At 59.6% G+C, this 55514-nt stretch carries 55 protein-coding genes and 1 tRNA gene (1 of these 56 running past the window's edge); 26 read left to right on the forward strand and 30 right to left on the reverse strand.

Annotated elements, in window-relative coordinates:
* Positions 1–264: 264 nt before the first annotated feature.
* A complete protein-coding gene (locus tag C7477_RS15735) occupies positions 265–480 on the reverse strand; it encodes a cold-shock protein (protein ID WP_110753978.1) in 216 nt (71 codons plus the stop codon).
* A gap of 447 nt (positions 481–927) precedes the next feature.
* Positions 928–1731: an SPOR domain-containing protein gene (locus C7477_RS15740; protein ID WP_425373584.1), complete on the reverse strand. Its 804-nt coding sequence runs from the start codon at positions 1729–1731 to the stop codon at positions 928–930.
* A 287-nt stretch (positions 1732–2018) separates the two neighbouring features.
* Here C7477_RS15740 and C7477_RS15745 point away from each other — a divergent pair, with 287 nt between their 5' ends.
* Entirely contained in the window at positions 2019–2471 is a 453-nt protein-coding gene (locus tag C7477_RS15745) for a Kazal-type serine protease inhibitor family protein (RefSeq protein ID WP_110753878.1), read from the forward strand.
* 166 nt (positions 2472–2637) lie between these two features.
* Here the strand turns inward: C7477_RS15745 and C7477_RS15750 are convergent, their stop codons facing one another.
* The 4 genes from C7477_RS15750 to C7477_RS15765 form a co-directional block, all read right to left on the reverse strand.
* Entirely contained in the window at positions 2638–3231 is a 594-nt protein-coding gene (locus tag C7477_RS15750) for a hypothetical protein (protein WP_110753880.1), read from the reverse strand.
* A 126-nt stretch (positions 3232–3357) separates the two neighbouring features.
* On the reverse strand, positions 3358–6201 hold the full coding sequence (uvrB, locus tag C7477_RS15755; protein ID WP_110753980.1) for an excinuclease ABC subunit UvrB: 2844 nt from the start codon (positions 6199–6201) through the stop codon (positions 3358–3360).
* Between the two features lie 119 nt (positions 6202–6320).
* On the reverse strand, positions 6321–6860 hold the full coding sequence (locus C7477_RS15760; protein WP_110753882.1) for an SH3 domain-containing protein: 540 nt from the start codon (positions 6858–6860) through the stop codon (positions 6321–6323).
* A 100-nt stretch (positions 6861–6960) separates the two neighbouring features.
* Positions 6961–8460, reverse strand: a complete 1500-nt coding sequence (locus C7477_RS15765) for an FAD-dependent oxidoreductase (RefSeq protein WP_110753883.1) — start codon at positions 8458–8460, stop codon at positions 6961–6963.
* Positions 8461–8504: 44 nt separating this feature from the next.
* Between C7477_RS15765 and C7477_RS15770 the strand changes: the two genes are divergently transcribed.
* Positions 8505–8993 (forward strand): MarR family winged helix-turn-helix transcriptional regulator, encoded by a 489-nt coding sequence (locus tag C7477_RS15770; protein ID WP_110753885.1) that lies wholly within the window; start codon positions 8505–8507, stop codon positions 8991–8993.
* Positions 8994–9046: 53 nt separating this feature from the next.
* Here the strand turns inward: C7477_RS15770 and C7477_RS15775 are convergent, their stop codons facing one another.
* Positions 9047–10207 carry an alpha/beta hydrolase gene (locus C7477_RS15775; RefSeq protein ID WP_110753887.1) on the reverse strand — a complete coding sequence of 387 codons (1161 nt, stop codon included), beginning with the start codon at positions 10205–10207 and terminating at the stop codon, positions 9047–9049.
* Between the two features lie 209 nt (positions 10208–10416).
* Here C7477_RS15775 and C7477_RS15780 point away from each other — a divergent pair, with 209 nt between their 5' ends.
* Positions 10417–10800 carry an acyl-CoA thioesterase gene (locus C7477_RS15780; protein ID WP_110753889.1) on the forward strand — a complete coding sequence of 128 codons (384 nt, stop codon included), beginning with the start codon at positions 10417–10419 and terminating at the stop codon, positions 10798–10800.
* Positions 10801–10869: 69 nt separating this feature from the next.
* Here the strand turns inward: C7477_RS15780 and C7477_RS15785 are convergent, their stop codons facing one another.
* Positions 10870–11658, reverse strand: coding sequence for an extensin family protein (locus C7477_RS15785; protein ID WP_110753982.1), 789 nt, complete (start codon positions 11656–11658; stop codon positions 10870–10872).
* A gap of 213 nt (positions 11659–11871) precedes the next feature.
* Between C7477_RS15785 and C7477_RS15790 the strand changes: the two genes are divergently transcribed.
* Positions 11872–12222, forward strand: coding sequence for a DMT family protein (locus C7477_RS15790; RefSeq protein WP_110753891.1), 351 nt, complete (start codon positions 11872–11874; stop codon positions 12220–12222).
* Here the strand turns inward: C7477_RS15790 and C7477_RS15795 are convergent.
* Together C7477_RS15795 and C7477_RS15800 are read right to left on the reverse strand one after the other, a co-directional pair.
* A complete protein-coding gene (locus C7477_RS15795; protein ID WP_110753893.1) occupies positions 12212–13102 on the reverse strand; it encodes a DMT family transporter in 891 nt (296 codons plus the stop codon). The two genes, C7477_RS15790 and C7477_RS15795, sit on opposite strands and share 11 nt — an antisense overlap.
* Before the next feature lie 24 nt (positions 13103–13126).
* Positions 13127–14272 carry a PQQ-dependent sugar dehydrogenase gene (locus tag C7477_RS15800; protein ID WP_110753895.1) on the reverse strand — a complete coding sequence of 382 codons (1146 nt, stop codon included), beginning with the start codon at positions 14270–14272 and terminating at the stop codon, positions 13127–13129.
* Between the two features lie 217 nt (positions 14273–14489).
* Here C7477_RS15800 and greA point away from each other — a divergent pair, with 217 nt between their 5' ends.
* Positions 14490–14963, forward strand: a complete 474-nt coding sequence (gene greA, locus C7477_RS15805; protein ID WP_110753897.1) for a transcription elongation factor GreA — start codon at positions 14490–14492, stop codon at positions 14961–14963.
* Positions 14964–15203: 240 nt separating this feature from the next.
* Positions 15204–16274 carry a glycosyltransferase family 4 protein gene (locus C7477_RS15815; protein WP_245411866.1) on the forward strand — a complete coding sequence of 357 codons (1071 nt, stop codon included), beginning with the start codon at positions 15204–15206 and terminating at the stop codon, positions 16272–16274.
* Positions 16275–16323: 49 nt separating this feature from the next.
* On the opposite strand, the gene C7477_RS15820 is transcribed toward C7477_RS15815, so the two are convergent.
* Positions 16324–16794, reverse strand: coding sequence for an Lrp/AsnC family transcriptional regulator (locus C7477_RS15820; RefSeq protein ID WP_110753899.1), 471 nt, complete (start codon positions 16792–16794; stop codon positions 16324–16326).
* A 302-nt stretch (positions 16795–17096) separates the two neighbouring features.
* On the opposite strand from C7477_RS15820, the gene trxB reads away from it, so the two are divergent.
* Together trxB and C7477_RS15830 are read left to right on the forward strand one after the other, a co-directional pair.
* On the forward strand, positions 17097–18071 hold the full coding sequence (trxB, locus tag C7477_RS15825; RefSeq protein ID WP_110753901.1) for a thioredoxin-disulfide reductase: 975 nt from the start codon (positions 17097–17099) through the stop codon (positions 18069–18071).
* Between the two features lie 155 nt (positions 18072–18226).
* Positions 18227–19132 carry a LysR family transcriptional regulator gene (locus tag C7477_RS15830; protein ID WP_110753903.1) on the forward strand — a complete coding sequence of 302 codons (906 nt, stop codon included), beginning with the start codon at positions 18227–18229 and terminating at the stop codon, positions 19130–19132.
* 466 nt (positions 19133–19598) lie between these two features.
* Here C7477_RS15830 and C7477_RS15835 read toward each other — a convergent pair whose 3' ends face one another.
* A complete protein-coding gene (locus C7477_RS15835) occupies positions 19599–20801 on the reverse strand; it encodes a pyridoxal phosphate-dependent aminotransferase (RefSeq protein WP_110753904.1) in 1203 nt (400 codons plus the stop codon).
* A gap of 299 nt (positions 20802–21100) precedes the next feature.
* Here C7477_RS15835 and C7477_RS15840 point away from each other — a divergent pair, with 299 nt between their 5' ends.
* Positions 21101–21715 (forward strand): glutathione S-transferase family protein, encoded by a 615-nt coding sequence (locus C7477_RS15840; RefSeq protein WP_110753906.1) that lies wholly within the window; start codon positions 21101–21103, stop codon positions 21713–21715.
* Positions 21716–21727: 12 nt separating this feature from the next.
* Here C7477_RS15840 and C7477_RS15845 read toward each other — a convergent pair whose 3' ends face one another.
* Together C7477_RS15845 and C7477_RS15850 are read right to left on the reverse strand one after the other, a co-directional pair.
* Complete coding sequence (locus C7477_RS15845) at positions 21728–22780, reverse strand: glycosyl transferase family 90 (RefSeq protein WP_110753908.1); 1053 nt, start codon at positions 22778–22780, stop codon at positions 21728–21730.
* Positions 22781–23039: 259 nt separating this feature from the next.
* The gene (locus C7477_RS15850) at positions 23040–23249 is read right to left on the reverse strand and encodes a cold-shock protein (protein WP_068882330.1); all 210 of its coding nucleotides are present in this window, start codon (positions 23247–23249) and stop codon (positions 23040–23042) included.
* 409 nt (positions 23250–23658) lie between these two features.
* On the opposite strand from C7477_RS15850, the gene C7477_RS15860 reads away from it, so the two are divergent.
* On the forward strand, positions 23659–25467 hold the full coding sequence (locus tag C7477_RS15860; protein WP_425373581.1) for an ABC transporter ATP-binding protein/permease: 1809 nt from the start codon (positions 23659–23661) through the stop codon (positions 25465–25467).
* 83 nt (positions 25468–25550) lie between these two features.
* Here C7477_RS15860 and C7477_RS15865 read toward each other — a convergent pair whose 3' ends face one another.
* The 3 genes from C7477_RS15865 to carB are packed head-to-tail and all read right to left on the reverse strand — an operon-like array spanning position 25551 to position 29524.
* Positions 25551–25730, reverse strand: coding sequence for a hypothetical protein (locus tag C7477_RS15865; protein ID WP_110753912.1), 180 nt, complete (start codon positions 25728–25730; stop codon positions 25551–25553).
* Positions 25727–26011: a hypothetical protein gene (locus tag C7477_RS15870; protein ID WP_110753914.1), complete on the reverse strand. Its 285-nt coding sequence runs from the start codon at positions 26009–26011 to the stop codon at positions 25727–25729. Before C7477_RS15870 ends, C7477_RS15865 begins: the two co-directional genes overlap by 4 nt.
* 30 nt (positions 26012–26041) lie before the next feature.
* Positions 26042–29524 carry a carbamoyl-phosphate synthase large subunit gene (gene carB, locus C7477_RS15875; RefSeq protein ID WP_110753916.1) on the reverse strand — a complete coding sequence of 1161 codons (3483 nt, stop codon included), beginning with the start codon at positions 29522–29524 and terminating at the stop codon, positions 26042–26044.
* 299 nt (positions 29525–29823) lie between these two features.
* Between carB and C7477_RS15880 the strand changes: the two genes are divergently transcribed.
* The 3 genes from C7477_RS15880 (at position 29824) to ypfJ (ending at position 32684) form a co-directional block, all read left to right on the forward strand.
* Positions 29824–31062, forward strand: coding sequence for an MFS transporter (locus tag C7477_RS15880; protein ID WP_110753918.1), 1239 nt, complete (start codon positions 29824–29826; stop codon positions 31060–31062).
* A gap of 9 nt (positions 31063–31071) precedes the next feature.
* Positions 31072–31548, forward strand: a complete 477-nt coding sequence (locus tag C7477_RS15885) for a DoxX family protein (RefSeq protein ID WP_110753920.1) — start codon at positions 31072–31074, stop codon at positions 31546–31548.
* 200 nt (positions 31549–31748) lie between these two features.
* A complete protein-coding gene (gene ypfJ, locus C7477_RS15890) occupies positions 31749–32684 on the forward strand; it encodes a KPN_02809 family neutral zinc metallopeptidase (RefSeq protein ID WP_110753922.1) in 936 nt (311 codons plus the stop codon).
* 25 nt (positions 32685–32709) lie between these two features.
* On the opposite strand, the gene C7477_RS15895 is transcribed toward ypfJ, so the two are convergent.
* The 3 genes from C7477_RS15895 to carA all read right to left on the reverse strand — a co-directional run bounded on the left by C7477_RS15895 (position 32710) and on the right by carA (position 34700).
* Entirely contained in the window at positions 32710–33129 is a 420-nt protein-coding gene (locus C7477_RS15895; RefSeq protein ID WP_110753924.1) for a type II toxin-antitoxin system HicB family antitoxin, read from the reverse strand.
* Positions 33130–33132: 3 nt separating this feature from the next.
* Positions 33133–33336, reverse strand: coding sequence for a hypothetical protein (locus C7477_RS15900; RefSeq protein WP_110753926.1), 204 nt, complete (start codon positions 33334–33336; stop codon positions 33133–33135).
* 146 nt (positions 33337–33482) lie between these two features.
* Complete coding sequence (carA, locus tag C7477_RS15905; protein WP_110753928.1) at positions 33483–34700, reverse strand: glutamine-hydrolyzing carbamoyl-phosphate synthase small subunit; 1218 nt, start codon at positions 34698–34700, stop codon at positions 33483–33485.
* Between the two features lie 190 nt (positions 34701–34890).
* Here carA and C7477_RS15910 point away from each other — a divergent pair, with 190 nt between their 5' ends.
* Positions 34891–35343 (forward strand): GatB/YqeY domain-containing protein, encoded by a 453-nt coding sequence (locus C7477_RS15910; protein WP_110753929.1) that lies wholly within the window; start codon positions 34891–34893, stop codon positions 35341–35343.
* Here C7477_RS15910 and C7477_RS19280 read toward each other — a convergent pair.
* Positions 35337–35612, reverse strand: coding sequence for a hypothetical protein (locus C7477_RS19280; protein ID WP_245411869.1), 276 nt, complete (start codon positions 35610–35612; stop codon positions 35337–35339). The genes C7477_RS15910 and C7477_RS19280 overlap by 7 nt on opposite strands.
* Here C7477_RS19280 and C7477_RS15915 point away from each other — a divergent pair.
* Complete coding sequence (locus C7477_RS15915) at positions 35511–35903, forward strand: GNAT family N-acetyltransferase (RefSeq protein ID WP_245411868.1); 393 nt, start codon at positions 35511–35513, stop codon at positions 35901–35903. The two genes, C7477_RS19280 and C7477_RS15915, sit on opposite strands and share 102 nt — an antisense overlap.
* A 16-nt stretch (positions 35904–35919) precedes the next feature.
* Here the strand turns inward: C7477_RS15915 and C7477_RS15920 are convergent, their stop codons facing one another.
* Complete coding sequence (locus C7477_RS15920) at positions 35920–37590, reverse strand: Na/Pi cotransporter family protein (RefSeq protein ID WP_110753933.1); 1671 nt, start codon at positions 37588–37590, stop codon at positions 35920–35922.
* Between the two features lie 277 nt (positions 37591–37867).
* Here C7477_RS15920 and dnaG point away from each other — a divergent pair, with 277 nt between their 5' ends.
* From dnaG to C7477_RS15935, 3 genes are all read left to right on the forward strand, one after another.
* Positions 37868–39844, forward strand: a complete 1977-nt coding sequence (gene dnaG / locus C7477_RS15925) for a DNA primase (protein ID WP_110753935.1) — start codon at positions 37868–37870, stop codon at positions 39842–39844.
* Between the two features lie 334 nt (positions 39845–40178).
* Positions 40179–42197, forward strand: a complete 2019-nt coding sequence (gene rpoD / locus C7477_RS15930) for an RNA polymerase sigma factor RpoD (protein WP_110753937.1) — start codon at positions 40179–40181, stop codon at positions 42195–42197.
* Positions 42198–42206: 9 nt separating this feature from the next.
* Entirely contained in the window at positions 42207–42500 is a 294-nt protein-coding gene (locus tag C7477_RS15935) for an HlyU family transcriptional regulator (RefSeq protein WP_110753939.1), read from the forward strand.
* A 49-nt stretch (positions 42501–42549) separates the two neighbouring features.
* On the opposite strand, the gene C7477_RS15940 is transcribed toward C7477_RS15935, so the two are convergent.
* Entirely contained in the window at positions 42550–42810 is a 261-nt protein-coding gene (locus tag C7477_RS15940) for a DUF2798 domain-containing protein (protein ID WP_110753988.1), read from the reverse strand.
* 183 nt (positions 42811–42993) lie between these two features.
* On the opposite strand from C7477_RS15940, the gene C7477_RS15945 reads away from it, so the two are divergent.
* The gene (locus C7477_RS15945; RefSeq protein WP_110753941.1) at positions 42994–43440 is read left to right on the forward strand and encodes a YcgN family cysteine cluster protein; all 447 of its coding nucleotides are present in this window, start codon (positions 42994–42996) and stop codon (positions 43438–43440) included.
* Between the two features lie 340 nt (positions 43441–43780).
* Positions 43781–44128 carry an antifreeze protein gene (locus C7477_RS15955; protein WP_110753943.1) on the forward strand — a complete coding sequence of 116 codons (348 nt, stop codon included), beginning with the start codon at positions 43781–43783 and terminating at the stop codon, positions 44126–44128.
* Between the two features lie 79 nt (positions 44129–44207).
* On the opposite strand, the gene C7477_RS15960 is transcribed toward C7477_RS15955, so the two are convergent.
* The gene (locus tag C7477_RS15960) at positions 44208–44954 is read right to left on the reverse strand and encodes an SIMPL domain-containing protein (protein ID WP_425373585.1); all 747 of its coding nucleotides are present in this window, start codon (positions 44952–44954) and stop codon (positions 44208–44210) included.
* Between the two features lie 188 nt (positions 44955–45142).
* Here C7477_RS15960 and C7477_RS15965 point away from each other — a divergent pair.
* Positions 45143–45219 (forward strand) — tRNA-Ile (locus C7477_RS15965).
* Positions 45220–45795: 576 nt separating this feature from the next.
* Here the strand turns inward: C7477_RS15965 and C7477_RS15970 are convergent.
* The 3 genes from C7477_RS15970 to pncA form a co-directional block, all read right to left on the reverse strand.
* Positions 45796–46746, reverse strand: coding sequence for a hypothetical protein (locus C7477_RS15970; protein ID WP_146226112.1), 951 nt, complete (start codon positions 46744–46746; stop codon positions 45796–45798).
* Between the two features lie 103 nt (positions 46747–46849).
* The gene (locus C7477_RS15975) at positions 46850–48247 is read right to left on the reverse strand and encodes an MATE family efflux transporter (RefSeq protein WP_425373582.1); all 1398 of its coding nucleotides are present in this window, start codon (positions 48245–48247) and stop codon (positions 46850–46852) included.
* Positions 48248–48333: 86 nt separating this feature from the next.
* A complete protein-coding gene (gene pncA / locus C7477_RS15980; RefSeq protein ID WP_110753947.1) occupies positions 48334–48933 on the reverse strand; it encodes a bifunctional nicotinamidase/pyrazinamidase in 600 nt (199 codons plus the stop codon).
* A 152-nt stretch (positions 48934–49085) separates the two neighbouring features.
* Between pncA and C7477_RS15985 the strand changes: the two genes are divergently transcribed.
* From C7477_RS15985 to C7477_RS16000, 4 genes are all read left to right on the forward strand, one after another.
* Positions 49086–49775 (forward strand): D-lyxose/D-mannose family sugar isomerase, encoded by a 690-nt coding sequence (locus C7477_RS15985; protein ID WP_110753949.1) that lies wholly within the window; start codon positions 49086–49088, stop codon positions 49773–49775.
* A gap of 15 nt (positions 49776–49790) precedes the next feature.
* Positions 49791–50834 carry an L-glyceraldehyde 3-phosphate reductase gene (gene mgrA / locus C7477_RS15990; protein ID WP_110753951.1) on the forward strand — a complete coding sequence of 348 codons (1044 nt, stop codon included), beginning with the start codon at positions 49791–49793 and terminating at the stop codon, positions 50832–50834.
* A gap of 97 nt (positions 50835–50931) precedes the next feature.
* Positions 50932–51186 carry a type II toxin-antitoxin system ParD family antitoxin gene (locus tag C7477_RS15995; protein WP_110753953.1) on the forward strand — a complete coding sequence of 85 codons (255 nt, stop codon included), beginning with the start codon at positions 50932–50934 and terminating at the stop codon, positions 51184–51186.
* Positions 51186–51482 carry a type II toxin-antitoxin system RelE/ParE family toxin gene (locus C7477_RS16000; protein WP_110753955.1) on the forward strand — a complete coding sequence of 99 codons (297 nt, stop codon included), beginning with the start codon at positions 51186–51188 and terminating at the stop codon, positions 51480–51482. The genes C7477_RS15995 and C7477_RS16000 overlap by 1 nt, the downstream gene beginning before the upstream one ends.
* 12 nt (positions 51483–51494) lie before the next feature.
* On the opposite strand, the gene C7477_RS16005 is transcribed toward C7477_RS16000, so the two are convergent.
* The 3 genes from C7477_RS16005 to C7477_RS16015 form a co-directional block, all read right to left on the reverse strand.
* On the reverse strand, positions 51495–51824 hold the full coding sequence (locus C7477_RS16005) for a lipid-A-disaccharide synthase N-terminal domain-containing protein (protein WP_110753957.1): 330 nt from the start codon (positions 51822–51824) through the stop codon (positions 51495–51497).
* Complete coding sequence (locus tag C7477_RS16010) at positions 51817–52536, reverse strand: glycosyltransferase family 2 protein (RefSeq protein WP_110753959.1); 720 nt, start codon at positions 52534–52536, stop codon at positions 51817–51819. The genes C7477_RS16005 and C7477_RS16010 overlap by 8 nt, the downstream gene beginning before the upstream one ends.
* A 103-nt stretch (positions 52537–52639) precedes the next feature.
* Positions 52640–53584: an alpha/beta hydrolase gene (locus C7477_RS16015; protein WP_110753961.1), complete on the reverse strand. Its 945-nt coding sequence runs from the start codon at positions 53582–53584 to the stop codon at positions 52640–52642.
* 487 nt (positions 53585–54071) lie between these two features.
* On the opposite strand from C7477_RS16015, the gene ettA reads away from it, so the two are divergent.
* Positions 54072–55514, forward strand: partial view of an energy-dependent translational throttle protein EttA gene (gene ettA / locus C7477_RS16020; protein WP_110753963.1) — the 5' portion only. It continues 207 nt past the right edge of the window; the window shows 1443 of its 1650 coding nt (coding positions 1–1443); its start codon is at positions 54072–54074; its stop codon lies beyond the right edge, outside the window.

Consider the following 55514-nt stretch of genomic DNA (forward strand, 5'->3'; position numbering starts at 1 on the left):
ATTCCCGGGGTGGCCATCCCGGGAATCGCATCCAGCCTCAGCGCCAATTAAGCATGAAACAAACAGACAATTCCTGTGCTTGTCACAGGAATCCATGCCTCAACCTATCCATTCACGACAACGGCGCAAAAGGACACCAAGCGTTTCCATCAAAAGAGGAAGCTCTCTAGTGAGCGCTTTTCCTCTCCCTTCACTGCTCGCAGTCACGCCAATAAAAAACCCCGGCGCATGGCCGGGGTTTACCGTGAAAGCGGTGGAATTCGTTCAGTCGGCGACTGCGATATTGACAGCCTTCGGGCCCTTGCCGCGACGATCCGGCTCGGTGTCGAAGGTAACTTTCTGGTTGTCGGCGAGGCCGGTGAGGCCGGAGGCCTGTACAGCGGAGATGTGGACGAAAATGTCCGGGCCGCCATTATCCGGCTTGATGAAGCCGAAGCCTTTTTCAGTGTTGAAGAATTTGACCAGGCCGGTCTGAGCCATAGGATCCGTTCCTTTTTCCTTTGGCCGCTCCCCTCTGGGAAAGCGGGTTTGGTAGAACCGCCATGCGCACCACGCCCGGCGGAGGGTATGCAGGCAGTTCTCGAAATCAGGGAAGGAGCCGATCATTGCCAGGAAAATCCCAGCCCGAAACTTATAGCGGTTCCGGCGCGCGCCGTCTTCCAGTCTTCCATTGTTCGCAAAATGCCCGAACATCAGGAGACTGATCTATGACGCGAATTTTGGCAAGCACATTTTCGTGATTCCGTTAGGTAGAAGGCTCTAATCTTACATTGTCCTGAAATCATCGTAAGCATATGGTGAGAGGATATTCTCCACTAGAGCGCCATCCGTCCAGTTGGACGGATAAAGGATGCTCCAGCACTTCGAAATGCTGCATAATTCCTTGAATCGAATCCGATTCATGGAATTATGCAGTAGAATATAATTCTACTGATTCTTTAACACTATGCAGGCGCCACCAGCGGAACGCAGGCTCGCGCAGATGCGATCCGCTTGCGCGCGGCTATCGGCGCCAATCCTGACAGCATAGATGCCGCGTTTGCCCATCGGCGAGCGGACACGGCTGACCACCGCGAGGCTCCCCTTGAGAATGGATGTGAATTGACGTCTCGTTCGCTCCCATTGGCCGACAGCCGCGGCGCGGCGGAAATTGCCCGCCACCTGAATACCCCAAGGCTTTGGCTTGATCCGCGCCATGGGAATTGTCGAAGCCTTGATAATCGGCAGCCGGCGGCACGCCTGCTCGAAGGGAAGCGCGGCATCGAGCGGCGTTGCCTCCAGTTGTGAACCGGCCGCGAAATCATCCGCCGCCTGGCCGGTAATATCCCGCACATAGCCCTCGGTTTCGAGCGGAAGAAACCCGCCGGATTTCAGCCATGAAGAAACCCGTCCGGCGCCGGCATTATATGCGGCCGCCGCCAGCCCCCAATTGCCGAAAGCCTTGCGCAGATCCTTCAGAAGCGCTGCCGATGCCGGGATAGCCTGTTCGATATCGAAAGGATCGGCGAGACCGCGCTCCCTAGCCGTATAGGGCATGAACTGGGCGATACCTTCGGCGCCAACAGGGCTGACGGCCCGGTGATCGAAGCGACTTTCCTTCCATATCAACCGGGCAAAGAAATCGCGCGGCAGGCCATGGCCATCAGCATGGGTCGCGATGAGCGCGCATATGCGGTCGACTGTGGGCGCCTGCGGTTTTTCCGGCTTTTGCAGCGATCCCGTTGCTTCAATCGAAGGCTTGGCTGCGGTGGGGGAAGGGCGAGCGGGCAGAGGATCAGCCCCTGCTCCGGTCAAACCTGCGACCTGAGTCAATGCAGGGCCAACAATAAGGGCAAGACCAACAATAAGGAAAAGTCTTTTGCGCAAATGCAAAGGTCCCATGAAGTGTATCGCTAGTTTTAGGCAGAATAAGCATGGATGCGGCAAAAAACGAAGCTGGGTTCTTGCTTGCATCGCGGCCTCACTCCTTTACCATGAAGTGGGGCAGAATCGTGGGCATTGAGGCGAGGAGATTTGTCATGACAATCATCTGTAGGAAAATGACATCCCTGGGCGCGCTCGCGGCGCTTTTGTTGACAGGGTGCGTTGGAGCAGAAGAGCGCGACCGCACGGATTCGTGGACCGGCGGCCAGACCATGTGCCCGATGATCTATGCGCCCGTCTGCGGCAAGCGCGGCGGGGTGCGGCAGACTTTCGGCAATGCCTGCCAGGCCGGTGCCAAAGGGTTCCGCGTCGTGCGCCGTGGCGGATGTGATGAGCGCCCATCTTCCGGCATTCCAAATTGGCCTCCCGTCGCCGGTATTGGGCCCGTTTTGCCGTCTCAGCTTCGCAGATCGGCGCGACCGGCATTCTGCACGGATGAATACGCGCCCGTCTGCGCGCGACGCGGCAGGTCAGTCAAGACGTTTCCAAATGCCTGCTACGCAAAGCGTGACAGCGCCCGCATCGTCGCCAACGGCCCATGCAGGTGAGGCCATTATGCCGCGTTATCAACCGGCGCAGGCATGGCGACCGGTTTTCCGAAGCGGCCTGCCTCGACGACGAGCCGAGCGAGCTTTCTTGAACTGGTACGGGCGAAGAAGAGTGGCGTGGTGCGTCATTGAACCAACCAGGCATCCTTTCTGGTGACTTCAGCATTCAGTCCCCGGCATCGTCCGGTTCGTCAAACGGGCGTATTCGCGTTTCTTCTGCTTCAGCCAATGTGAACGGTACATGCTTAATTGCCTCGACAGCAGCGCTCACATCGATTTTCATCCCCTGTCGCGCAAGGGATTGGAGAAATAGTCGCGTTGTCATGAGGTGAAGCGGAACCTGCGAGGCGCGCATGAGCTTCGGCACCTGTTGGTCCTCGTGGACCACGAGAACCGACCGGATGTCTTTCGGCTCCAGTTCTTCGATGAAATCGCGCACGGCGCGTTCTCCACCGTCGCGCTGCATCTTTTTCAGCCTCGCCAGATTTTCCTGCGTGGGCTCTCTCGCCTGTAGTGCTTTATAGGCGATCCCTTCCACCGTCTCGACACGGCGCACGGCCTCTCCGGACCGTTCTATCCATTCAAGGATTTCTTTGGCGAAGGGCTTGTCCGGGTTCCGGTGGCAAGCTTCGAGTTCTACCATATCGACGATCACGATTTGCCGGTTGGTCAGCCGTATGGCGTCAAGCAGTCCAGCCGCTGCCAGCCGCAGGAGCGGTCCCGGATCTGCGATAATAACCGGACCGCGTTGATCCAACATCGTTTTGGCTCCGTGACCGAAGTATATTGAGGATATTTACGACCTGTATAGCCGCCCTGTTTTTAGCGTTCGTGAGCGTGCGGGCCTTGGATCAATTCCGGATCGAGAACCGGCAGATGAGCGGTACTATCGTCCCGGCCGCCCCGTCTTGCCCGGTCGGCGTTTCTTGCGGGCCATCTCCACCGGGTCCTCATAGGAGCCAATCCCGGTGCGTTCGCGTCTGACGGGGGGCTCGCCATCCGGGATTTCGGTGCGGCGGACGGTCATTTCGTCGAGCGTGTTCTTGCGAAACAGGCTTTCTCCCGCCGGCACCGCATGGTCGCCGGAGGTGCCCATTTCGTCGAGGGATGGCTTGCGGAAGAGGGAAGGCTTGCCGTCGCCGCCGGTGGTTTCCTCATCGGTGACCACCCGATGCAGCTTGCGGCCGGCATTGTGCTTGCCTTTGGCTCGGCCCGTGACGGGGCTTTCCAGCTCGACTTCGCGGGCCATCGGATCGTCCGAGATGGCGAGCTCCATCTCGCGCAGGCGCTTGATTTCGTCGCGCAGGCGGGCGGCCTTTTCGAAGTCGAGATCGGCGGCGGCGTCGCGCATTTCCTTTTCGAGATATTCGAGATGCGCCTTGAGATTGTTGCCGACAAGCGCGCCTTCCTTGGCGAAGCCGGAAATATCGGCGCGGACGTGGTCGCGCTCGTAGACGGAATTGAGGATATCCGAAATATTGCTCTTGATGCTCTCCGGCGTGATGCCGTTGGCGAGGTTGTATTCGGTCTGCTTTTCGCGGCGGCGGGTGGTTTCCGCCATGGCGCGTTCCATCGACCCGGTGATGCGGTCGGCATAAAGGATGACCTTGCCGTCCACGTTACGCGCGGCGCGGCCGATGGTCTGCACCAGCGAGGTTTCGGAGCGCAGGAAGCCTTCCTTGTCGGCGTCGAGAATGGCGACGAGCGCGCATTCGGGGATGTCGAGGCCCTCGCGCAGGAGATTGATGCCGACCAGCACGTCGAAGGCGCCAAGGCGCAGATCGCGCAGGATTTCGATGCGCTCCAGCGTGTCGATGTCGGCGTGCATGTAGCGCACGCGGATGCCCTGCTCGTGCAGATATTCCGTCAAATCCTCGGCCATGCGCTTGGTCAGCACCGTCACCAAGGTGCGGTAGCCCTTGGCGGTGGTCTCGCGGATTTCGCCCAGCACGTCGTCCACCTGGGACTTGGCGGGGCGCACCTCGACCGGCGGGTCGATCAGGCCGGTGGGGCGGATGACCTGCTCGGCGAAGACGCCGCCGGCCTGTTCCATCTCCCATTTGGCCGGCGTGGCCGAAACCGCAACGGTCTGCGGGCGCATCGCGTCCCATTCCTCGAAGCGCAGCGGGCGGTTGTCCATGCAGGAGGGCAGGCGAAAGCCATATTCGGCCAGCGTCGCCTTACGGCGGAAGTCGCCGCGATACATGGCGCCGATCTGCGGGATGGTGACGTGGCTCTCATCGATGAAAACCAGCGTGTTGTCGGGGATGTATTCGAACAGCGTCGGCGGCGGATCGCCCGGCCTGCGCCCGGTGAGATAGCGCGAATAGTTCTCGATGCCGTTGCAGGAGCCGGTCGCTTCCAGCATTTCGAGGTCGAAGGTGCAGCGCTGTTCGAGACGCTGGGCTTCGAGCAGGCGTCCGGCGCGATTCAGTTCGTCGAGCCGGTGCTTCAGCTCTTCCTTGATCGATTTGATCGCCTGGTTGAGCGTCGGGCGCGGCGTGACATAGTGCGAATTGGCATAGATCTTGACCGATTTCAGGTCGCCGGTCTTCTGCCCGGTCAGCGGATCGAACTCGGTGATGGTCTCGATCTCATCGCCGAAGAGCGAGATGCGCCAGGCGCGGTCCTCCAGGTGGGCCGGGAAGATTTCGACGGTATCGCCCCGTACGCGGAAGGAGCCGCGGACGAAATTGATGTCCTGCCGCTTGTATTGCTGGGCCACGAGGTCGGCAAGAAGCTGGCGCAAATCGAGCCGGTCGCCGATCTTCATCTCGAAGGTCATGGCGGTATAGGTCTCGACCGAGCCGATACCGTAGATGCAGGAGACGGAGGCGACGATGATCACGTCGTCGCGTTCGAGCAAAGCGCGGGTGGCGGAGTGGCGCATCCGGTCGATCTGCTCGTTGATCGAGGATTCCTTCTCGATGTAGGTGTCGGAGCGCGGCACATAGGCTTCCGGCTGATAGTAATCGTAGTAGGAGACGAAATACTCCACCGCATTGTTGGGGAAGAAGCTCTTGAACTCGCCATAGAGCTGGGCGGCGAGCGTCTTGTTGTGCGCGAGGATGAGCGCCGGGCGCTGCGTTTCCTCGATCACCTTGGCCATGGTGAAGGTCTTGCCCGAGCCGGTGACGCCGAGTAGCACCTGCGTGCGGTCTTCGTTCTGTATCCCTTCCACCAGATCGCGGATGGCGGTCGGCTGGTCGCCGGAAGGCTGGAAGGGCGTCTCCATCCGGATGGCGATGCCGCCTTCGGACTTTTCCGGGCGGGCAGGACGGTGCGGCGTCCACAGCACGCCGTTCTTGAACAACGGATTGCCGGATTCGATCAAATCCGCCAGCGCCTGAACGGTGGCGGTGGCGCCGGAGGGAGAGAGACCGGTGGCGTCCTCAAGGCTGATGTCGAGACCGGCGACCGGGTTGAGACCCGCCGCCGTCCGCTCCTTGGCGGAGGCCGCGCCGCCCATGGAAGTACCGCGAGCGGTCTTGGTAGCGGCTGTGGAGCGCTCCGGTATTTTCTTCGGCTGTTTTGGTTTGGCGGTCTTCGCCTTCTCCGCCTCCGCGCCGATTTCCGCCGCCCAATCGGAGATGGACCCGGACAGGGGCGTACCCGTCAGTTCGGATTGGGGCGCTTCGCCGAACCCGCCGGTACTGTATGCGTCATCGCGCTCCGGGCGATCATATTCGTTCCGGTCGGGTGCGGATGAGTTTTTCGGTGTTGGTGCCATGGTCTCAATATATGGAGAGAGTCCGAAAAAATGAAAAGGGCGCGGCGATTCAAAACGCCTGCGCCCCTTCATCTTCTATCAGGCCCCTCCTGACAAGGTAGTGTCAGGAGACACGACGATCACTGCCCGTGCGGGCCGTCGCCCATGCGGCCCTGCCAGCCACGCCGTTCCCAGCGTCGGCCATCACGCCAGCCGTCACGGCGATCCCAACGGTCACGGCGGTCCCAGTCGCGCCGGCGATCCCAGCGGTCGCGATCACGCCAGTGCCGGCGCTCCCAGCGGTCGCGGTCACGATCGTGGTTGTTCGCAATGGCGGCGCCGATGGCGACGCCGGCGATCAGCGGAATGCCGATGGCGGCGGCGTTGGAGCCGAAATCATTGCCGGAATAGGTGGCCGAACCACCCTCGCGGATGGCGAGATAGCGCGAGGATGCCCAGCCGGTCATCCCGCCATAGTTCACCTGGCACCAGCCATAGCCGGACGTGCATCCGCCGACATTGACCCGCGAGCCATTGGGGAACATCCCTATCGCCGGATATCCCGCTCCCGGCCCGCTACGCACGTTCAAATCCGTGGTCACCAACGCATTCGCTGCCTGGGCGGCGCCGCTTGCCAGAACGCCCATCGCCAGCGCGACGCTTCTCAAGATTGATTTCATAATACCCTCCTTTTCATCCCTCGGTCGATAACGGGAGATAGCAGAGGAATGTTCCGATTGCGGCTTTTTTACTGCGTGGCGCAAGGTATGCCGCGCCAAACTAGAGACCCGTGACGCCGACGCGGTGAAGATATGTATCCAGCGCTTTTACATCGTTATCGGAGACGATTGCGCCCACATAGCCATCGGGGCGCACCAGCAGCCAATCGCCCGGAGTCAGCGCGTAGGCGTCATTGAAATGCCCGTATTCATCGAGGATGTCTCCACGCGCGCCTATCATGTGGATGCGCAGGCCCGGGCGTGGGGGCCCTATGGGACGTTCGGCTTCGTAACCGAGCAGTGTCCAATATGTCCCCTTGAATAGTTCGAACAAGCGCGCCGGCTGGCCGGCGGCGCCGCGAACTGGCGCATCGGGCGCCCGGTGGCCTGCATGAAGAGCGCCGCTTCGATCCGGATTTTCCAGCGCGAGCGGTGAGTCCGGATAGCCGAGATCGAGTTGATGCACTTCGCGACCGCGCCGCATCTCGCCGCGTTTGGCCGCCTCGAGCAATTTCGTGGCGAGACCGAGCATGGCGGCTGCTATCGGGCGGCGTTCCTGCTCGTAGCTATCGAGCAATTCGTCCGGAGCGCCGGCGGCGACCGCGGCAAGTTTCCAGCCGAGATTATAGGCATCCTGGACGCTGGTGTTGAGGCCTTGGCCACCAGTGGGTGGATGGGTATGCGCGGCATCGCCGACGAGAAACACGCGGCCGACCCGATAGCGATCCGCGAGCCTCGCATTCATGTGGAAGGCGGAAGCCCAGGACACCGACTGTACGCGGATGTCGTCGCGTCCAGTGCGTTGCGCCACGAGATCGGTCAGCCCTTTGGCGGAGAGATCGATCTCGCCTTCCAGCGGAACCGGGCCCTGAATCTGGAACAAATCAGTTCCGGCGAGCGGGCAGAACGATATCTGCCGCACCATGTCGCCTTCCGCGAAGCGATGCCATGCATCGCGGTCGAGGCCTGTCAGGACGACATCGGCGACGATGGCGCGGACGCCGAGCGTCTTGCCGGGAAAGCCGACATCGAGCGCCTGGCGCACGAAGCTACGGCCGCCGTCGGCGCCGACGAGCCAGCGAACGCGGATGCTTTCTTCTCCATCCTTGCCGGCAAGGCGAGCCGTCACGCCGTCCGCGTCCTGCTCGAAGCCGACGAGTTCGCAACCGAATTCAGGCCGGTGCCCCAGTTCGAGAAGGCGCTCGCGCATGACGGCTTCGGTCAGGAACTGCGGCGCCATCAGGGCAAGGTGATAAGGCTCCGATGGCGTCGGGTTCTTGTATTCTTCCAACTCGGAGTCGGTGAAGCTTCCGTCGCCATGATATTTCCGCTGCTTCGGATAGAGACCGCCCGCCGCGACGAGGCGGTCGAGGATGCCCAAATCCTCGAACACTTCCTGCGTGCGCGGCTGGATGCCCTTGCCGCGCGAGCCGTGGAAGGGGCCGTCCATTTTCTCGATCAGCAGGAAGGGAACACCCCGTCGCGCCAGCTCTATCGCCAGCGTCAGGCCAGCCGCTCCCGCGCCTGATATCAGCACATCTGCTGCAAATCGGTTTGTCATTTTCACCTCAATATGTGTATTGTGCACATAATAGGAGTACGGCCATGACGTCAATAAGGAACGTGCAAAATACACACATAAGTGAGCAGTTGCGCCAGCTTCACGGCGCCTTGATCGATATCGTCAGCGTCATGAACCGGCCCCAGCGCGACGAGGCGATGGTGCGGGCGGCTGGAATTGCGCTCGACCGCGCGCTGTTTCCGCTGCTGGTCGGCATCGAGCGCCTTGGGCCGATCGGCGTGGTGGAGATGGCGGATCGCGTCGGGCGCGACCATACCACCGTCAGCCGGCAGGTCGCCAAGCTTGAAAGCCTTGGTCTCATCGAGCGCAAGGGCAATGCCACCGACCGCCGGGTTCGCGAGGCGACCATCACGGCGAAGGGCAAGGCGATGACCGATCTGGTCGATGCCGCACGCGAGAAAATGGCGCGCGCGATCTTCGCCAGTTGGGATGAACGCGATTTCGAGGAGCTGGTGCGGCTGATGCGTAAGTTCGCGGATGATATGAAGAGGGATGTTTCTGGGGATGATTGATGGCGCATTGGGTTTGTTAAGATCCAGTGCGCTGACGGATTTTGCCCAGTTGACTACCGGGGCAACTCCGTCGCGGCGGTCAGGATGCGCACAGGCAAATAGAGCACCAGAGAGGCCGCTCCACGAACAACGGAGGAGCCATCGGCAAGGATGGTTTCGCCCGGTGTGGGGCCTTCGCCTTCCAGCGTGCGCTCCGTCAATCCGCCGCGTTTGACCAGCGTCATCAGGGTTGGCGAGGAGGCGAAGACGTCGTGGCCGCCGCTATCGACGTCCGAAAGATCGAGCACGGCGATGCCGTTTTTCCGCAGCATCTCGATGTCGGAGCCATCGCCGACGCGAGGGTGGCCGCCGGTGATGCGGCCGGAGACGTTGAGCGCCCTGTCCTCGCGCGAAACCAGAACGGCGAAGGGACGGGGCAATTTGCCGATATCGCGGACCTGTTCCTGAAATACGTCAACATCGACATCTGGCGCGGCGAGCATGACGCTGGTCAGCCGGTCGATTGGGGTGCGCTTGCCGGATATGGCTAGCGAGCGCAGGGCTTCCATGACCACCATCGAGCCCATGGAATGGCCGACCAGGATGATGCGCTTGGCCCTGGTCCTGCTGACGATCTCAAGCAATTCGGCAAGGCCGTCGCGGGCGAAATTGGCGCTGTCGCGGTCATAGACGTAGAGTCCCAGCGAGCCGGCGGAGGGCCAGGCATAGTGGACGGCGACCGATTTGAAGCCATAATCGTGGACGAACTGGGCCTCGCGGAACGTACTGTCGGCGAAATTGTTGTTGTAGCCGTGCACAAAGATCAGAACTTCCTGCTCGTTCGCGGGGCGGTGCTCAAGCGCCGCATCCAGCTTTTCGGCGAAGATTTTGCTGGTGTCGTAGGGCTGGAAGGCGGTGGCGGTGAAATATTTGGCCGGATTAGGCTTGCGGCCCGTCTTCTCGACGATTCCGCTCTTGTGAACAGGCGGAATGCCGACATCGACGCGCGCGAAATTGAGCGTGAGCGAGCGCTTGGCGTTATAAGGCAGGGACAGATTGTCGGAGCGCTGGCGGCTGGTGGCGACATAAACAGGCACGACGGCAACCGGCTTTTCGCCTGCGCGGACCATGCCCGCTTCGGCGGTGGGGCCGTTCCAGAGGATTGCGCGCGGACCGCCGCATCCCGCAAGGAGGAGCGCCGTCAGTAAGAGCGCGGCAAATCGCGTTGCTGTCATCAGTCCCACCAACTCCCTCACAGCCCAATTCTGGACGCGATTGCGGTGGAAACAATCAGCAATGACGCGATATCGCAACCCTGCCATGCTGGATATCCACTGGCGAATGGCGCGGGAACCTCTTATCAGCGGCGCTGGCCTGCATCATCATGTTTGGCAAAAGGCGCGATTCTATTTTTCCGAAGAGTTTTCCAGCGAAAGGACCACCAATGAAGGAAGCGAACCCCACGGGGGTGCTCACCCTGCGCACCCAGGCCATGCCCAAGGACGCCAACGCGGCGGGCGATATTTTCGGCGGCTGGGTGATGTCGCAGATGGATATCGCCGGCGCGATCCGGGCGGCGGAACGGGCGGGAGGCCGCGTGGTGACCGCCGCCGTGAACCAGATGGCCTTCGCCAAGGCGGTCAAGATCGGCGATACGCTCTGCGTCTATACCGATATCGTCCGCGTCGGGCGCACCTCGATCACGCTTCGGGTCGAAGCCTGGGCGCAGCGCTATCTGACGCTGAACATGGAACTCGTGACCCACGCCGAGTTCGTCATGGTCGCGCTGGATAAGACGGGGACGCCGACGCCGGTGCCGGAAGAGTGAGCGGTGAGGCAGTGAGCAGTGAGCGGAATGGTATCTTTCACTGCTTACTGCTTACTGCTCACCGCTCACTCACTTACACGCCCTATACCCGCTGCTCCGCCGCATAAGATCGAAGTGAAAATGGTCGGCGTGCTCGCGGTTATAGCCGGGACCGAGCACGGTGGTGAAATAGTCGCAGGCGTCGGCGCGGACGCTGTTGAGCAATCCGCGTTGACGGAAGGAGAACCAGCCCGGCTTCTGCACCTTCACCAACTTGTCGTTGTTGAGTTTGATACGGGTGACGTCGACGGCGTTGCCGCGTGAATGTTCCGACATCTTCGCGCCGCGCCGATGGTTCATGGTGCGGCAGGAATAGCCGCCGGCATTGTAGATGGTGTCGACGCCAGACAAATAGCGCAAGCGCGTCGAGGGTACGAGATCGCCCCTGACCCAGCGGGCGAAGGCTTCCGTGACGGCGCAATTGAGCTTGGCGGCGGGCTTGAAGCTGATGGAGCCGCCGGCGAAGCCCGATACCAGAATGGGGTTATCGATGCGGCACGAGCCGCCATCGTCGATGGGCGGCAGATCGGAAAAGACCACGCCAAGCCGCTTCAGGCGCAGGCGGCAGGCCGCCTCTCCCGATGATTGTGCATAGATGTTTTCGCCCGCCGCGACCGGGTTTTCGACGCGCGGCTGGAAACCGTAATCCTGGTTGTCCGCGATATCAGTCTCGACCGAGGCGGAGAGTGGCATGCCGACATCAGACTCGGGGCGGGGGATTTCGCGCGAGCAGGAGGCGGTGAGAAGCGCCGTGCATGCGGCTAACAAGGCGACAAGCCGGCGCGGATGCGCGAGGCGTAGGGACAACGCAGTACTCATGTCCGTCATTTCCATCCTGCGCCCGGAGAGGGACGCGTGCTCCATTGATGGTCAGGACGGACGATAATGGGCAAGCGTAAAGGAAGAGTCAGCGGCCCGGTTAGGGGCTGTGGCCGAAAAGCGGCATTGCTGTGAAATCATTATGGGCCTCTTGCATTCCGGGCCGTTCACAACGCAATGGCGCGCGTTGCTGTTATTCGACGAGGACGTCTCATGCGGGTGCTGTTATCCCCTTCCATTCTGCCCATCCTGATGCTGGCTGCCTCGAATGTATTCATGACATTCGCCTGGTATGGGCATCTCAAATTTCCCAAGGCGTCGCTGATCGCGGTCGTTCTCATCAGCTGGGGCATCGCGCTGGTGGAGTATTGCCTTGCGGTTCCCGCTAACCGGATCGGCCATGGAATCTATTCGACGGCGCAGCTCAAGACGATACAGGAAGTCATTACGCTCACCATCTTCGTTGCGTTCTCGGTGCTTTATCTCAAGGAGCCGCTGACGTGGCAGCATCTCGCGGGCTTCGCGCTGATCGCCTGCGGCGCGGCGCTGATCTTCAAGGCGTGATTTTTCTTTTGCCCATCATCGGGACGAGTTCGACGGCGAGCATGGCGGCGAATATCAGGGCGCAGCCGGCCATTCCAATGAGAGGCAGGCGGTCGCCCAGCAAAATTGCGCCGAAGAGGGCGGCGAAAAGCGTTTCCGACGAAAGAAAAATCGCCGCCTGCGGCGCGGCGGTGTAGCGCAGGCCGACCGTTTGCAGCGTAATGGCAACGCAGGATGCGAAAATGCCGGTGTAAAGGATTTGCGGCGCGGCTGCCATTATGGCGGGCCAGTCAATGCCTTCCAGCGCGACGCCCCAGGACAAGCCCAGCACCGCGCATACCGCGAACTGGACGAGAGACAGCGTGAACGGCCTGCCGGTGCGGCTGGCGTAGCGTGAGATGAAGAGCACCTGCAGCGCCCAGAATGTTGCGCCCAGAATGACCATCCAGTCGCCCGGCGCGAGGAAAGAGTCGAACCTTGCGCCGGAAAGCAGCCATATACCGATAAGCGCGGCAAGGGATGAGGGCCAGACGACCGGATGCGGCCAGTTGCGGAATAGGATGACGTCGGCGAACGGCACGAAAAGAACGTAAAGCCCGGTCAGAAAGCCCGCATTGGTGACCGATGTGGCCATGATGCCGAAGAGTTGGGCGGTGATGCCGCCGAACAGGAAAAGGCCGATGAGCAAAAAGAAAAAACGGTCGGAAGAGGTCAGCGGCTTTTGCGCCTGCCGTGTTTCGCGAAGCGCAAGCGGCAGCATCAGCAGCGTTGCCAGGAGAAAACGCAGACCGAGAAAGACGAGCGGGGCGATGCTCGCCATCGCCGTCGATTGCGCGACGAAGCCGAAACCCCAGATCGCGCCGGCAATAAGCAGAAGCAGATTGGCGCGGGCAGGTGACATCGTGCGGTTGCCGAGGCGGGTTGCTTACGGCCCGGCGCGGGAAAGACGGATGATAGAGGCGTCTTCACTGTCCGGCAGGAGATACACCGAACCGTCAGGGGCGACGCGGACATCGCGGATGCGGCCGAACTTGCCCTCCAGCATCCGCTCCTCGCCGGTGATCTTGCCTTTGTCGTCCCGTTCGAGGCGCACCAGCATCTCATATTTCAGCGCGCCGGCCAGAAGGTCGTTCTTCCATTCGGGGAACATCTTGCCCTCATAGACGGCGAGACCGGACGGCGCAATCGACGGGTCCCAATAATAGAGCGGCTGTTCATAGCCATCCGCCGCCGTGCCGACGCCGATCTTGGCGCCGGAATAATGCTTGCCAAAACCAATGACCGGCCAGCCGTAATTCTTGCCGGCTTCGGGCTGGTTGACCTCATCGCCGCCGCGCGGGCCGTGCTCGGTGACCAGAAGCGAATTGGTGAGCGGGTCCCAGGCCGCGCCTTGCGCGTTGCGATGCCCTTTCGACCAGATCTGCGGCAGCGCCTTGGCGCCATCGGCGAAGGGATTGTCCTTCGGGATGGAGCCATCGGCATTGATGTGCAACACGGAACCGGCGGAATCAGAAAAATCCTGCGCCCGGTCCATGTCGCCGCGCTCGCCGAAGGTGACGAAAAGCGTGCCATTGGGCGCAACCACGATGCGCGAGCCGAAATGCTGGCCGCGCGAGGTCTTCTTCTTCGTCGAAAACAGGGTTTTCACATCGGTGAGACGGGCTTTTCCGCCATCCCGTTCGAGATGCGCGCGAGCAATCGCCGTGCCAGCCCCGCCATCGCCCGGCTCGGAATAGGTGAAATAGATCGCGCCGCTTGTTTTGAAATCCGGCGCGAGCGCGACGTCGAGCAGACCGCCCTGCCCGTTGTCCCAGACCTTCGGCACGCCGGATACCGGCTCCGAAAGCTTGCCATCACGGACGATGCGCATAGTTCCGGCCTTTTCGGTCACCAGCAGCGCGCCATCGGGGAGAAAAGCGAGGCTCCAGGGTGAGGCGAGGCCGGTCGCCACCGGCTCAGCCTTGATGCGGACCTTTTGGGTCGCGAATTCCTCCGCTCCGGCTGGGGCGACAAGGCCGATGACGGCGACGGCGCAGAGCGCGGAAAGGATAATCGTGGTTCGGTTCGTCATATTCTCGAATGTAGCGGCTAATTGGCCCGCATCAAGTCCCCGCTTTTGTAAAAGACAATCATGCCGTGTGATTTTTTCTTCGTGAAATCGTCGTGATCGGTGCTATATTATATGCACGAATGATTTGGACGGTTCCGAGGTTTTGCTTCGGGGGCCGTTTTCTTTTTGTGTCCCGATGCCGTTTTAGCGGGCATAGGCAGAGGAAAGGAAGTTGAGCATGGAAAAGTTTCCGATGACTCCGGGCGGTTTCGAAAAGCTCAAGGAAGAGCTTCGCTGGCGTCAGCAGGCGGAACGGCCGCGCATCATCGAAGCGATCGCCGAGGCGCGCGCGCATGGCGATCTCTCCGAAAACGCGGAATATCATGCCGCGAAGGAAGCGCAGAGCCACAATGAGGGCCGCATCAGCGAGCTTGAGGATTATATCGGTCGCGCGGAGGTGATCGACATCTCCAAGCTCTCGGGCGACAAGATCAAGTTTGGCGCCACGGTGACCATGATCGATGAGGATACGGAAGAGGAAAAGGTCTACCAGATCGTCGGCGACCAGGAAGCTGATGTGAAGCAGGGCCGCATCTCCATTTCCTCACCCATCGCGCGGGCGCTGATCGGCAAGAGCGAGGGCGACACGATCGAGGTCAACGCTCCCGGCGGCTCGCGCTCTTACGAGATCATCGGCTTGAGGTATTCGTAGGCGAGAGGGCGAGTGGCTATTCCGGGATTGTTTTAATGGAAGCGCCAGATACCCCCCTCTGGCCTGCCGGCCATCTCCCCCTCAAGGGGGGAGATTGGCTGACATGGCTCACGGTTGCCGTTCCACAGCGTATGCGATTGGTACCGAACGCATATGAAGGAGCAATCTCCCCCCTTGAGGGGGAGATGCCCGGCAGGGCAGAGGGGGGTACTGTTCCGCGACATTCCAGGAAGCTTCCCCGTGCCTGAGCCGATAGGCGACATCGAGATCGTCGCGCCCAATTTCAAGCGTCAGCTTTCGGGCGTGACCTCGACCATCGTACAGCTTATTCCGTTGCAGCGTCGGCTGGGCCTCAGGATAGCCACGCTGGGCCCCGGCCTGCCGGCTGGGCTGCCGAAGATCAGCTGGCTTTCGCTCCTCCGTTTGTGGGGAAGACCGAAGCGGCGCGATGTTCGCCTTTGGCATGCGCGACGCAACAACGAGATGATTGCCGGTGTTCTCATGCGCGACGCGCTGCGCATACCGCTTCGCCTCGTCTTCACCTCCGCCGCGCAGCGCAACCACAAGCCGTTCACCAAATGGCTGATCCGCCACATGGATGCGGTGATCGCGACCAGCGCGCGTTCCGGCAGCTATCTGGAAATGCCGCACACGGTCATTATGCATGGCGTCGATATCGGGCGGTTTCATCCGGCTGAGACGGCGGAGGATGAATTTGCGGCGACCGGGCTGCCGGGGCGCTATGCCATCGGCTGTTTCGGGCGGGTGCGTCACCAGAAGGGCACGGATCTCTTCGTCGACGCGATGATTGCGCTTCTGCCTGATTATCCGGACTGGACGGCGATCATCGCCGGTCGCACCACTGCCGAGCACAAGGCGTTCGAGGATGAGCTCAAGGTGCGCATAGCGGCAGCCGGGCTGCAGGACCGTATCCTGTTTTTGGGCGAAGTGCCTGACATCAAAATCTGGTACCGGCGGCTTTCGCTTTATGTCGCGCCGTCACGCAACGAAGGCTTCGGCCTGACACCGCTGGAGGCGATGGCTTCGCGCACCGCGGTGATTGCGAGCGATGCCGGGGCTTATGCCGAGATGATCGAGCCGGGTACAGGCACAGTCGTGCCGGCCGGCGACGGCGCGGCGCTGCGCGAGGCGATCCGCCCCTATCTCGCCGATCCCATGCTTGCCGCAACGCACGGGGACAATGCCCTTGTCCATGTGCGGAAGAATTTTCCGCTGGAGAAAGAGGCGGGGGCGATTGGGGCGGTTTATGAGCGGGTGTTCAGGAAGAGCAGTAGGGCAGTAGGGCAGTAGGGCAGTATGTTGCGAACATATTGCCTTACTGCCTTATTCCTCTACTGCCCTAAATCAGCATCAGTGCCTCGTCCTTGACCGGGCGAATTGTCAGTGCTGTGCGTACGGAATCGACGTTGGGCGTCGCCGTCAGTTCCTCGATGACGAAAGTCTGGAAGGTGTTGATATCAGGGGCGACGCAATGGAGCAGGAAATCCGACTCGCCTGAAACCATCCAGGCGCGGCGCACGAGCGGCCAATGCTTGGTCTTTTCCGCGAATGCCTTCAAGTCCGCGTCCGCCTGCCGATGCAGCCCGACCGAGCAGAAGGCGACGAGATCCTGTCCCAGCGCCGAGCCGTTCAAAATGGCGCGATAGCCTCTGATAACGCCGCTTTCCTCCAGCTTGCGGACCCGGCGCAGGCAGGGCGGAGCGGATATGCCGACGCGGTCGGCCAACTCGACATTGGTGATGCGCCCATCATTTTGTAATTCCCGCAGAATTTTCCAATCGATGTCGTCGAGATCGGCCTTGATCGGCATGGCTAGCTCCGGGGGAGGGTTTCAACTGCGCAATGATCTTGCGTTTATGGGTAATAATAATATCCGATTCCCGGTCAGCTGCAACCGGATGTTGCCCTTTTCCTCGAGTTTAGCCGCATACTCTTGTCCACAAGGTCTGCAATTTTTGGGAATCGTGCTCCAGGATTATAGCCTGTGGCTAAACTCCGCAAAAAACTGTGGAAACCTTGCAAAATAGCCATAGGAAACATTACTTTGACGGGAACAGCAGCAATGTCCACGGACGTTGCGATGCTTTATCGTGCCCGGAGAGGATTCGCCCCATGTCACAGCGCCACGCGCCCGTTCTCATCATCGGTTCCGGCCCGGCGGGCTATACGGCGGCGATCTATGCGGCGCGGGCCATGCTGAAGCCTGTCATCGTGGCGGGCCTTCAACAGGGCGGCCAGTTGATGATCACCACGGATGTGGAGAATTATCCGGGCTATGCCGACCCCGTGCAGGGACCGTGGATGATGGAGCAGATGGCCAAGCAGGCGGAAAATGTCGGCACCGAAATCGTGCAGGACATTATCGTCGAGGCGGACGTCTCCGTCAGGCCATTCCGCCTCAAGGGCGATTCCGGCACGGTGTATACGTGCGATGCGCTGATCATCGCCACCGGTGCGCAGGCCAAATGGCTGGGTCTCCCGAGCGAGCAGATATTCATGGGCGGTGGTGTTTCGGCCTGCGCCACCTGCGACGGGTTCTTCTATCGCGGGCGTGACGTGGTGGTGGTGGGCGGCGGCAATACGGCTGTCGAGGAAGCGCTCTATCTTTCGCATCTGGCGAAGTCGGTCACGGTCATTCACCGCCGCGATGGCTTCCGCGCCGAAAAGATTTTGCAGGACCGGCTGCTTTCCAAGCCGAATGTTCGCATTATCTGGGACAGCATGGTGGAGGAAATCCTGGGAACGCAGGCAAAGCCGCCCATGGGCCCGGTCGTTACCGGCGTACGGCTGAAGAATGTCAAGACGGGGCTTACCGCCGAGCTTTCGACCGATGGTGTCTTTGTAGCCATCGGCCATGCACCCTCGACGGCGCTTTTCGAGGGCAAGTTGAAGCAGAAACCAAATGGTTATCTGTGGACGGCGCCGGATTCGACGGCTACCGATGTGCCGGGTGTCTTTGCTGCCGGCGATGTCACCGATGATGTGTTCCGCCAGGCCGTGACGGCGGCGGGCATGGGCTGCATGGCCGCGCTTGAAGCCGAACGCTGGTTGGCGGCGCAGGAGCCGATCCGTCAGGCCGCCGAGTAGCCAGGAATTTTGTTTTTGTGCATAGTCCTGTCTAAAGACGGGATTATGCTTTAGTTTTCACGCATGATCTTGGTTCAGGATCGTGCTTAGAGGTTGGCGCACGATCTTATCCAAAAAGTCTGCAACTTTTCGGGATCATGCTAAGGGACGGAAAATTGGTTGCACCGCTGGACTGGGACAAGCTGCGCATATTTCATGCCGCTGCGGAGGCTGGATCGTTCACCCATGCCGCGCAGACATTGCATCTCTCGCAATCGGCCATCTCGCGGCAGGTGAGCGCGCTTGAGCAGGATGTGGGTGTGCCGCTGTTTCAGCGCCATGCGCGCGGGCTGATCCTGACCGAGCAAGGCGAGATGCTCTACCGCACGGCGCATGATGTGCTGATGAAGCTGGAGAATGTTCGCTCGAAGCTTGCCGAAAGCAGGGAGAAGCCTTCTGGACGGCTGCGGGTGACCACGACGGTGGGCCTTGGTTCCGGCTGGCTGGTCGAACGGGTGCAGGAGTTCATAGAACTTTATCCGGATGTCCGCCTGCAGCTCATCCTCGATAATGAGGAGCTGGACCTCACCATGCGACATGCGGATTGCGCCATCCGCCTGCGTCAGCCGCAGCAGCCGGACTTGATCCAGCGGCGGCTGTTTACCGTGCACATGCATGTCTATGCCGCAGCCGCCTATATCGCCAGGCATGGCAAACTGACTTCAGTCGACGAGATCGATGAGCATCGCATCGTCACCTTCGGCGAGCCGGCGCCGAGCTATCTGACCGGACTCAACTGGCTGGAAGTGGCAGGCCGCGATGATGGCAATCCGCGCATTCCCACGCTTCAGGTCAACAATCTGCTCTCCATCAAGCGCGCTGCGCAACGCAGCGTCGGCATCGCCGTGTTGCCGGACTATATGGTCGACAAGGAATCCGGCCTTGTTCGGCTTCTTCCCGATATGGAGGAGATACCATCCTTCGATACGTTCTTCTGCTATCCGGAAGCGCTGAAGAATTCGGCGAAGCTCCATGCCTTCCGCGACTTTCTGTTTTCCAAGGCGCGGACCTGGGCTTATTGATTGCGGCTCAGTTGCTCACAAATCGAGCAGTCTGGCTTATTCATCATCAGCGCTTTGCCCAATTTAACGGTGTAATGCATGGCGGCAAGGCAATAAAATACGAACGGCAGACGAGGATTTTTATCTGCTGCAGAGCGAGTGTTCCTGTTTGTTTTGTCTAATAGGTTGAAATAAAAGAGGAATTTTGCCTCTTTAGGCTATGCGCCTCACGCATGGCTGCATTGCGATTTCGCAGGGTTGCATTAAAAGGGTGGGGGGCGCATATGCAGGACATCTTAAGTGATGCGTCTCCTCCTCCCATTTGCGCATCCTTGAGTGTTCCCCTCTGGAGGTTTTGCTGGAAACGGCACCTTCACAACTGTAAAGCCGGACTTTTGTCCGGCTTTTTTTTGTCTTTTTGCAAAGCCCGCCATCGCGAACCAAAAAAAGGGGCCTTACGGCCCCTCTGTCTCAAGTTGTCCTTGTTTTAGCGCAGCGAGGCGCAGAAGCGCTGGATGCGGGAGCAGGCTTCTTCCAGAAGCGCTTCCGAGGTGGCGTAGGAAATGCGGAAGTTGGGGCCAAGGCCGAAAGCCGAGCCCTGCACCACCGCCACGCCTTCCGCTTCCAGAAGCTCGGTGACGAAATCTTCGTCGGTCTCGATAACCTTGCCCGAAGGAGCCGTCTTGCCGATCAGTCCGGCGCAGGACGGATAGACGTAGAAAGCGCCTTCCGGCATCGGGCAGACGATGCCTTTGGCCTGGTTGAGCATGGAGACGACCAGATCGCGGCGGCCCTGGAAGATTTTCTTGTTCTGCGGAATGAAATCCTGCGGGCCGTTGAGCGCCTCGACTGCCGCCCATTGCGCGATGGTGCAGGCGCCCGAGGTTTGCTGGCCCTGGATCATGTCCATCGCCTTGATGAGCTGCAGCGGGCCGGCGGCATAGCCGATGCGCCAGCCGGTCATGGCATAGGCCTTGGACACGCCATTCATGGTGAGCGTGCGGTCATAAAGCGACGGCTCGACCTGCGCCGGCGTGGTGAAGACGAAATCGCCATAGACCAGATGCTCATACATGTCGTCGGTGAGTATCCAGACATGCGGATGGCGCACCAGCACGTCGGTCAACGCCTTCAGTTCGCTCTCGGTATAGGCCGCGCCGGTCGGGTTCGACGGCGAGTTGAAGACCAGCCATTTCGTCTTCGGGGTGATTGCCTTTTCCAGATCCTCGGCCGTCAGCTTGAAATTGTCTTCCTGCCGGGTGTTGACGAAGACGGGGGTGCCCCCGCAAATCGCCACCATTTCGGGGTAGCTGACCCAATAAGGGGCGGGGATCACCACCTCATCGCCGGGGTTCAGCGTGGCCATGAAAGCGTTGAACAGGATCTGCTTGCCGCCTGTGCCGACGATGGTCTGCTCCGGCTTGTAGTCGAGGCCGTTCTCGCGTTTGAACTTGGCGGCGATCGCCTGGCGCAGTTCGGGGATGCCGGAAACGGGCGGATACTTTGTCTCGCCGCGCTCGATGGCGGCGATGGCCGCCTTCTTGATATTGTCAGGCGTATCGAAATCCGGCTCGCCCGCGCCAAGGCCGATGACATCCTTGCCTTTCGCCTTCAGCTCGCGTGCTTTCTGGCTGACCGCGATGGTGGCGGAAGGCTTTACGCGGGAAAGGGCGTCGGCGAGGAATGCCATGGTTCATTCTCCTGGATGGCGGTAAGTTTTTGGTTTGGCCGCATGATCTTATCCGAAAAGTCTACAACTTTTCGGGATCATGCTTTAGCCGCATGATTTCGCGGGATTTTCTATGTCGCAATATGGGGCGAATCGCAAGAAAAGCTTTGGTTTTCGGTTTCACAACCCGGCGATTTGAGATCAGGTGTTGCCGCGAAGGGCGGAACCATCAGCAATCATTGACGAACAGTTCAGCCAAACTGATTGGACGGTAAAAGGTTGGCGTGCCAATTCTGGCGGGAAACTGGAGAACCGACCGAATGCCTGTCCTTTATTCACAACTCGATTCAGGAAATTGCTACAAGCCGCGGCTTTTGATGGCGAAGCTTGGAATGTCTTTTCGCCATGTGAGCGTATCCTCACTCGACGGCTCGACGCGTACGCCGGATTATCTTGCCAAAAACCCGAACGGCAAGGTGCCGCTGCTTGAGCTCGACGATGGGCGATTCCTAGCCGAATCCAACGCCATTCTGCTGCATCTGGCCGAAGGCACGCAGTTTTTGCCTGATGATGCCTATGCAAGGGCGCTCGCTTATCAATGGCTGTTTTTCGAGCAGTATAGCCATGAGCCCTATATCGCTGTGCGGCGTTCGCTGATGATTTATCCCGAGCGCGCAAAGCTGGCGACGCCGGAAAGGCTAAGCTCCACGCTTGAAGGGGGCGACAAGGCGCTGGGCGTCATGGAAGCGCAATTGCAGAAGACGCCATTCCTGGCGGGCGAGGCGCTCAGCGTCGCTGATATCGCGCTTTATGCCTATACGCACGATGCGGATCGCGGCGGCTTCGACCTCAAGCGTTATCCCGCCGTGTCAGCGTGGCTCGATCGCGTCGCTGCCGATCCGGGGCACGTGCCGATTGAGTGGCTGCCGCAGTGACGTTCAAGGCTGTCAAGCCGCCAAAATAGGTGATTCGGCTCGAACATTCCCAGCTCCAAATAGGAGCTGTTGTTCGGGCCGGTCGGCGTCCGTTTTCCCGGACATAAGCCCCTTTATTACGCTTTCGGAAAGGGATTCAAGTTGCCCATTAAGGGTAATTTGCCCACTTAGAGAAAAATACTTCAATAAAATCAATATAGATATAAGCTTTTCTTCTCTCTTATTGTAGAACATGGATGTGTACATTTGTGCGCTCTTAATTATTTCCTCCGCCTCTGCCGGGTTATCGTTGTAATAACTTATCTTCTCTTCCAAATCTGAGATGTCATCATTCAAAAGAACAAAATGGAAGCCAGGTACTAACAAGCCTTCCATAAACCAGGTTTCATATACGCATTTCGGCATCATGCAGAGTGAATTGCTTGACATTATCCATTTCAAATTTGTAGCTACATCATTTCCTTCCACGGAAACTATGTATTTATATCCAAGCTGTTGCTCCATAGACAGCCAAGGCTTCATAAGCTCCGGAAGCTCCCCATTTACCAATCCGATGTCGCAGAGGGGGCTGTCGTGATATAATTTAGCAAGGTTCACTCGTTTTATATTGTTGCTGCGTCCTCTCCAGACGGCCATATTCTTCTTTGCGCGAAAGCTAAGCGTATCTTTCGCTTCCTTGAAATGTCTCACCTTATTCAAATTCATAATGACGGAATTTGGATTATTTCCATCTATCGGTCTGCTTTTGACAATTGATGGCTCGTCAGGAATTGTTATTACATCGCCAAAGACATAGGAAATCCTGATGTCTGGCTGAAAGTACCGAGCATATTGCTTTAAATCGTAATAATATAGGCTTTTATTCTTGTCGATATTATTGATGGTTGCACTATTCAAGCTGAATTCATTATTCAATTTGTTATAGTAATTCACCCTGTAAAGCAGTGATTCAATTTCATTGCTGCTGTAGTCGTCTAATGTCCTGGAAAGTTTTTCATAAAATATTGATTGAGGTATATTGTCAGTAATGAAATTTTTTATATAGTATAGCGCGCGAACCGACATTTTTATTCATCCCCCACCCCTCTAGCCCTTCATCACAAGGCGCGAGGGAATTTTTTGTGTTTTCCCTCCAAGCGTGTGCGATTTCGGTATAACTGTCAAGGCTAAAATGCGGCAAATGCGGCGGTATTGTGACCTTATCGAGGGGGTATTCCGCTGCTTCATCGGGTGATGCCGCCATTCCGTACGTCAGTTCAAAAACAAAAAAGGCGGGGTTGCCCCCGCCTCTTCATTCTGATTCTAGCGCTTGAATAGCGAAAGATTAGGCAACCGTCAGGTTGTCAGCGGAGGACTTGCCGGAACGGCGGTCCTGCACGATTTCGTAGTTGATCTTCTGGCCTTCGTTGAGGCCGCGCAGACCGGCGCGCTCGACGGCGGAGATGTGGACGAAAACGTCCGCGCCGCCCTGATCAGGCTGAATGAAGCCGAAGCCCTTGGTGCCGTTGAACCACTTCACTGTTCCCGTAGCCATGGGAAACTCCTTGTAACGTCGTAAAAAGAAGGCCCGTACAGATAGGCATACGTGCCCGTTGGATCGAGATTATAGAGAGGAGATCGTGAGGAAGCGCGAACGTGTCGCACGGGTCGCAAAGTCACTCGACCGAAATATCGATAGGCCAACTTTATGATAGAATGGCCTTCATTACAAGCCATTGCCTGAAATGAATGCCGGGCCTCGCTTTCCGGACGGAGCATTATAAGGCACAAAAGGCGCAATATATGGCCGAGCCGCAAAAACTTATCGTGTTGCGGCCTATATCTTTCCGTGACCACCTCTTCCCATACATTCTGGAGAGAGAGAGATCGATTTTGATTCGCTGGTTTTGCAGCATGATCTCATACGAGAAGCGATCATGCTCTAAGAAAGGGCTTGGCAAGCATTGAAGACCCCACGCAGAGCTTCGGGATCCAAAGAAAAAGCGCCCGGGCGCCTGTCGCGCCTTGCGCGGGGCGCGAATCTGGAAGGCACGGATATCCTGTCGCAGGGGTCGATGATGATGGGCGCCTTCTGGGCGTCGCCCGTGCGCAATACGCTCATCGCGTTCGGCAGCCTGATTTTCATTCTGATCGCGGCCATTGCCTATGGCCAGCTCGCTCTCAACCGCTGGAACGTGCCGTTCTACGATGCGCTTTCGCGGCGGGATGTAAACGCCTTCCTGCATCAGCTCCTGATTTTCGTTGGCATTACCGGGACGCTTCTGGTGCTCAACGTGACGCAGACTTGGCTCAACCAGATGTTCAAGCTCAAGCTGCGCGAGGGGCTGGCGCGCGACGTGATCGGGCAATGGATGATGCCCGGCCGCGCTTTCCGTCTGTCCGGCGCGGGAGAAATCGGCGTCAACCCGGATCAACGTTTGCATGAGGATGCCAGGCATCTGGCGGAGACGACGGCGGATCTGGGCATCGGACTTTTGCAGGCAACCATCGTGCTTGCCAGCTTCATCGGCGTTCTGTGGGCGCTTTCGAGCGGCTTTGTCTTTCATGTCGCCGGCTACAATTTCACCATCCCCGGTTATATGGTCTGGGCGGCGATCATTTACGCGGCTTCCGCCTCCTGGCTTACATGGATCGTCGGGCGCAAGCTGGTGACGATCAATGCGGATCGCTACGCGCGGGAGGCGGATCTCCGTTTCTCGCTGATGCGGGTGAACGAGCATATTGATGCCATCGCGCTTGCGCGCGGCGAGGCGGATGAAAAGCGGCGGCTCGATCTCGATCTGGATGCGGTTCTTATCTCCATCCGGCGCATCGCGTATGCATTGACCAATCTGACATGGGTAATCGCCGGCTATGGGTGGTTCACCATCGTGGCGCCGATTCTCGTCGCCGCGCCGGTCTATTTCTCCGGCGGGCTTACCTTTGGCGGGCTGATGATGGCGGTGGGCGCGTTTACGCAGGTGCACACCTCGCTGCGCTGGTTCGTCGATAATTTCGGCGCCATCGCGGATTGGCGCGCGACGTTGTTGCGCGTCGCCTCGTTTCGCCAGGCGGTGGTCAGGATGGACGAGATGGGCGCACTCGGCCGGCGCATCGTCACCGAGGAGAACGAGGACAATCGGCTGACCATCGACGATCTGGAGATTGCTTCGACCGAAGGCGGGATGAAGCTGCGCGAGGCGCATGTCGAGGTGAAGCCTGGCGAGAAAGTTCTGATCATCGGCTCGCCCGGCACCGACAAGACGCTGCTTTTCCGCGCGCTGGCCGGGCTTTGGCCCTGGGGCGCGGGCAGGATCGGCCTGCCGAAGGGCGAAGAGGTCGTCTATATGCCGAGAATACCCTATTTCCCGCCGACTTCATTGCGCGAGGCGCTCGCCTATCCGCTGGATGCCAGCCGGTTTTCTGAGGACGAACTGAAGGCCGCCCTCAAGCGCGGCGGCCTCGACCGGCTCGCATCGAGCCTTGGCCGCGTGGCGCGGTGGGACCGGGTGCTGAGCGAGGACGAGCAGCAATGCCTCGCCTTTGCGCGCCTCAGCCTGATCAATCCCCGCTGGGTGGTGGTGGACGAGGCGCTCGACGGGATGGAGGAGGACGCGCTCGACCGTGTGCTCGATATCCTGCGCAACTATCTGCAGGAGGCCGCCATCATCAACATCGGCCGCCGCCTCCCGCACGACCATGTGTTTTCGCGGGTGCTGTATCTGGACAAGGATGAGGCGGGGGAGAAGTTGGAATTGCCGGGGGAGGGGTAGGGAGCAGGATGGAGAGTTGGGTGCTATACTTGTGTTCAGGTTTTCCGGCGCTGTCGTATGATCAAACCCGCCGCTGAATGAGTTTATCGCGTCTTTGCGTCGAGCGCACGCAGTTGGCGTGCAATCTCATATTGCTCTTCGCGGATGCGCGCCAATTTCTCGTCGACCTTCCGGCTCTCGCGTAATTGATACACCGCCAGCACCGCACAGATCGCAACGACAATTAACATATAACCGATCATATAGGCGAAAGGATCGCTCATTTGAGACCTCTCAACAGCCGTCTTGCCACCAAATGTAAGCCGATCCATAGGATTATGCAAATGGCGGAAATTACTTTTTGCTCCTGAATCCAGCTTAGCCCGGTCGTCAGAAGTGGCGTGACGAACCCTATGGTAACAACGATCACGCCGATCTGGCTGACCATTGTGGCCGTCAGCTTGATACGTTCATTCTCAGCCGTAGCGGCACGTTTCTTCTCGGCCTCACGTTCCTCAAAGCGCCGCTGCAGTTCCTCTCTGTCATGCTCCGGCGCCAGTACCATTGTGTTTGCCCCCTCCCAAGTCTGCCTCCCCTAAAAATAATCCTGCAGCGGCCTCACCTCGAGGCTCCCCGCCTTCAGCGCCGCTATGGCCTCAGCCACCGCCTCCGCGCCGGCGAGTGTCGTATAATACGGCACCTTCTGCATCAGCGTGGCGCGGCGGATGGATTTGGAATCCGAGACTGCCTTGGCGCTGTCGGTGGTGTTGAAGACGATGTGGACCTGGCGGTTGCGGATGGCGTCCTCGATGTGGGGGCGTCCTTCCAGGACCTTGTTGATCTTGGTCGCCTCGACGCCGTTTTCGGCGAGGAAGCGCTGGGTGCCGCCGGTGGCGAGCACCTTGAACCCGATGCCGGCCAGGCGCTTCACGGCGGGCAGGATGCCGGCCTTGTCCTCGTCGCGGACGGAGACGAACAGGGTGCCGTCGCGCGGCAGATCGACGCCCGCGCCGAGCTGCGCCTTGGCGAAGGCGAGGGCGTAATCGTAATCGAGGCCCATGACCTCGCCGGTCGAGCGCATTTCGGGTCCGAGCAGCGTATCGACGCCGGGGAAGCGAGCGAAGGGGAACACGGCTTCCTTGACCGCGATATGCGGGCGCGTCGCCAGATCCGGCTTGCCGCCATAGGCGCCGAGCGCGGCTTCGAGCGTTTCGCCGGCCATGATGCGGGCGGCGACCTTGGCGATGGGGCGGCCAATGGTCTTGGCGACGAAGGGCACCGTGCGCGAGGCGCGGGGGTTGACTTCCAGCACATAGATCGTGCCGTCCTTGATGGCGAACTGCACGTTCATCAATCCGCCGACATTGAGCGCCTTGGCGAGCGCCGCGGTCTGGCGCTCAAGTTCCGCCACCGTTTCCGGCGAAAGCGTGTGGACGGGGAGGGAGCAGGCGCTATCGCCGGAATGGATGCCGGCTTCCTCGATATGCTCCATGATGCCGGAGACATAGGTATCCTTGCCGTCGCACAGGCAATCGACATCCACTTCGATGGCTTCGGTGAGATAGGTGTCGAACAGCAGCGGGTTCTTGCCCAGAAGCGTGTTGATCTGGCCGGTCTTGTCGTTGGGATACTTCGCCTTAATATCCTCCGGCACCAGTTCCGGCACGGTGTCGAGCAGATAGCTTTGCAGGCCGCGCTCGTCATGGATGATCTGCATGGCGCGACCGCCCAGCACGTAAGAGGGGCGGACCACCAGCGGGAAGCCGAGATCGCTTGCGATCAGGCGGGACTGCTCGACCGAATAGGCGATGCCGTTCTTCGGCTGGTTGAGACCGAGTTTGACCAGAAGCTTCTGGAAGCGGTCGCGGTCTTCGGCGAGGTCGATGGCGTCGGGCGAGGTCCCGAGGATCGGGATGCCGGCCTTTTCCAGCGCGTCGGCGAGCTTCAGCGGCGTCTGGCCGCCGAACTGCACGATGACGCCAACGAGCGTGCCAGCCTCCTGTTCGGCGCGTAGGATTTCCAGCACGTCCTCCGCCGTCAGCGGCTCGAAATAGAGCCGGTCGGAGGTATCGTAGTCCGTCGAGACCGTCTCCGGGTTGCAGTTGATCATGATCGACTCGTAGCCTGCATCGCCCAGCGCGAAGGCGGCATGACAGCAGCAATAGTCGAACTCGATGCCCTGGCCGATGCGGTTGGGGCCGCCGCCGAGGATGACGACCTTTTTGCGGTCGGAGACCTGCGCTTCCGAGCGCGTCTCGCCGGCAAAGGGCGTCTCGTAGGTGGAATACATATAGGCGGTGGGGGAGGCGAATTCGGCGGCGCAGGTGTCGATGCGCTTGAATACCGGATGGACGTCGAGGCTGTTGCGCAGTTTCGCCACATCCGAAGCGTCCTGGCCGGTGAGGCTGGCGAGGCGGGCATCGGAGAAGCCCATCGCCTTCAACATGCGCAGGTTTTCCTGATCCTGCGGCAGGCCGTGCTCGCGAATGCGGGTCTCCATGTCGATGATCCCCTCGATCTGCTCAAGGAACCACGGATCGATCTTGCAGCTCTCATGCACCTGCTCAAGTGTCATACCCATGCGGATCGCTTGCGCGACCATGCGCAGCCGGTCGGGCGTCGGCGTGCCGATGGCGGCGCGGATGGCGTTCTTGTCGTCGCCGTCCTCGATGCCGGGGATGGAGATTTCGTCAAGGCCGGTAAGTCCGGTTTCGAGGCCGCGCAAGGCCTTCTGCAACGATTCCTGGAAGGTGCGGCCGATGGCCATGACCTCGCCGACCGATTTCATGGCGGTGGTGAGGATAGGCGATGCGCCGGGGAACTTCTCGAAGGCAAAGCGCGGGATCTTGGTGACGACATAATCGATTGATGGCTCGAACGATGCGGGCGTCGCGCCGCCGGTGATGTCGTTCTCCAGCTCGTCCAGCGTATAGCCGACGGCGAGCTTGGCCGCGACCTTGGCGATGGGGAAGCCGGTCGCCTTGGAGGCGAGCGCGGAGGAGCGCGAGACGCGCGGGTTCATCTCGATGACGATGAGGCGTCCGTCCTTCGGGTTGACGGCGAACTGCACGTTGGAGCCGCCGGTCTCGACGCCGATCTCGCGCAGCACCGCGATGGAGGCGTTGCGCATGATCTGATATTCCTTGTCGGTCAAGGTCAGCGCTGGGGCGACGGTGATGCTATCGCCGGTATGGACGCCCATCGGGTCGAGGTTTTCGATGGAGCAGATGATGATGCAATTATCCGCGTGATCGCGGACGACTTCCATCTCATATTCCTTCCAGCCGAGCACGGATTCCTCGATCAGGACTTCGGTGGTTGGCGAGGCGTCGAGGCCGCGCTCGATGATCTCATAGAATTCGGAGCGGTTGTAGGCGATGCCGCCGCCGGTGCCGCCCAGCGTGAAGGAGGGGCGGATGATGGCGGGCAGGCCGACATGGTCGAGCGCCTGCGCCGCCATGCTCATGGCATGGGTCATGTAGCGCTGCTTGCGATCGACTTCGCCGAGCTGCCACTCGGTCTCCAGCTTGTCGAGCGCGGTGTCGAGTTCGGCGCCTGAATATTGGGCCTTCAGCGCCTTGCGCTGCTCCTCATGCGCCTTGCGGTCCTTGTCCTTGGCTTCGGTGGCATTGGCGAGCATCGATTTGGGCGTTTCCAGCCCGATCTTGGCCATGGCCTCGCGGAACAGCGCGCGGTCCTCGGCCTTGTCGATGGCTTCGGCATTGGCGCCGATCATCTCGACATTATAGCGGTCGAGCACACCCATGCGCTTCAGCGACAGCGCGGTGTTGAGCGCGGTCTGGCCGCCCATGGTCGGCAGCAGCGCGTCCGGGCGCTCCTTGGCGATGATCTTGGCGACGACTTCCGGCGTGATCGGCTCGATATAGGTGGCGTCGGCCAGCTCCGGATCGGTCATGATCGTCGCCGGATTGGAATTGACGAGAATGATGCGGTAGCCCTCATCCTTCAGCGCCTTGCAGGCCTGGGTGCCGGAATAATCGAACTCGCATGCCTGGCCGATGACGATCGGTCCCGCGCCGATGATCAGGATCGATTTGATGTCTGTACGTTTCGGCATGGTCTTATCCCGTCGTTCGGCGCGCTGCCATGAAAGCCCGCAGGGACATGTCCCGGCGGGTTGGCAGCAGATTTCTATGAGGCTAAGGGGGCCTTATAGGCAAAGGTGCGCTGCGACGTAACCCCCAAAAACACGATTTTTCATGGTTTTATGTGGGTTTCCGCGGGCCTGACAGCCCATGCAGGGCACGTGGCGCTACAATTCTCTTGTAATGACATGTTTGTGAGTATGAACCACTATTGGTTGACCTTCATGTAGTAAAGACCAATTGTACTGACAAACCGTAGGTATAGTTTCTCATGGACAAGCGCTTTATTTGGCTGGCATTGGGATCTTTCGCCATAGGCACCGAGGGCTACGTCATATCGAGCCTTCTGCCTGACATTTCGGCCGATGTCGGGATAACGGTAGCCCATGCTGGGTTTCTCATCACCGCATTCGCACTGACCTATGCCATCAGCGCGCCGATATCGACCTCATTGGTGGCATCGGCGGATCGCCGGCACGTCATTACCGCGACGCTGGCTCTATTCGTTCTCGGCAATCTTGTCGCCGCGGCGAGTTCGTCCTTGGCCATGCTGGTCAGCGCCCGAACCCTCATGGCGCTGGCGGCGGGTCCGTTCATGGCCATGGCGCAGGCGACCGCCGTGGCGCTTGCCGGACCGAAGCGAAGGGCGAGCGCGATTGCCATCATCGCCGGCGGGACGACGGTGGCGGTGACGCTTGGCGCCCCCCTTGGCGCGCTGATCGGAAATGTGGTGGGGTGGCGGGGAACTTTCCTTACCGTCGCGGTCTTCGGGGGTATTGCCGCCCTTATCCTGTGGAGAGAACTGCCGCGCGGTCTCACGGGAGCGCGCCAGCCGCTTTCCGAAAGGCTGGCTGCGGCGGTCCAGCCCGGCATTTTCCCGGCGCTGGCGACGACTTTTCTCTTCACGGTCGGGTCCTTCGCCGTCTTCACCTATATCGCGCCGCTGGCAATGCAGGGGGCGGGACTGGACGCAACGGCGCTCCCGATCATGCTGCTTCTCTTCGGCATCGGCGCGGCGATCGGAAACTTAAGCGGCGGCTACTTTGCCGACCGTTTCGGCGTGACCCGGACTGCGCTCGTCGTCCTCGCGCTCGATGCCATCATCCTTGCGACATTCTCCGTCATCCCGCTCTTCGTGCCGCGTCCTCTCGCCGGTGTGATCCTCATCGCGGCCATGGTGCCGTGGGGCCTCATCGGCTGGGCGTTTCCACCGGCGCAGGCAAGCCACATCGTCAGCGTTGCGCCAAAACTTGCCCCGATCACACTGTCGCTCAATAATTCGGTGATGTTTCTGGGCGTTGCATTCGGCTCGCTCATGGGCAGCATGGTGCTTCAATATGGCTGGCTCGCCGAGCTTGGCTTCGTTGCGGCCATGTTTGCGCTTCTGGCGATCGTTTCGCTTCTGGTCTTCCAGCAGCCCGCGGCGCTGCGGGCCGCCAAACTGGCAAAGTCGAGTGGAAGGGGTAGCAAGACGCCGCGTCAGCAGATGACCGGAGTGATTGGGCAATAGAGTGGTTCGATGGCTTTACCGGATATATTGACCGACATACTCTTTAGGGGGCTCTGCGGAGCCGACATCGCGCTTACGCTTAATCGAGTCGCCATTGGCGTATTCTTCGCACTCTGCGGCTATCACAAGCTATTCAATGCACAGCGCCACATTTCGTTTACCGAGGAACTGAAGCGGTGCGGCATTCCCTGCGTAGGCTTTAATCAATGGTGGGTGCCGCTCGTCGAGTTCACGGCCGGCATCGCCGTCGCGATTGGATTTCTCACTCCGCTCGCCGCGCTAGGCCTGCTTGTGATCATTATCGTTGCCGTCGCGGTGACAGGCAGGCAGCGGGTCAGAATCTACAAGCCCATCGATGAAGCAGACCGGCTCGATGACTGGCTTTATCTGCCTGAAACTCTATACGCCATCATGCTGATCGTCATCATCGCGAGCGGCGCCGGGCCATATAGTCTCGATGCCGTGGTTCTGAATTTAATTCGCTAGAAGGCTGAACGGCTCTGGATACAGTTCGGCGATACGGGCGTCGACAAAACCGGCGGCGCTGCGTTGGCAGCAGCGGCGCGTGCCGGCTGGTGCAGCCTGCCGTGGATTTTCCTCTGTCATAACATGCGAATAAGGTTGTGAACGCTCTTCTTTCGCGGCATTAATCCCTGCCAAGAGCGAAATGAGAGAGGGCGGCATCCATGCGTTGGCAGGGTGGCAGGCAGAGCGACAATGTGGAGGATCTCCGCGACGAGAATGGCGGGGCGCAGGGCGGTTTTCGCCAGGGCGGCTTCGGCGGTGGCGGTGGGCTTATCGGGCCAGCCTTTCAACTTGTGCGCGGCGGCGGCATTTCCGGCATTATCATTCTGGTCGTGGCTTTCTTCGGAATGCAGGCCATCGGGCTCGATCCCATCCAGTTTCTCTTGACCGGCAATCTGGCGCCGACCCAGCAGGCCCAAGCGCCGGGGCAAAAACTGGGCGCATCGTCAGGCCCGCGCAATGACGAGATGACGCAGTTCGTGCGCACCGTGCTGGCGGAAACCGAGGATGTGTGGAGCGGCATCTTCAAGGCCAAGGGCGCGACCTATGCGCCGCCGACCACGGTGCTGTTCAGCAATCAGGTACGCTCGGCCTGCGGCTTCGCCAGCGCCGCCTCCGGGCCGTTCTACTGCCCCGGCGACCGCAAGGTCTATATCGATCTGAGCTTCTATAATGAGCTTGCCAACCGCTTCGGCGCTTCGGGCGATTTTGCGGAGGCCTACGTGCTGGCGCATGAAGTGGGCCATCACGTGCAGAATCTGCTCGGCATCCTGCCGCGCTTCAACCAGATGCGGCAATCGATGAGCCAGGACGACGCCAACAAGATGTCGGTGCGCGTCGAGTTGCAGGCGGACTGCTTCGCCGGCATCTGGGGCTATTACACCAACCAGGAAGGCATCGTCGAACAGGGCGACCTTGAAGAAGCGATCAACGCCGCTCACCAGATCGGCGACGATACGATACAGAAGCGCACCCAGGGCTATGTGGTGCCGGAGACGTTCAACCACGGCACGTCGGCGCAGCGGGCGGAGTGGTTCAGCCGGGGGTATAATAGCGGCAAGCTGGAGGCTTGCGATACGTTCAAAGGGGATATTTAACGATACGGATTTCCGTTAAACTCCTCTAAACCCGGCTCAGAATCTTGTCTCGGGCAGCGCTTGCCAAAAAAGCCGAGCGGGTCAGTCCCGAAGCGTCGGCTGCCTCATCGATTGCCTCCAGCAGGCCCGCATCTATTGAAAGGTTGGCACGAACCTGACGCCCTTTTTCGCGAACGAGGGGGATGACAACCATTATCGACCCGTTCGCAATCTGCTCTGCCGTCTCCGGGTCCTTTCGCAATTCATCAGCAGCGCGAGGCCCCGGTACATCAGGCACATCTTCGCTGTCGTAATGTTCAATCCATTCGGCGAGAGCCGAGACGGCATTGCGGATCGCCTCATCAAGCGTTTTGCCCATCGCCGCGCATCCGGGGGCGTCTGGGAACACGACGCCATATGCGCCAGCCTTTCCGTCAATCAGGGCAATATACCTGGTCGTCGTCATGGTTCATTCTCCTTGAGTCTTACCCCAACCCGCGGCCTTGGCAATCGACTGCGCCACACCTTGCGTTACGGTTCTGTGGCGGGGAACCTGGATCATTCGGTGCCCGTGCTTCGTGAAGTTTTCGTGCTCCTTGCCACCCTTGCTGGTCCAGCCTTCCGCGAGGAGACGGGCGACGATCCTGCGGCGATCGTCTTCATATTTTGGCATCCATCGTGCCCCCCGATTAATGCGTTATGCGCATAATATTGCGCAATTCGTTTGCGGTGGCCACAGTTTTTTGGAAGATGAAGATACCGGGAAAGTAAAAAGCCGGCGAGTGACGCCGGCTTTTAATTACAAACTGTTCGGGCTGCTTACGCCGCCTTTGCCCTTTCCGCCAACGGCGCCTCGCCCTTCTTCTCACGGATCAGATTGAAGAACCGCGTGAAAAGGTAGTGCGAATCCTGTGGGCCGGGGGAGGCTTCGGGGTGGTGCTGCACCGAGAAGACCGGCTTGCCGACGAGGCGCAGGCCGCAATTGGAGCCGTCGAAGAGGGAGATGTGGGTTTCGTCGACGCCCTCGGGCAGCGAGTCTGAATCGACGGCGAAACCGTGGTTCATCGAGACGATTTCCACCTTGCCCGTCGTGTGATCCTTGACCGGATGGTTGGCGCCGTGGTGGCCCTGGTGCATCTTCTGCGTCTTGCCGCCTAGCGCCAGCGCCAGCATCTGGTGGCCGAGGCAGATGCCGAAGAGCGGAATGCCCGTCTCCACGAGCTTCTTGATGGCGGGAACCGCATATTCGCCCGTCGCCGCCGGATCGCCGGGGCCGTTGGAGAGGAAGATGCCGTCCGGATTATGCGCCAGCACGTCTTCAGCCGTGGCGGTGGCGGGGAGGACCGTTACCCTCGCGCCAAGGCCGGTCATCAGCCGCAGGATGTTGCGCTTCACGCCGTAATCGATGGCGACGATGTGGTAACGCGGCGCTTCCTCGCTGGCATAGCCTTCGTTCCATACCCATGGCGTCTCGTTCCAGACGGAGGTCTGCCCGGAGGTGACTTCTTTCGCGAGGTCGAGATTGACCAGGCCGTGCCATGCGGCGGCGCGTTTTTTGAGTTCAGGCACGTCGAATTCGCCGGAGGGGTTATGCGCGATGATGGCGTTGGGGGTGCCTTTTTCGCGGATGAGCGCGGTGAGGGCACGGGTGTCGATGCCTGAGAGCGCGATGATGCCGCGGCTTTTCAGCCACTCATCGAGGCCGGCGGCGGCGCGATAATTGGAGGGTTCGGTGATATCAGCCTTGAAGATTGCGCCGACAGCGCCGGCCCGGTTCGCCGGGGTCAGATCCTCGATATCCTCGCCATTGGTTCCGATATTGCCGATATGCGGGAAGGTGAAGGTGACGATCTGTCCGGCATAGGAAGGATCGGTCAGGATTTCCTGATAACCCGTCAGCGCGGTGTTGAAGCAGACTTCCGCCTCGACCGCGCCGGTCGCGCCGACGCCCATGCCCTCGATGACCGTACCATCAGCGAGAACGAGAAGGGCGGTCGGCTTCGTCGCCGTCCAGGCTGCGGTTTTGGTGGCGGTCATCGGACACTCCTTGAAGAGGTTAAGACGCGGCAAAACACGGCAGGCCGATCAAGCCCGCCGCCCGTGTCCCAAGACAATTGTTCAGCTAGAATTTGTCCAATAAAGAAAGCGGAGGCCTTGGTCAACGCTTCCCGAAACCGATTTCAAGCTTATTATAGGCTTCAAATCAGATTCATCAGGAGAAAACCCCATGCTACGCGACGAGATCGCCCAGGCCCTCACCATGGCACAAAAAGCGCAGGACAAGCCCCGCGTCTCGACGCTGCGCCTCATCATGGCGGCGGTGAAGGACCGCGACATCGCCAATCGCGGCGCGGGCAAGGAGGCGGTTGCGGATGACGAACTGCTTTCAATTCTCGCCAAGATGATCAAGCAGCGCGAGGAATCGGCCAAGCTTTACGACGAAGGCAACCGCCCGGAACTGGCGGGGCAAGAGCGGGCGGAGATCGAGATCATTCGCGGGTTCCTGCCGAAGCAGCTCGACGAAGCCGAAATGCGCAAGGCTGTTGCAGCGGTTATCGCGGAAGCCGGCGCGAGCGGCGTGAAGGACATGGGCAAGGTTATGGGCTTGCTGAAGGAGCGTTTCGCCGGGCAGATGGATTTCAGCAAGGCGAACGGGATTGTGAAGGAATTGCTTCAGTAAAGCGGCTGATTGATAGCAGCGCCCATCGATGGCGAGAGAGCAATAATTGGGAAATGATAAGACAAGCGGATATTAAGGATGCCTCCAGCCTGGCCGCAATTGGGCTGGAGGTGTGGCTTCACACTTATCTTCACAATGGAGTGAATGCGTTTTTTGCCGATTATGCCTTGAGCCATTTTACGGCGGCCCGGTTCGGGCAACTCCTGTCGCGCCAGAATGAACATATTCTGGTTGCACAAGATACGGTCGGGATCGTTGGATTTGTCCATATATCCTCGGGAGCAAAGTCTCCCGTTGAGAATTGCTCCGATCTGGAGATTGTAACTCTCTATGTTCAGTCCCGGCACCAGCATAATGGCGTGGGACAACGATTGCTCGAAGCGGCATTGCGGCACTGTGCGTCAAGCGGGAGGCCGAACGTATGGCTTACCGTCAACGCCGAGAACGAACGGGCAATCGGCTTTTACTTGAAGAATGGCTTTGAACGCGTAGGAGAGACCCAGTTTCAGATTGGCGATCAGGCCTATCCCAATCATGTCCTCCGGTTTCGGTTTCGATAAGAATTGGGCTGCTAGGCTACTTCCTGGCCATCCTCAATCGGCTATCGCGCAGCAGGCCCTGTTCCTCCAGAACCGGGTAGGCCATGGAGGTGAGGAGGGAGTTGATCTGCTTCAAATCGCGGATGGTGTCGAGGTGGATGGTGCTCGTCTCGATGCTGCGCTCCGATCCTTCCCGCAGGCGCGAGAAATGGCGCTGGCTGGTGTCTTTTTCCATGTCGCGCAGCCGGTCCTTTTCCTGCACGAGCTGGCGGGCGGTGTGTTCGTCGCGCGAGATGAGCACGTTGAAGGCGAGGCGCGCATTGGCGAGCACGAAGGCATGGAACTGTGACAGTTCGCGCCAGCCTTCCTCGGTGAATTCCACCTTGCGGTTCATCTTCTTGCGCACCTGAGCGAGCATGTTGCGCACGATGATATCGCCGACCTGTTCCAGCTTGACGCAGGCGCCGAGCAGTTCCTGCGTGCGCAGGGCCTCGTAGTCGCTCAAATTACTTGTGGCGAGGCGGGAGAGATAGAGCTTTATCGCCGCGTGGCGACGGTCGACGCGGTCATCGAGGGCTGCGAGTTCCTTGATGCGGGCCTGATCGGGCTTTTCGTAGAGATCCATGATCCGCTGCAGCATGAGTTCCACGGTCTCACAGACGCGCACCACCTCGCGCGTCGCGTTGGCGAGCGCCAGGGATGGCGTATCGAGAACGCTCGGATCGAGCGCGCTGACCTCCTGCGCGGCCAGGGGCTGTTGCTCGCCCTGCGGCGTGTTGAGGCTGACCAGCGCCTCGGTGGCGCGCAGCACCAGCCCTGAAAGCGGGATGCCGGCGAGGAGGATAAGGACATTGAATAGGATATGCGCGTTGACGATCTGGTCGACCGAGGTGCTGCCAAGCAGGCTTAGCGGGGGCTGGAAAGTGAGAAACAACAATAGGGCGACCAGCGAGCCCGCGCCGCGCATCAAGAGATTGCCGAGCGGTACGACACGGGTCTTGGGCGGGGCGTTGCGGGTGAGGATGGGCGCGATGATGGAGGAGCCGAGATTAACCCCCAGTACCATGACGAGGCCCAGTTCGGGCTGGATGAACCCGCGCGAGGCGAAGCTGGTCAGAAGAATGACGGCGGCGATGCTGGAATGGAACAGCCATGTGACGAGCGCCGCCAGCAGATAGGCGGTGATCGGGTCGCTCGAGAGATAGCTGACGATAACCGGCAGGAGCTGGCTGTGACGGAGCGGCTCGGTCGCCTGCCCAATCATTTCGAGCGAGAGGATGAGGAGACCGATACCCACCAGAATGCGGCCGTTCTGGCGCCAGTCGCGGCGTTCCGTCGTCATGAATATGATTGTGCCGGCGAGAATGCAGATCGGCACGAGCAGGGTGAGATCGTAATTGAGGATCTTGACGACCAGCGCCGAGCCGACTTCGGCGCCGCGCACGGCCATCAGCCCGGTGACGCCGCCGACGAAGCCCGAGCCGACGAAGGAGCCGACAAGCAGCGTGACGGCGGTGGAGCTTTGCAAGGCAATTGCCAAGGCTGCGCCGAAGCTCACCGCGAGCACCGGCCGCTTCACCACGCTGCGCAGACGCTGGCGCAGTTCGCTGCCATAGGTCCGCTCCACGCCCGTGCGTACCATGCGCGTCGCCCACAGGAGCAGGGCTACGGCTCCGGCCAGATGCAGCAAGACGACAGAGCCATTCAAGAGATCACGTCCTTCCGGTCAAGAATTGTCATTAAAAAGATCAAGCAAGCGTAGCGCAAAAGTGGATAATATATTCCATCAATTCAGGGTTTTGCTTAAAAACATATTCCTGCATTCAAATTTCGGAAATCTCCTGCTTCCTCAATGACAAATTTATGACGGCAGGCATATATGGCAATGGGTGGGGATAAGCCGAACTCTGTGTTTGGCCATTATTCCCGTCCGGCCTATGATATAAGATGGCCTTGAGGCCACAGGTTCCCCCAGAGTACATGAAATGCGTTTTCCGCCTTCCTTTCTCGACGAGATACGCGACCGCGTTCCGATCTCGAATTTGATCGGAACGCGGGTTTCGTTCGACCGCAAGAAGACCAACGCCGCCAAGGGCGATTTCTGGGCGTGCTGTCCGTTCCATGGCGAGAAGACGCCGAGCTTTCACTGCGAGGATCGCAAGGGCCGATACCATTGCTTCGGCTGCGGCGTGACGGGCGATCATTTCAAGTTCCTGACAGATCTGGAGGGGCTGAATTTTCCCGAAGCGGTGCAGCGTGTCGCCGATATGGCCGGGGTGCCGATGCCGGCGCGCGACGCGGAGGCGGAAAAGCGCGAGGCGCAGCGGGCCACGCTGCATGACGTGATGGACATGGCGGCGGGGTTCTTCGAGCAGCAATTGCAGGCGGCAGCCGGTGCCAAGGCCCGCGCGTATTTGCGTGAGCGGGGCCTGTCGGCGGCGACGCAGCAGGCCTTTCGCCTGGGCTATGCGCCGGAAAGCCGCAATGCGCTGAAGGAGCATCTGGCGCTCAAGGGCGTGACGCGGGAGCAGATGGAGGCTTGCGGGCTCGTGGTGCATGGCGAGGGCATTGCCGTTTCCTATGACCGCTTTCGCGACCGCGTCATGTTTCCAATCGAGGATTTGCGCGGGCGCGTCATTGCGTTTGGCGGGCGGGCGCTGTCGCCGGATGTGCCTGCCAAATATCTGAATTCCCCCGAGACCGAACTCTTTCACAAGGGGCAGATGCTTTATAATGCGCTGCGCGCCCGCAAGGCCTGCCAGCCGCAGGGCGGCGATCCGGCCAAGGCGGTGATCGCGGTTGAAGGCTATATGGATGTCATCGCATTGGCGCAGGCGGGCATTGGGCAAGTGGTGGCGCCGATGGGCACGGCGTTGACCGAGGATCAGCTCGACCTTCTTTGGCGGATAAGCCCGGAGCCGGTGCTTTGTTTCGACGGCGACCAGGCGGGGGTGCGGGCGGCGCATCGCGCGGTCGATCTGGGGTTGCCGGCGCTCAAACCCGGCAGGTCGCTGCGCTTCGCGCTGTTGCCTGAAGGCAAGGACCCGGACGATCTGGTCAAGGCGGATGGGCCGCAGGCGTTCCATGCGGTGCTCAGGGATGCGCGTCCGCTCGCCGACATGCTGTGGACGCGCGAGACATCCGGCGGCGTGTTCGATACGCCGGAGCGGCGCGCGGAGCTGGAAGCGCGGATGCGTGAGATCACGTCACGCATCGGTGACGAAAATGTGCGGCGGCATTATGCGCAGGAAATGCGCGACCGCGCGCAACAGTTCTTCGGCCAGGCGCGGCAACGCAATCAGATGGGCAACCAGCGCGGCAATAACCGCAATGGTTATGGGCAAGGGGCCGTTGGACAAGGCGGATATGGCCAGCGGGGCAGGGGGGCGCCGGGGCGGCTTGGTGTTTCCGATAGTCTGGCTCGCTCGTCGTTGGTGAAAAGCGCCTCGTCCACTTCGATGCCTCCGTTGCGCGAAACGGCGATCCTGCTGATGCTGCTCAACCATCCCCGGCTGATCGACGAGGATTTCGAGGCGATGGCGGCCCTTGATCTGCAACACCCTTTATTGCGGCGGTTGCATCTGGCGATGCTGGACGCGATGGCGGAAGCGAATTTGCAGGATGGAACGGAAATGCGCGAGGCGTTGCGCATCGCGGGCCATGGCGAGACGATCGAGACGCTGGAATTGATCGTGCGGCGCGCCCGCGTCTGGACGGCGACGGATAGGGCGGCGGAAGAGGATGCGCGGGAAGCGCTCAAACAGGCCGTTCACTTGCATCAACGGGCAAGAGTTCTACATAAGGAGCTGAGAGCGGTGGAAGCCGCGCTCATGGACGATGAAACGGGCGAAGTTTTCGGGCGTCTCCTCGATATCCAGAACGAAATCCGCAAGGCGGAGGCAACCGAAGCGCTGATCGAGGGTTTCGGAATTCCGTCGGGGCGGCCAGCCGGCGGCTTCTGATTCGATTCGGCTTTCTGCTCGATAAAATGATTCGCTTTTTTTAGGCGAATCAGATGACTCGCTCTTGACGAGCGGCCAAAATGACGGAATCAGGACGCTTTAATCATTGGGTAAAAACAAAAAGCTGGCAAGGCTTAAGCCGCCTTTCCGCGAAATTGCCCAAAAAAGGGTGGCTCGCCGCCCAAATAGATAAAAACCTGCGCGGCCGGAAACAGGGTTAATCGGCTATTAACAGGAAGCAGCTACTCGCTGATCACACGGGTGATGTGCGAAGCCGTCCGCACGCTCTACTTTTTCAAGACAAAGCGATCCAAGATCGCCTGGAGAAAAGCATATGGCAACGAAGGTGAAGGAAAACGAAGAGGCTGAAGTCGAGCGCGAAGGCGCAACCGATGGGCCGCTTCTCGACCTTTCTGACGACGCTGTCAAGAAGATGATCAAGGTCGCCAAGAAGCGCGGCTATGTCACGATGGATGAGCTCAACGCCGTTCTTCCCTCCGAGGAAGTGACCTCCGAGCAGATCGAAGACACGATGGCGATGCTCTCCGACATGGGCATCAATGTCGTGGAGGATGACGAGCGCGACGCCGACGCCGAAGAGAGCGACGACGACGAGCCGGAGGGCGGCGAACTGGTCGAGGCGACCGGCACTGCCGTTGCACCGACGACGACCAAGAAAGAGCCGACAGACCGTACCGATGATCCCGTGCGCATGTATCTGCGCGAGATGGGCTCGGTGGAGCTTCTGTCGCGCGAGGGCGAAATCGCCATCGCCAAGCGCATCGAGGCAGGTCGCGAGACGATGATCGCGGGCCTGTGCGAGAGCCCGCTCACCTTCCAGGCCATTATCATCTGGCGCGAAGACCTGAACGAGTCGAAAATACTGCTTCGCGAGATCATCGATTTGGAGACCACCTATGCCGGGCCGGAAGCCAAGCAGGCGCCGGTTGTCGAGCGGGTCGAGGAGGAAAAGCCGCGTACCGACGAAAAGCCGCGCCGGGGCGGCCGCGATGATGATGACATCACCAATGTCGGCGGCGAAATGCCGATCGAGGAAGAGGACGACGAAGACGACGAGGCTAATCTGTCGCTTGCAGCGATGGAGGCGGAGCTGCGTCCGCAGGTCATGGAAACGCTCGACCTCATCGCCGATACCTACAAGAAGCTGCGCAAGCTGCAGGATCAGCAGGTTGAGGGCCGTCTCGCTGCATCGGGCGAGCTTTCGACAAGCCAGGAGCGCCGCTACAAGGAGCTGAAGGACCAGCTCATCACAGCGGTAAAATCGCTTTCGCTCAACCAGAACCGCATCGAGGCGCTGGTCGCGCAGCTCTACGACATCAACAAGCGCCTGGTGCAGAACGAGGGCAAGCTGTTGCGTCTCGCCGAATCCTATGGCGTGCGCCGCGAAGAGTTCCTGCGAGAGTATCAGGGCAGTGAGCTTGATCCGAACTGGGTTGAAAGAATCGCAGTGCTGACAACGCGCGGCTGGAAGGAATTCGCCAAGAACGAGGTGAAGGGGATCCACAATCTGCGCGCCGAGATCCAGAACCTGGCGCAGGAGACGGCGATTTCCATCGGCGAGTTCCGCCGCATCGTCAATCAGGTGCAGAAGGGCGAGCGCGAGGCGGCCATCGCCAAGAAGGAGATGGTGGAGGCAAATCTGCGTCTCGTCATCTCCATCGCCAAGAAATACACCAATCGCGGGCTGCAGTTCCTCGATCTCATCCAGGAAGGCAATATCGGCCTGATGAAGGCGGTGGACAAGTTCGAATACCGTCGCGGCTACAAGTTCTCGACCTATGCGACCTGGTGGATCAGGCAGGCGATCACCCGTTCGATCGCCGATCAGGCCCGCACGATCCGCATTCCGGTGCATATGATCGAGACGATCAACAAGATCGTGCGCACCTCGCGCCAGATGCTGCACGAGATTGGCCGCGAGCCGACGCCGGAGGAACTGGCGGAAAAGCTCGCCATGCCGCTGGAGAAGGTGCGTAAGGTTCTGAAGATCGCCAAGGAGCCGATCAGCCTTGAAACGCCTGTCGGTGACGAGGAAGACTCGCACCTCGGCGATTTCATCGAGGACAAGAACGCGCTTCTGCCGATCGATGCCGCCATCCAGGCGAACTTGCGCGATACGACGACGCGGGTGCTCGCCTCGCTGACGCCGCGCGAGGAGCGTGTGCTACGTATGCGCTTCGGCATCGGCATGAACACCGATCACACGCTGGAGGAAGTCGGCCAGCAGTTCTCGGTCACGCGCGAGCGTATCCGCCAGATCGAGGCGAAGGCGCTGCGCAAGCTCAAGCATCCGAGCCGCTCGCGCAAGCTGCGCTCGTTCCTGGATAGCTAAGAGGCAAGCATGTCCTTTCTCAAGCGGCTTTTCGGTGGTGGCGGCGCGGCTGGTGAGGCGGCGGCGCAAGCCGTCACGGCCAAGGAAATCGAGCACAACGGTTTCACCATCCGCGCCACGCCCTATAATGAGGGCGGGCAGTATCAGGTGTGCGGCGTCATATCGAAACAGGTGGACGGCGCGGTGAAGGAACACAGGTTCATCCGCGCCGACAAGTTCGCCAGCCTCGACGATGCGGTCGACATCAGCCTTGCCAAGGGACGGCAGATCATCAACGAACAGGGCGAAAGCCTTTTCGGGTGATTTGATGGCCGCCGCGTGACCGGTGCACACGGCGGTTCCAAACTTGCGCTCAGGGCCGTTCGCAGACGAAGGCCACGATTCTGCGCACCATGGGCAGGATCATGAGCAGAACTGGAAAGGCTATGAGCCAGGATATGCCCCAGGCGGACATCCAGTTCGGCGCCAGATCGGGATGACCGAGACCTAAGCTTTTCGCGGTGGAAATCAGCGAGACCACGAAGGTCATCATGATTGAAAGAATGAAGGGCATCACAACGGATGCGTAACGCGCGGGAAGCTTCCAGCGGCGCGAATTGACGGAATATTGCATTTGCAAACCCTGAAATATGCGGGAACGCTTGAGGCGAAAGCAACCGCTTTCATGCGTCGTCTTCATGTGACGTCATGGGCCACCGCCAACCGTTCCCGGCCGTTGATGCGTTGCTTGACGTTAGACGCTTACGATCATTGAGATGATGGCGAGCGTGTAGCGCAACGGTATTGGGTTTTCAATATGAACGACAAACCATTCTGGCAGGTAAAAACACTCGAACAGCTGACGAAGGCCGAGTGGGAGAGCCTTTGCGACGGCTGCGGCCAATGCTGTCTGCACAAGCTGCAAGACGAGGATACGGACGAGATCTACTGGACAAGCGTCGCCTGCACATTGCTCGACGCGGAAACATGCCAGTGCTCCGATTATCCGGGACGCAAGAAAAAGGTGCCGGACTGCGTTTTCCTGACACCGGAAATCATCCGCGAGGCCGACTGGCTGCCAAAGACCTGCGCCTATCGGCTGGTGAACGAAGGAAGCGGCCTTTATTGGTGGCATCCGCTCATATCGGGCAATCCGGAGACGGTGCACGAGGCGGGCATTTCCGTGCGCGGCAAGGTCACCGCGTTCGACCATGACATGGAAAGCGACGACGATTACCTGGAGCATATGACGGGGGTGAATTAGAGGCGGTTTAGGGTTCCTGTTTTGACGGAATCGCGAGGCACCCCCCTCTGGCCTGCCGGCCATCTCCCCCACAAGGAGGGAGATTGGCTGACGCGATCCTCCGCTTTCATTCTGCAACATCAGCGATTGGTTCCCGCCCGTTGATGAAGGCGTAATCTCCCTCCTTGTGGGGGAGATGCCCGGCAGGGCAGAGGGGGGTGCCTCGCACAAGCGCTATAATGGCCGCATGAACGCAAAATGAACGGGCAGTTCGCTGTTTATTCAGCTTCGGCGGGATAATTTCCGTTCAGTGCCGGCAAGCCAAAGTGCCGGCCGAACTGAAGTCTGAAAGGAATTTCCCATGTCTCGTATTTCCTTGAAAAGCCTCGCCGTGACCGCTGGCCTCGGCCTTGCCGTTGCGTTTTCGGCTGGAGCAGCGGCCAATGCCGCGCCTGCCGTGCCGGCTGCGCCCGCAGTGGCCACCAGCGGAGCGAAGTTTATCCAGGTCGATCATCGCTGGGGCCATCATGGCTATCGCCCGGCTCGCGCCTGCAGCGCCGACCATGCCGCCCTGAAGGCGGAACGCATGGGCTTTCGCCGCGTCAGCGTCAATGTGCGCCGCGATACCATCCGCGTGAGCGGCTGGCGCAAGGGCTTCCGCTCCAGCGTGCTCTTCGCCCGCGCTCCAGGATGCCCGGTCATCCGCTGATTTTTAGTCGAGATGGAACATCGGCTAATGAAAAGGGCGCCTCGCGGCGCCCTTTTTGATTCGAGGCAATACGGATGTATTACTTCAGCTCGAAGGTGACGTTCACGTTCACATTATAGCTGTTCTCGCCCGACGCGACCGGCACGGCATCGGACTGCGGCGCGGCCATCTTCATTTCGGCGCGGGCGAAAGGCATCGGGCGCGGGCGGAAGGACTGCTCGTTGATCTCGATCACGCGACCGAGGCCGACACCGGCGGCATCCGTCAGCGTCTTGGCCTTGGCGATGGCGTCGGCCATGGCGCGCTTGCGCGCTTCGTTGATGACGGCGGCGGGATTGTCGTTGGTGAAGCTCAGATTGCCGCCCTGGTTGACGCCCAGCGAGACCGACTGGTCGAGGATCGCGCCGACCTTGTCGAGATCGCGCACGCGCACGGTGAGCGAATTGGTGACGGAGTAGCCGTTGATCTTCGGCTCCTTCAGGCCATTCTTGTCATCAGGATAGACATAGCGCGGCTGGATGTTGATGCCTGCGGTCTGGAGATCGCGATCCTCGATGCCGGCTTCCTTCATGGCCGCGAGCACCTTGGCCATGGCCTCGTTGTTGGCGGTCATGGCCTCGCGGGCAGTATCGGCCTCGCGCAGCACATTGAGCGTGAGGATGGCCATGTCGGGCGCAGCCTGCGCCTCGCCTTCGCCGGTCACGGTGATCTTCGGCACGATCTTGCCCATATCGGCCTCCTGAGCATTTGCCGGAAGGGATGCGGCCGCAAAAAGCGCCGCGGCGAAAAGCGTCGTACCCAAAAATCCTGATGTTGCCTTGTTGATCATGAAAAAGCTCTCCGAATCGAAAAAATGTCCCAACGGCTCAACATCATAGGCGAATATGTGCGCAATAGGGCAGGGGAGGTGTTCAGGACGCTTGTTTCAGGACAAGGTTTAGGCTAGAGCGTTTTGAAGCCGGATGGAACAGCGCGAACTAATCAGAGCGCTACCGATCCCGGCAAATGAGGGTGGGGCCTGTAGCTCAATTGGTTAGAGCCGGCGGCTCATAACCGCTTGGTTGGGGGTTCGAGTCCCTCCGGGCCCACCAAATTATTCTTCGAATAAATTCGGCGATTCGGTCGATGAATGCGATCTGTAAGATAAAAAAGTCCAAGCAAAGTATTGGCTAATAAATTTCCAAGGGCGAAGCCGTAAATTCCCCAAAAAACCACGAATGAAGTGCCCGCCCAATGGGGGAAGTATTTGATGATAACATAGGTTTCCAGCCCGTAATAAACGAACCCCATCAGATAAAGAGTAAGCGATAAAAATGCCAAATAGCCAAACAGGAACGAGAGGAAACGACGACGTGATAGCTTTTCCGGTTCGGTTCTATATGGATCTCGCAACGTAACCGGTGATGAACCTGGCATGATTTCATTCATTTCTTCGCCGCCGAACGTAGCAACCGCGGCCAATGCCGCAACGAAAAAACCAGTAAGAATGCTCAGTAGATCGCTTGATCGACCCAGAATGTCCATCTTCGCGGCCGCGTCTCGGAAATCAGAAGACAGCGTAGGAAGAAGAAAAAAACAAGCAAATACAATCGGAAAAACCAGATCAAATTTGGTTTTCTCGGGATGGCGTATCAAGAGATATTTGAGAGGTACAAAGAGCCTCCACATCAACTCACCAGCAGCTTTCTCATTTCCTCGATTATTTCGTCGCTTATTTTTTCACTAATGTCAGCAAGGGGCGTCGTAAATTTGACCTCTGCCGTCCGAATGAAGAATGCCTCACCTGCGTCCATTTTTGTAGTGTCGATTTTTGCACTCTGTGGTTTTGTGCTCGAAGGATCTTTCCATCGAACCCGCATGCTACTGTAACCTTGACCGTTTGCCCATGCTTTCACTTTTTCCACGACGGTGAGGGCTTCTCCGTCAGGCAATTTTCCGGAGATTGAAAGGTTCAAATTTCGTCTGGCAGTTTTGATAAATATGGCTTCATCGAACCCGAAATCCTGCTCGACATAATCAATCAGTTCGATGTGAAGAAGTCTCCCCTCTTGCAAGGAATCCTTCAACTGTTGGGAAGCGTGACCGTGTAACTCAACCATTGGCCGGGTCTTAATATTTTTCTTGTCATCTCGCTTAAATGAGAACTCATGATCGTCACAAATGGCCTTAAACTGTGAACGAAAGAAGTTTTGTACCAGTGTACGTCCGAAACCGGTCACATCCTCCATCACCATCCGATAGAGATGACTACCAGGCTTCGTTGGCGCGGTATGCAGCAGAACATGGACTGATAGTCCTCCTACCTCATCTTCCTTCTTCTCAAAGATTCGAACCCCACCGGTCTTAATGTTGGTAACGCCAGCATCGGCTTTTTCGCGGTCTCCGAGGCAAAGCAGCAGGCTAGCTGCGGTCGAGCCATCACCCAGCTTAATGTCTTTCATCTCCATAAGACGGATGATGCGGCGTCCTGCATCGATTTCTTCAACCGCTATACTATTACCACATCGCTTCTTTAATTCAGGTAGAAGATCGTTCAAATCGATTGGGGGTGCATCACTAGGATATGGAGCCATGGAAAAATCGAAGTAGAGGACAAAGCGTTGGTTGCGTTGCAGCATTTACTAAACCCTAGAATCAGCCTTCACAAAGGTCATACACGCTCAATATATCAATATAAGAGTCAAGTTTTATCGCCATCAAAAGCTGCATTGCTGCGCCACCTTAACCTATTTTTCCACTCCCCCATCTCCCCCTCCTAACCCACCTTCCCAACAACAACACCGCCACCACCGCCAGCCCCAGAAACAGCCCCGTCCAAATCCCCGCGCCGCCATACCCCGCCCGAAACGCCAGCCAGGCGCCCAGCGGCATCCCTACGCCCCAATAACCAATCGCCGCGTAGATCATCGGCATCGTCGTATCATGCAGGCCGCGGAGGTTGCCGCTGCCGACTGCTTGCGCGCCGTCGGCGATCTGGAAGAGGGCGGCGAAGGCGAGGAAGGTTACGGCGAGGCGGACCACCTCTTCGTTGCGGGGGTCGTGGATATCGATGAAGCCGGAGATGAGGAGGCGGGGGGCGAGCAGCATTACCAGCGCCGTCAGCGTCATGAAGCCGACGCCCAGCATGTAGGCGGTCCAGCCGGTGCGGCGGATGCCTTCCGGGTCGTTTGCGCCGAAGAAGCGGCCGACGCGGACGGTTGCGGCCTGGCCGAAGCCGAGCGGCACCATGAAGGCGATTGCGCTGATCTGGATGGCGATGGCGTGGGCAGCCAGAGACGATGCGCCTATGAGGCCCATCAGCAGGGCCGCGCCGTTGAAGAGCGCCACTTCGAAGACGACGATGGCCGCAATCGGCAGCCCCAGCCGCACGATCTGGGAGAGACGCTGCCAGTCGGCGCGCCAGAACCTTCCGAAGAGCCGGTAGCGGCGGAACTGCTTTTCCCTCAACACGACGATGGCGAGGCCTGTAAACATCAGCACGTTGGAGAGCGTCGTGGCGAGACCCGAGCCGACGACGCCCAGCGCCGGGAAGCCGAGCTTGCCGAACATCAGGCACCAGTCGGCAAGCGCATTGAAGGCGACGGCGAAGACGACCACGATGGTGGCCCAGCCCGGCCGCTCGAAGGCGGTGACGAAGGAGCGCAGCACGATATAGCCATAGAAGGGCAGGATGCTCCATTGCAGCGCGTGCATGTAGCGCCCCGCTTCACGGGCGAGTTCGGGCCTCTGTCCCATCAGCAGCAAAATCTCCTCGGTGTGCCAGAGGATGAGCCAGAGCGGCAGAGAGATGATGAGCGCCAGCCAAAGGCCCTGGCGGACCGTGCGCCTCACCTCGCGCACGGAATGGCGGTTGGTGCCCAGCTCCTTGGCGAGCATGGGGGAGGTGGCGAGCACCAGCCCCATGCCGAAGAACATCGGCGTGAAATAAAGGTTGGAGCCCAGCGCGCCGGCGGCGAGCGTATCGGGGCTGAGCCAGCCCATCATCATCACGTCGGTGGCGGTCATCGCCGTCTGCGCGAGGTTGGTGAGGATGATCGGCCATGCCAGCGCCAGCATGGCGCGCGCCTCTTCCCAATAGGAATCGACCTTGAGCAAGCGCGTTTCGGTAAGGGTGGCCATTTGAATTCAACCGCAAAAAGCCCGTTGAAGAACGGGAGCAAATCAATGGATGGATGGGGCGATGGTTCCCCATAGGGGAGGGCAGGTCAGAGGATAATGACGCCCTTTTCGCGCATCCGGCGGGTCATCTCGATCATAGATCCGTCGAGATCGATGCCGCGGCTTGCCTTCAATAGCACCGTCACATCAAAGCCCAGCTTGACCGCGTCGAGCGCCGAATAGGCGACGCAGAAATCGGTCGCGAGCCCGGCCATGGTGAGATGGCCGATGCCGCGCTCGCGCAAATAGCCGCCAAGGCCGGTGGGTGTGGCATGGTCGTTTTCGAAAAACGCCGAATAGCTGTCGATGCTTTTGCGAAAGCCCTTGCGCACCACCAGCTCCGCCTTCGTCCATTCCAGGCCGGGGTGGAAATCCGCGCCCTTGCTGCCCTGGATGCAATGGTCCGGCCAGAGCTTCTGGTCGCCATAGGGCATGCCGACGATCTCGAACGGCTCCCTGCCTTCGTGGCTGGAGGCGAAGCTCGAATGGCCGGCGGGGTGCCAGTCCTGCGTCAGGATGACATGATCGAACTGTTCGATGAGGTGGTTGATATCGGGCACGATCTCATCGCCGCCGCTAACCGCCAGCGCGCCGCCGGGGCAGAAATCATTCTGCACATCGATGACAACAAGCGCTTCCTCCGCCATGTGAACCTCCCTCGCGACGCATTTCCTCTTTATGGAAAAGACGTGCGTCAGAAACGCGGTTTCGTCAACTGACAGAAATGGTTCTTGTCATCGCCCGGCAAAGGCGGCTACGAAAAGCGCCAATATAAATGCCCATACGGGAGGAAAAAAACATGCAACGCTCCGAAATCAACGAAATCATCCGCGAAAGCGACGCCTTCATCCGTTCCTTCGGCTATGTCATGCCGCCTTTCGCCTATTGGTCGGCGGAGGAGATGAAGACGCGCACGTCTGATGATGCGGCGGCGATCCGCGATGCGCGGCTCGGTTGGGACATCACCGATTACGGTCAGGGCAAATTCGCCGATCTCGGGCTCTTCCTGTTCACGACGCGCAACGGCAATGCCGAAGACCTGAAAAAGGGCACGGGCATGCTCTATGCGGAAAAGATCATGATCTCGCGCAAGGACCAGCTTTCGCCGATGCATCGCCATATCGTCAAGGCGGAGGACATCATCAATCGCGGCGGCGCGACGCTGACGCTGGAACTCTTCAACTCACTCCCCGATGGCAGCATCGATGAGGAGACGGATGTCACGGTCGCCTGCGACGGGCGGCTCGTCACGCTCAAGGCAGGCGGGCTCCTGAAGCTCACGCCGGGCGAAAGCGTCACATTATTGCCGGGAAATTGGCATGCCTTCTGGGGCGAGGGCGGCGATGTGCTCATCGGCGAGGTCTCGACGGTCAATGACGATCTGACCGACAACATCTTCCGCGAAAAGATCGGGCGTTTCTCGACCGTTGAGGAAGATGTGCCGCCGCTGCACCTTCTGGTGTCCGATTACGACAAATGGCTTGCCTGATCCGGGAGGACAAAGATGGGCTGGAAACCGCGCGCCAATCGATACGAGACGATGAAATATAACCGCTGCGGGCGCAGCGGTTTGCAACTCCCGGCGATTTCTCTGGGGCTGTGGCACAATTTCGGGGATGATACGCCGGACGCGCTGAAGCATGCGCTCTGCCGCACGGCTTTCGACCTCGGCATCAATCATTTCGACCTTGCCAACAATTACGGCCCGCCTCCCGGCTCTGCGGAAATCGCCTTCGGGCGCATCCTGCGCGAGAATTTCCGCGGGCTTCGCGACGAGCTGATCATTTCGTCCAAGGCGGGCTATCGCATGTGGCCCGGGCCGCATGGCGAGTGGGGCAGCCGCAAATATCTGATCGCGAGCTGCGACCAGAGCCTGAAGCGGCTTGGGCTGGATTATGTCGATATCTTCTATTCGCACCGCTTCGATCCCGAAACGCCGCTGGAGGAAACCATGCAGGCGCTCGATCATATCGTGCGCTCGGGCCGGGCGCTCTATGTCGGCATTTCCTCCTATAATTCGAAGCGTACGCGGGAAGCCGCCGCGATCTTGAAAGAGCTTGGGACGCCCTGCGTCATCCATCAGCCGAGTTATTCAATGATTAATCGCTGGGTGGAAGATGACGGTCTCATCGATACTCTGGAAGATCTTGGCATGGGCTCGATCGTGTTCTCGCCACTGGCGCAGGGCATGCTGACGACGAAATATCTCCACGGTATTCCCGAAAAAAGCCGGGCGGCGCAGGATAAGTCGCTGCGTCCAGACTTCATCAACGAGGCGACGATTGCGCGCATTCGCGGGCTGAACGAGATCGCCGAAAGGCGCGGGCAGTCGCTGGCGCAGATGGCGCTCGCCTGGGTGCTGCGCGGCGGCCGCGTCACCTCAGCCCTCATCGGCGCAAGCCGTCCCGAACAGATCGCCGATTGCGTCAAGGCGCTGGACAATGGGGAGTTCACCGAGGAGGAACTGCGCGAGATCGACAATTTGGCCGTGGATGCCAATGTCAATATATGGGCGGCCTCGGCGGAACGGGCAGGGCCGGCGCGTTAATATTGGTTGGCTTAAGCCCGCTGCTTGATGAGGGCGGCGGGCTTGGAATTGACAATCTTTGCCAAACTATGCCATTTTACGGGAAATGGAGGCTGATATGGCAACAATGAACATTTCCCTGCCGGACCCGATGAAAGACTGGGTCGAGGCGCAAGCCGAAACGGGCCGCTACGCCAATGCAAGCGACTATGTGCGCGATTTGATCCGGCAGGACCAGGTGCGCAATGAAAAGATCGCGGCGATGCAGCGCCAGATGGATAAGTCCTTACAGAGCGGCATCAGCACTCTGACCAAGGATGAAATTTTCGCAATGGCGGTGAAACGTGCCGAAGCGCGTCGTGGTAATGACTAATGGGCTTTCGTCTCTCTCGTGAGGCAGTAGAGGACATTTCCCATATTATCGAGCAGGGGATGATTTTATTCGGCCAGGTACAGGCCGAGAGATATTATGATGAGCTGTTTGCGATTTTCGACCTGCTTGCCGCCAATCCTCACATGGCGCGCGCTCGGTTCGAGCTATCGCCGCCACTGCGGGTTCATCCGCATAAAGCTCATCTGATATTTTATCGGATCGAAAATGACGACCATATCTTGATTCTCGGTGTGCGACACGAACACGAGGATTGGCAACGCGAGTATCGCCATTAAAAGGCTGGGCCCTCAATCCACCTTCGTAACCGCCTTCTTCTCATTTGCGATCAGCCAGAGATTGCGCACATAGATCAACAGCCCCATGCCCTGGCCGGCGATGAAGACTGGGTCCTTGCGCTGGATGGCGTAGATCAGCAGCAGCGCGCCGCCGAATAGCGAGAAGAACCAGAAGGCGACGGGCACGACGCTGCGCTTGGCTCTTTCGGACGCGATCCACTGCAAGACGAAGCGCATGCTGAAACAGGCCTGCGCGATGAAGCCGAGAATGACCCAGGCGTCCAATTGCTTGACGAAAACGTCGTGGAACCAAACCGCCAGATTGGCGAACATGTCAGCCATGGGTAATCTCCGTCACACCCGGCACAATTTTGCGGCGGCGGCGCAGCCACCAGACGCCATAAAGATCGAGAATGCCGCGCGCGCCGCGGTCGAGGATGCCGTAATTGGATTTGCCGTGGCGGCGCTCGCGGTCGGTCACATCGACATGGACGACGCCGAACCCCTCGCGGATGACCAGCGCGGGGAGATAGCGGTGCCAGCCGTCGAAGAACGGCAATTGCCGGAAGAGTTCTGTATGCACCGCCTTCAGGCCGCAACCGGAATCGCGCGTGTCGTCCTTTAGCAGCGCGCCGCGCAGCTTGTTGGCGAGGCGGGAGGAAATTTGCTTGAGCTTGGTGTCGGTGCGTTTCAGCCGCTGGCCGGCCGCGATGCCAATGGAGGGGCCGGCGGCGAGAAGCGCATCGGCGAGTTTGGGCAGATAAGCGGGATTGTTCTGGCCGTCGCCATCCATCGTCGCGACGATCTTGCCCTTCGCGGCGAAGACGCCGGAGCGCACGGCTGCGCTTTGCCCGGCGGAGCGGTCATGGCGGATATGGCGCAAGGGCAGGCCGGTCTCGATCCGCTTCGCCAGAACCTCGCCCGTCGCATCGGTCGAGCCATCGTCGACAACGATGACCTCGTAGGCGCGGCCTTTCATGGCGGCGTCCACCTCGTCGAGCAGGAAGGCGAGATTGTCGGCTTCGTTCCGGCAGGGAATGACCACCGAGATCATCGTATCTGTCAATTATCAGTCCTCGAAGCAGATTGCGCGGCTGAATAGCACCGAAAATGGAATATTGCCACGAAGAACTTGGGGGAGGCTTGGTTCTTTTTATTTAGCGCAATGCCGATTGTTCGACGACCTTGTCCAGCCACGCGATAAAATCCCGCGTGATAGCCTCGCGGTTGATCTCGTTCAGGCTCTCGTGCCGGGTTTCGGGGTAGATGCGTTCGGTCACGTCGCCAAAGCCCATGGCCTTCATGCGCCGCGCAAGTGCGGTGACCGCGCTGCCATTGTCCGTTGCCGGGTCGGTTTCCCCGCCGACCAGATGAAACGGTAGATTGCGCGGGACATGGGCGAAGTTTCTGTCGGCTGCCCCCCGGAAGACGAGGTCAAATATATCGATCCACATGCCGACAGAGGCGTCCCAGCCGCAATTGGGATCGGCGATATAGGCGTCCACTTCCGCCTCGTCGCGGGAGAGCCAGTCGAACTCCGTGCGGCGGTTGGGGATTTGGCGCGCCCATGCGCGGAAGGTGAGCTTCGGGAGGGCGCGGCTCGGCACGTCGGAACCCATCAGCATCCGCTCCGCTCGCAGGATGAGTTGCGCGAGCCTTCCAGCGGCGCCGGCGGAAAAATTGGCGTTCCAGATCGCCGCTGCATCGATCGCCTGGGGATGCTCCAGAACATAGGCGAGCGTGATCAGGCCGCCCATGGAATGGCCGAAGATCATTACAGGCAGGCCGGGATGCGCCGCATGGATATGAGCATTGACGGCGGCGACATCCGCAAGAACCTTTTCCGTCCCGTCTCGATGTGAGAACGTGCCTTGCGGCGCATCCGCAGCCCTGGTTTCCCCGTGGCCCCGGTGGTCATGCGCGTAGACATGAAAACCGGCCCCGGCGAGGTTTTCCGCAAAGCGGGCGTAGCGGGCGGAATGTTCGGCAAGGCCGTGATTGATATGAATGACGCCGCGCGGTGCGCCATGGGCCTCTGCCTGCCGCAGACAAAGCGCGGCGCCCGAAGGCGAGAGCAGAGTTTCCGCTTCTTCGAAAGGCACACTAATCTCCCTAATGAACGCTACAAGCTTGATGGTGTGGCGATCCAATAGTCAATTGGTGTTCTGTCATGACTTCGCCATATGCAGGTATCGCTTGAATTGCCTGCTTTTTAATCGCTGCAAATTATTTTTGCAAAGCCGCTTGCTAATTTCAAAAAGCTGCGCAAAAGTGCTTTTCAGAAGACGATATTCAGGGGCTGGCGGGCTTATCGGGGTGTTTTCTTCATTGGCGACATAATCGGCTTTAACGGGAAGTGACTGCGCGGGTTTCGGCCTACGCCTTGGGAAAACTGTCATCAACATTTTACATGCCGCCCATGGAAGAGAGGTGCTTCCGCAAGCGGAACCAGAGGGGAAACCGGGTGACGGAAATATCCGCACCCGGTTTCGCACTTTTCCGGGCGGCGGAATTCTGCCTGATTGCCCCAATCCGCCATTTCGCCTACATAGCGCGTAACTTATCCCATGATTGGAGATCCCGCGCGACATGGCACGCCAATTCATCTATCACATGGCCGACCTCAACAAGGCCTACGGCAACAAGAAGATCCTCGAAAACCTGCATTTGTCGTTTTATCCCGATGCCAAGATCGGCATTCTGGGGCCCAACGGGGCCGGCAAGTCCACGGTGCTGCGCATCATGGCCGGGATCGATAAGGACTATACCGGTGAAGCCTGGCTCGCCGAGGGCGCGACTTGCGGATATCTGCCGCAGGAGCCGGAGCTGGATCCCTCCAAGGATGTCATGGGCAATGTCATGGAGGGCGTCGCCAAGAAGACGGCGATCGTCGACCGTTACAACGAACTGATGATGAATTATTCCGACGAGACTGCGGAAGAGGGCGCGAAGCTTCAGGACATCATAGACAGCCAGAACTTGTGGGATCTTGAAAGCCAGGTCGAGATGGCGATGGAAGCGCTGCGCTGCCCGCCGGCGGATGCAGACGTGAGCACGCTTTCGGGCGGCGAGAAGCGCCGCGTGGCGTTGTGCAAGTTGCTCCTGTCGAAGCCGGACCTGCTGCTCCTCGATGAGCCGACCAACCATCTCGACGCCGAGACGACGGGGTGGCTGGAAAACCATCTGCGCAACTATCCGGGCGCCGTGATGATCATCACTCACGATCGCTATTTCCTCGACAATGTGACGGGCTGGATTCTCGAACTCGACCGTGGCCGTGGCATTCCCTATGAGGGCAATTACTCTGCCTACCTCGAAGCCAAGGCCAAGCGCATGAAGCAGGAGGGGCGCGAGGAAGATTCCCGTCAGAAGGCGCTGGAGCGCGAACGCGAATGGATGGCGAAGAGCCCTAAGGCGCGCCAGGCAAAATCCAAGGCGCGCATCAAGGCCTATGATGAACTGGTCGAGGCGGCTGATAACCGTCGTCCGGGCGAGGCGCAGATCATCATTCCGGTCGGCGAACGGCTCGGCCAAGTGGTGATCGAGGCTGACGGACTGACCAAGGCCTTCGGCGAGCGGATGCTGATCGAAGGGCTTGACTTCAAGCTACCGCCCGGCGGCATCGTCGGCGTCATCGGGCCGAACGGCGCGGGCAAGTCGACGCTGTTCAAGATGATCACCGGGCAGGAAAAGCCGGATGCGGGCTCGATCCGCGTAGGCGAGACCGTGGATCTGGGCTATGTCGACCAGAGCCGCGATCATCTCGATGCCAACAAGACGGTGTGGGAGGAGATTTCCGGCGGCAACGACATCATCAAGCTCGGCAAGCACGAGATGAACAGCCGCGCCTATTGCGGTGCCTTCAACTTCAAGGGCGGCGACCAGCAGCAGAAGGTCGGCAATCTCTCCGGCGGCCAGCGCAATCGTGTGCATCTGGCCAAGATGCTGAAAAGCGGCGGCAATGTCATCCTGCTCGACGAGCCGACCAACGATCTCGACACGGAGACGCTGGCGGCGCTGGAAGACGCGCTG

The organism is Paramesorhizobium leguminum (assembly GCF_003217235.1).
Taxonomy (GTDB): Bacteria; Pseudomonadota; Alphaproteobacteria; order Rhizobiales; family Rhizobiaceae; genus Paramesorhizobium; species Paramesorhizobium leguminum.

What these genes read in the sequence shown, in the direction of transcription:
- C7477_RS16010 (WP_110753959.1), bottom strand. Translation starts at nt 52,536, where the DNA reads ATGATCTCGGTGGTCATTCCCTGCCGGAACGAAGCCGACAATCTCGCC.
- C7477_RS15845 (WP_110753908.1), bottom strand. Translation starts at nt 22,780, where the DNA reads ATGTCGGTTCGCGCGCTATACTATATAAAAAATTTCATTACTGACAAT.
- C7477_RS15955 (WP_110753943.1), top strand. Translation starts at nt 43,781, where the DNA reads ATGTCTCGTATTTCCTTGAAAAGCCTCGCCGTGACCGCTGGCCTCGGC.
- C7477_RS15790 (WP_110753891.1), top strand. Translation starts at nt 11,872, where the DNA reads ATGCGGGTGCTGTTATCCCCTTCCATTCTGCCCATCCTGATGCTGGCT.
- C7477_RS15850 (WP_068882330.1), bottom strand. Translation starts at nt 23,249, where the DNA reads ATGGCTACGGGAACAGTGAAGTGGTTCAACGGCACCAAGGGCTTCGGC.
- C7477_RS15780 (WP_110753889.1), top strand. Translation starts at nt 10,417, where the DNA reads ATGAAGGAAGCGAACCCCACGGGGGTGCTCACCCTGCGCACCCAGGCC.
- trxB (WP_110753901.1), top strand. Translation starts at nt 17,097, where the DNA reads ATGTCACAGCGCCACGCGCCCGTTCTCATCATCGGTTCCGGCCCGGCG.
- C7477_RS15800 (WP_110753895.1), bottom strand. Translation starts at nt 14,272, where the DNA reads ATGACGAACCGAACCACGATTATCCTTTCCGCGCTCTGCGCCGTCGCC.
- C7477_RS19280 (WP_245411869.1), bottom strand. Translation starts at nt 35,612, where the DNA reads ATGGACAAATCCAACGATCCCGACCGTATCTTGTGCAACCAGAATATG.
- C7477_RS15945 (WP_110753941.1), top strand. Translation starts at nt 42,994, where the DNA reads ATGAACGACAAACCATTCTGGCAGGTAAAAACACTCGAACAGCTGACG.
- C7477_RS16000 (WP_110753955.1), top strand. Translation starts at nt 51,186, where the DNA reads ATGGGCTTTCGTCTCTCTCGTGAGGCAGTAGAGGACATTTCCCATATT.
- C7477_RS15885 (WP_110753920.1), top strand. Translation starts at nt 31,072, where the DNA reads ATGGCTTTACCGGATATATTGACCGACATACTCTTTAGGGGGCTCTGC.
- C7477_RS15745 (WP_110753878.1), top strand. Translation starts at nt 2,019, where the DNA reads ATGACAATCATCTGTAGGAAAATGACATCCCTGGGCGCGCTCGCGGCG.
- C7477_RS15775 (WP_110753887.1), bottom strand. Translation starts at nt 10,207, where the DNA reads ATGACAGCAACGCGATTTGCCGCGCTCTTACTGACGGCGCTCCTCCTT.
- C7477_RS15765 (WP_110753883.1), bottom strand. Translation starts at nt 8,460, where the DNA reads ATGACAAACCGATTTGCAGCAGATGTGCTGATATCAGGCGCGGGAGCG.
- C7477_RS15910 (WP_110753929.1), top strand. Translation starts at nt 34,891, where the DNA reads ATGCTACGCGACGAGATCGCCCAGGCCCTCACCATGGCACAAAAAGCG.
- C7477_RS15995 (WP_110753953.1), top strand. Translation starts at nt 50,932, where the DNA reads ATGGCAACAATGAACATTTCCCTGCCGGACCCGATGAAAGACTGGGTC.
- C7477_RS15840 (WP_110753906.1), top strand. Translation starts at nt 21,101, where the DNA reads ATGCCTGTCCTTTATTCACAACTCGATTCAGGAAATTGCTACAAGCCG.
- C7477_RS15970 (WP_146226112.1), bottom strand. Translation starts at nt 46,746, where the DNA reads ATGCTGCAACGCAACCAACGCTTTGTCCTCTACTTCGATTTTTCCATG.
- dnaG (WP_110753935.1), top strand. Translation starts at nt 37,868, where the DNA reads ATGCGTTTTCCGCCTTCCTTTCTCGACGAGATACGCGACCGCGTTCCG.
- C7477_RS15760 (WP_110753882.1), bottom strand. Translation starts at nt 6,860, where the DNA reads ATGAAATCAATCTTGAGAAGCGTCGCGCTGGCGATGGGCGTTCTGGCA.
- C7477_RS15940 (WP_110753988.1), bottom strand. Translation starts at nt 42,810, where the DNA reads ATGCAATATTCCGTCAATTCGCGCCGCTGGAAGCTTCCCGCGCGTTAC.
- C7477_RS15895 (WP_110753924.1), bottom strand. Translation starts at nt 33,129, where the DNA reads ATGACGACGACCAGGTATATTGCCCTGATTGACGGAAAGGCTGGCGCA.
- C7477_RS15880 (WP_110753918.1), top strand. Translation starts at nt 29,824, where the DNA reads ATGGACAAGCGCTTTATTTGGCTGGCATTGGGATCTTTCGCCATAGGC.
- mgrA (WP_110753951.1), top strand. Translation starts at nt 49,791, where the DNA reads ATGGGCTGGAAACCGCGCGCCAATCGATACGAGACGATGAAATATAAC.
- carB (WP_110753916.1), bottom strand. Translation starts at nt 29,524, where the DNA reads ATGCCGAAACGTACAGACATCAAATCGATCCTGATCATCGGCGCGGGA.
- greA (WP_110753897.1), top strand. Translation starts at nt 14,490, where the DNA reads ATGGAAAAGTTTCCGATGACTCCGGGCGGTTTCGAAAAGCTCAAGGAA.
- C7477_RS15735 (WP_110753978.1), bottom strand. Translation starts at nt 480, where the DNA reads ATGGCTCAGACCGGCCTGGTCAAATTCTTCAACACTGAAAAAGGCTTC.
- C7477_RS16005 (WP_110753957.1), bottom strand. Translation starts at nt 51,824, where the DNA reads ATGGCTGACATGTTCGCCAATCTGGCGGTTTGGTTCCACGACGTTTTC.
- C7477_RS15935 (WP_110753939.1), top strand. Translation starts at nt 42,207, where the DNA reads ATGTCCTTTCTCAAGCGGCTTTTCGGTGGTGGCGGCGCGGCTGGTGAG.
- uvrB (WP_110753980.1), bottom strand. Translation starts at nt 6,201, where the DNA reads ATGGCACCAACACCGAAAAACTCATCCGCACCCGACCGGAACGAATAT.
- rpoD (WP_110753937.1), top strand. Translation starts at nt 40,179, where the DNA reads ATGGCAACGAAGGTGAAGGAAAACGAAGAGGCTGAAGTCGAGCGCGAA.
- carA (WP_110753928.1), bottom strand. Translation starts at nt 34,700, where the DNA reads ATGACCGCCACCAAAACCGCAGCCTGGACGGCGACGAAGCCGACCGCC.
- C7477_RS15985 (WP_110753949.1), top strand. Translation starts at nt 49,086, where the DNA reads ATGCAACGCTCCGAAATCAACGAAATCATCCGCGAAAGCGACGCCTTC.
- C7477_RS15900 (WP_110753926.1), bottom strand. Translation starts at nt 33,336, where the DNA reads ATGCCAAAATATGAAGACGATCGCCGCAGGATCGTCGCCCGTCTCCTC.
- C7477_RS15975 (WP_425373582.1), bottom strand. Translation starts at nt 48,247, where the DNA reads ATGGCCACCCTTACCGAAACGCGCTTGCTCAAGGTCGATTCCTATTGG.
- C7477_RS15750 (WP_110753880.1), bottom strand. Translation starts at nt 3,231, where the DNA reads ATGTTGGATCAACGCGGTCCGGTTATTATCGCAGATCCGGGACCGCTC.
- C7477_RS15770 (WP_110753885.1), top strand. Translation starts at nt 8,505, where the DNA reads ATGACGTCAATAAGGAACGTGCAAAATACACACATAAGTGAGCAGTTG.
- C7477_RS15870 (WP_110753914.1), bottom strand. Translation starts at nt 26,011, where the DNA reads ATGGTACTGGCGCCGGAGCATGACAGAGAGGAACTGCAGCGGCGCTTT.
- C7477_RS15795 (WP_110753893.1), bottom strand. Translation starts at nt 13,102, where the DNA reads ATGTCACCTGCCCGCGCCAATCTGCTTCTGCTTATTGCCGGCGCGATC.
- C7477_RS15835 (WP_110753904.1), bottom strand. Translation starts at nt 20,801, where the DNA reads ATGGCATTCCTCGCCGACGCCCTTTCCCGCGTAAAGCCTTCCGCCACC.
- C7477_RS15820 (WP_110753899.1), bottom strand. Translation starts at nt 16,794, where the DNA reads ATGCCGATCAAGGCCGATCTCGACGACATCGATTGGAAAATTCTGCGG.
- C7477_RS15785 (WP_110753982.1), bottom strand. Translation starts at nt 11,658, where the DNA reads ATGAGTACTGCGTTGTCCCTACGCCTCGCGCATCCGCGCCGGCTTGTC.
- C7477_RS15865 (WP_110753912.1), bottom strand. Translation starts at nt 25,730, where the DNA reads ATGAGCGATCCTTTCGCCTATATGATCGGTTATATGTTAATTGTCGTT.
- pncA (WP_110753947.1), bottom strand. Translation starts at nt 48,933, where the DNA reads ATGGCGGAGGAAGCGCTTGTTGTCATCGATGTGCAGAATGATTTCTGC.
- ypfJ (WP_110753922.1), top strand. Translation starts at nt 31,749, where the DNA reads ATGCGTTGGCAGGGTGGCAGGCAGAGCGACAATGTGGAGGATCTCCGC.